The following is a 47,786-nucleotide window of genomic DNA, read 5'->3' as shown; positions in this document are numbered from 1 at the left end:
CCGCGGGAGCGGCCGCCCCCGCGAGCCCGGCGCCGCCCACGGTCCCGCTCGAGCCGCCATCCGCGGCCGCGCCCCGGCTGTCCGGCGCACCGTCGCTGCCGAACGCTCCGTCGGACGCCGCGACCGCCGTCCTCCACGCGATGCCCACCGTCGAGATCACCGCGAACGACCTGGCCCTGGCCCGCGGCGACGCGATGCCGACCGCGCCGGCCGACGCCCCGCTGCCGTCCCGGGCCTCCCGCCGGGACCGTGTCGAGTCGGCCGCCGTCCCGACGGTCGCGGGGCGCTTCATGCGTCGCCTGCGCGGGGACACGGCCGGCCCGATGACCGGCCCCGTGACCCTGCCGAAGGACGCCGACGGCCGCCCCCGCGGTCGCGGCGGCCGCTCCGGTGCGGCGGCGCCGGCCGCCCAGGAGCCCCTGCCGACGGCCGCGATCGACCTGCGCGACGAGCTCTTCGGCGAGGGAGACAAGTGACCGTCTGGGACGACCTCGTCGGCCAGCCCGACGCCGTCTCCGTGCTGCGCCGGGCCGCTGACGCGGCCCGGGCCCAGGTCGAGCAGCAGGCCGCGGCCGAGCTCGGCGGGGACCTGCTCGCCGCGGACGACGAGTTCGCCCCGCACGACCCCGACGGGGTCGAGCCGACCGGCTCGGCGCTCGCGGCCGAGGCGCACGCGCCGGCGCCCGGCCGGCACGTCGGCGGGATGACCCACGCCTGGCTGCTCACCGGCCCGCCCGGGTCGGGCCGCTCGAACGCGGCCCGGGCCTTCGCGGCGGCGCTGCAGTGCCCGCGCGGCGGGTGCGGGGAGTGCCACGAGTGCCGGACGGCGCTGTCGGGCGGCCACGCGGACGTCACGCTCGTCGCGACCGAGCACGTGTTCCTGCGCGTCGAGGACGTCCGCCCGCTCGTCACCCTGGCCCAGCAGCGGCCCTCGCTGGGGCGCTGGCGGGTCATCGTCGTCGAGGACGCCGACCGGCTCAACGACACGAGCGGCAACCTCCTGCTCAAGGCCATCGAGGAGCCGCCGCCGCGCACCGTGTGGCTGCTCTGCGCGCCGTCCGCGGAGGACGTCCTCGTGACGATCCGCTCGCGCTGCCGCCACGTCGGGCTGCGGGTGCCGCCGGTCGCGGACGTCGCGGCGCTCCTCGTGCGCCGGCACGGCATCGACCCGGCGGTCGCCTCGTTCGCCGCCCGGGCCGCGCAGAGCCACATCGGCTTCGCCCGCCGGCTCGCCGTCGACGAGAGTGCTCGGATCCGCCGCCGGGAGGTGCTCCGGCTGCCGATGCAGGTGACGTCCGTCGGCGCCGCCGTCCTCGCGGCCGCCGAGCTCGTCGAGGTCGCCCAGGAGGAGGCGAAGGCGGCCACGGCCGACCGGGACGCCACCGAGCGCGCCGCGCTGCTGCACTCGCTCGGTGCCGAGGGCCAGGCGACGCTGCCGCCCGCCGTCCGGGCGCAGGTCCGCCAGCTCGAGGAGAACCAGAAGCGGCGGGCCACCCGGGCCAACCGGGACGTCCTCGACCGCGCGCTCGTCGACCTGCTCTCGCTCTACCGGGACGTGCTCGTCGTCCAGCTCGGGTCGCCCGTCGAGCTCGTCAACGCCGAGCTGGCGGACGACGTCGAGCGGCTCGCGGGGGCGGCGACGCCGGCCGAGACGCTGCGCCGGATGGAGGCGATCGGCGAGGCCCGGACCCGGATCGAGGCGAACGTGTCGCCGTTGCTCGCCATCGAGGCGCTCATGGTGCGGCTGCGTCCCGTGGACGTGCGGTCACGGTGAACCCGCGGCGCCACGCACACCTGTCCCGGGGTAGCGTCGGGCGGGTGACTGTCGCCGCGCGCTCCCGCCGTCTGACCGTCCGCGCTGTCGCAGCCGTCGCTGCGCTCGCCGTCCTCGCGGGGTGCACGGGCAGCACGCCGGAGCCGCAGGCCCCGACGGCCGCGACGTCCGCGCCGACCGACACCAAGGACCCGGCGAACGACACCGCGCTGGCCGCGTTCTACGGCCAGGAGCTCGCCTGGACGTCCTGCCGCAACGACTTCGAGTGCGCGAAGGTGACCGTCCCGCTCGACTGGGCCGCGCCGTCCGGCGAGACCATCGAGCTGTCGCTGCTGCGCCTCAAGGCCGACGGCAAGAAGATCGGCACCATGCTGCTCAACCCCGGCGGCCCGGGGGTCTCGGCGGTCGAGTGGTTCCGCTCCTCGCCCGGCTCGCTCGGCACGCGGGTGCGGCAGTCCTACGACGCCGTCGCCTGGGACCCGCGCGGCGTCGGCGAGTCGACGCCCATCAGCTGCCTGCCCGACTCCGAGGTCGACGCGTGGCTGTCGTCCGACGCGACGCCGGACTCCGACGCCGAGGCGACGAAGGTCGTCGCCGACGCGACCGACTTCGGCAAGCAGTGCGAGGAGCGCACCGGGCCGCTCATCGGGCACGTCGACACCGTGAGCACCGTCAAGGACATGGACGTCATCCGGGCCGCTCTCGGCGAGAAGGTCATCTCCTACTACGGCTGGTCGTACGGGACCTTCATCGGCGCCTGGTACGCCCAGCTCTTCCCGTGGCGGGTCGGCCGGATGGTGCTCGACGGTGCCGTCGACCCGAGCCTGTCCGCCGAGCAGTACTCCGAGGGCCAGGCCCAGGGCTTCTCCCGGATGGCCACGGCGTTCGTCGAGGACTGCCTCGGCGAGAAGGGCTGCCCGCTGCGCGGCACCAAGGACCAGGCGTTCGCGCAGATCGAGACGCTCGTGAAGAACGCCGACGGCAAGCCGCTCGCGACGTCGTCCGGGCGCCAGCTGACCCAGAGCCTCATGACGACCGGCATGGCGATGGCGCTGTACCTGCCGGCGTTCTGGCCGCAGCTGCGCGCGGCGCTCACCGAGGCGTTCAAGGGCCAGGGCGACGGCCTGCTCGCGCTCGCCGACGCCTACAACGAGCGCCGCCCCGACGGCACCTACGCCCAGACCCTCCAGGCCACCGGCCCGATCTTCTGCCTCGACCGCACCGACACCCGCTCCCTCGACCAGGTCAAGGCGGACGCGAAGGACTGGCTCGTCAAGTACCCGCCGCTCGGCGACACGGTCGCCTGGTCGTCCCTCGGCTGCGCCGTGTGGCCGATCAAGCCCGCCGTCGCCCCGCAGAAGCTCACCGCCCCCGGCGCCCCGCCGATCCTCGTCGTCGGCACCACCGGCGACCCCGCGACCCCGTACGAGTGGGCCCAGAGCCTCGCCGGCCAGCTCGACAAGGGCCTCCTCGTGACCTTCGAGGGCGAGGGCCACACGGCCTACCGCCGCGGCTCCAAGTGCGTCGACACGACCATCGAGGACTACCTCGTCTCCGGCACCGTGCCGAAGGCCGACGTCACCTGCTCGTAACCCCGCCCGGGCGTCCCCTCAAGCCCACCCGCCCGACACCCGATACCGGTTCGAGGGCACCCTCCGGGGTGTGTAAACTCGTGCACCGTGCCACCCCGGTGGCGCGTGCCGCCTTAGCTCAGTTGGCCAGAGCAACGCACTCGTAATGCGTAGGTCTCGGGTTCGAATCCCGAAGGCGGCTCCGACATCACTGCAGGTCAAGAGGCATGTGAACTAGCTGCCTGCACATGTTCGGCACGAACGTGGCATGAGGTGTGTGCGTAGGTCGGTCGATCACTCAGCGAGCTGAGTGATCGGTGTGAACCTCTCGTTGCGCTCGCTGAACGTCGTCGATCATGTGGGTGGCAATCGCGCGGACCCCGACTGCTCTCGCCAGCCTGCGGTGACGGTTGCCCATGATTGAGCCGGCCGATGCGAGCGGTATGGATCGTCAACCAGTGCGGTGCTGCCTGACTGCAGCATCGAGTCGGGCCTTGAGGATGAACGCCGGGTAGTGGTCGGGGTCCGGATACCGCCCGCGGTAGTAGCAGTCCCAGTAGCTGCCAATACGTTGGGTCGTGAGCTTCCAGAACTGAGCGTTCGAGGCGAGGAACCGCCCGTAGAGGCCGCTTGTCGGAGAGGCCGGATCGGCAAGGTCCGGCAGTCGTTGGGCGATATCGGCGACGATCTCTATGACGTGCTCGCCGACAAGCTGGACGACGAAAGGGAGAGTCCATTCCTCGCGACTGTCGATGATGCGGCGAAGCCATTCCTGTCTGGTGAACCCATCGTGGTGGCGCGTGTACACGCAGCCGAGGATGTCTGTCTGGCGCGACGTCAACGAGGCTCGCGCGGCAGGTGGGGCGACGTCGATGTAGGTCCGCGCGGGAAGGGACAGCAACTGTCCGTGGACGTGCACGTCCGCAGGCAATCGGTCACCGTCGATGGTCTTCGCGCTGACCATCGGGCCGGTCGACCATGCCGACCTTGATGAGGGGACGACGCCCAGCGCGACCTTGACGTCGCCGCTGATGTCGACTGGGAATGCCGTCTGGAAGCGAGTGAGCAACTCCGGGTCAGTCACGCGGTGATGATCGCAGGCGCCGATGGTCTGAACGCCCCGCGTCCGAAGTTTTCCCGAGGTATCTGATCGGATACCGTCTTCATGTGGATGGCTGGTCGGAGATCCTCGTGCTCACCAGGCGCCAGGCGGGTGTGAGTCAGCTCGAGCTTGCGCGCCGTGCGAGGACGTCGCGGCCGACGCTGTCGGCGTACGAGCATGGCCGTAGGGCGCCGACTGCGGACACCTTGGAGCGGTTGTTGGCGGCGGCGGGGTTCCGGATCGCGGCGGTTCCGCTGGTGTCGTGGCGGGAGGTGTCGCTGGGGCGGGGGCGTGCGTGCTGGGTTCCGGACCGCCTGTGGCGACTCCCTGTCGTCGAGGCCTTTGCGGATGTCGTGCTGCCGGTTGAGTTGAACTGGTCCACGCCAGGCCGGCGGTTCGAGACAGGGGATCGACGTCAGCGGGCGCGGCTGTACGAGCTGCTGCTGCGTGAAGGAGCGCCGGCCGATCTCAAGCGGTGGGTGGACGGCGTGCTGCTGGTCGACGTCTGGGATGACCTCGTCCTGCCCCGCGCTGTTCGGGACGCCTGGCAGCCCACCCTGGATGCCGACCTGGGACTCAGGCGCGGGAACGCATCCGACGCCTAGGCAGTGCTCGGCGCGGTGTCGTGACGCCTCCGCACTCGCCGGGCCCGCTGACCGCGTTCCAGGTTGAGGTCGCTCGCGTGTTCTTCGACCTGCCGCAGTCGGCCGGGTTCCTGCTCGCGGGCGGAGCGGCGCTGGCAGCGCAAGGCCTGACGTCCCGGCCGACGCAGGACCTCGACCTGTTCACAGCTCCCGGCCGCGGCGTCGTCCTGGACGCCCTGACCGCGTTGGAGTCCTCGGCGACCGCGCATGGCTGGTCGGTGCGTCGGGTGAAGGTCGCAGAGACGTTCGGGCGGACGCGACGCCCGAGCGGCCGCCGATGCTGAGCCTGCTGGGTCCGACCCTGGATCCGGACGAGCTGGCCGGCCGCAAGGTCGTCGCGCTGTTCGACCGGGCGGAGGCCCGCGACTTCGCCGACGTCCACGCCCTCGCGGCCCGTTACGGCACGGAACGACTTCTCGAGCTGGCCGCAGCCGTCGACGCCGGCTTCGACGTCGCAGTCTTCGCCGACATGCTCGACTCCCTCGCTCGGTTCACCGACGACGAGATCCCTGCGGCCGACGGCGACGCTCCCGCTGTCAGGCGGTTCGCGGCAGACTGGGCCGCGCCCCTCAGGAGCGGCTCGCCGCCCTCGGTGTGAGTGGTCCGACGACACGGTTCGTGGCATGACGCGTGGCATGACGTCCGGCGTTCGAGCAGGGCACCGGGTTCGTGGTGTGCGACCAGGAGCGCGATCAGCGCTGGTGAGAGCGGTTCTGCGCGCCTGGGCGGCGGCCTGGTCAGTCCGCGGTGCTGCTGTGGTCTGGGGTTGCCCGCCGGTGGGCCGGTGTCGGCGGGGCCGGGTGCGGTTCCGGGCCGGGCGTCCCGTGGTGTCCGCGTCGACAGGGGCACTGACAGGGACTGTTACCTCCACGGGTCCTGCGTACCGTGGACGGCGTGACCGCCAAGGACGACCTCCGCGACTTCCTGGCCTCCCGCCGTGCGAAGCTCACCCCGGACCGGGCCGGTCTTCGCGTTCACGGCGGCAATCGTCGCGTCACCGGGCTCCGGCGCGAGGAGGTCGCCTTGCTCGCCGGGATCAGCGTCGAGTACTACACCCGCCTCGAGCGGGGCAATGTCGGCGGTGTCTCCGACGCCGTGCTCGACGGCCTCACCCACGCGCTCCAGCTCGAGGAGGCGGAGCGCGACCACCTCTACCGGCTCGTGCGCACCGTCGCCACCCGCCGGCCCGCGCGGTCCGCGCCGACCCGTCGACGGGTCCGACCCACCGTCCAGCGCGTGCTGGACCTCATGCCCACGCCGGCCTACGTCCGCAACGGCCGGTTCGACGTCCTGGCCTCCAACGCTCTCGGCCGCGCCCTCTACAGCCCCGTGTACGACGACGCGGACCCCGGCCACCGTGCCCCGAACACTGCGAGGTTCGTCTTCCTCAGTCCCCGCGCGGCGGACTTCTTCCTCGACTTCGACAAGGTCCAGGACGACGCCGTGGCCTTCCTGCGCGCCGAGGCGGGCCGCGATCCGTACGACAAGGATCTGCAGGATCTCATCGGCGAGCTGTCCACCCGCAGCGAACGGTTCCGCCACCGCTGGGCCGCGCACGACGTCCGGTACCACCGCACCGGCGCCAAGCGCCTGCACCACCCCCTCGTCGGCGAGCTCACGCTCGACTTCGAGGCCTTCGAACTGGCCGGCGACGAGGGGCAGCGACTCAACGTCTACACCGCACCGCCCGACAGCCCGACCGCGCAGGCGTTGGCTCTGCTCGCGAGCTGGGGCCTGCCTGACTCCGCTACGGCGCCGGCCGGTCGCCCGTAGTGCCTGGGGCGTGGGCGGGACCGGCACCCAGGGAGGAGACCGCGGCGCCCGGGGGTCCGCGAGAAGGCAATCCCAAGCAAGGGGCAGGACCGGCGCCTGCTCCTCCGACAGCAATCAGCTCGAACGACAGGAGATGTTGGCGATGAGAACACGGACCCTGGGTGTGCACGGCCTGGAGGTGTCCGCACTGGGACTGGGCTGCATGGGCATGAGCCAGTCCTTCGGCCCGCCCCCTCCCCGCGACGAGATGGTCGCCTTCCTGCGCGCGGCGGTGGACCGGGGGGTCACCCTGTTCGACACCGCCGAGGTGTACGGGCCGCTCCACAACGAGGAGCTGGTCGGGGAGGCGCTGCAGCCGGTGCGGGACCAGGTGGTGATCGCGACGAAGTTCGGGTTCTCGTTCGACGCCGACGGCCGGCAGACCGGGGTGAGCAGCCGCCCGGAGAGCATCCGGGCGGCGGTCGAGGGCTCGCTGCGCCGGCTGCGGACCGACAGGATCGACCTGCTGTACCAGCACCGGGTCGACCCGGCGGTGCCGATCGAGGACGTCGCCGGGACGGTCAAGGAGCTCGTCGAGGCCGGCGTGGTCCGGCACTTCGGGATGTCCGAGGCGGGCGTCGGGACGATCCGGCGGGCGCACGCGGTGCACCCGGTGACGGCGTTGCAGAGCGAGTACTCGCTGTTCTGGCGGGAGCCGGAGGAGCAGATCCTGCCCGCCCTCGCCGAGCTCGGGATCGGGTTCGTGCCCTTCAGCCCGCTCGGCCGCGGCTTCCTCACCGGCCAGGTGACCGCCCACTCCCGCTTCGGCGAGGGCGACATCCGCGCCACCCTGCCGCGCTTCGAGGCCGAGGCCCTGGCGGCGAACCTGCGCCTGGTGGAGCTGGTGACCCAGGTGGCCGGGCGCAAGGGGGCGACCCTCGGGCAGGTGGCGCTGGCGTGGCTGCTCGCCCGTGCCCCCTGGGTCGTGCCGATCCCCGGGACCCGCCGCCTGGAGCGGCTCGACGAGAACCTCGCTGCGGCCGACCTCGAGCTCACCGGGGAGGACCTCGCCGAGCTCGACGAGCTGTCCGCGAGCGTCCAGGTGCAGGGCGACCGCTACCCCGAGGCGATGCAGAAGATGATCGACCGCTGACGGAGCCGCCCGTCCTCGCGTTGGAGGTGCGGGCGAGCAGGTCGGCCGGAAGAGACCCGGTTCGTCGCCGGCGGTGGGACACCGGCTCGCGCGACCGCCGTGCCCGGGACACCCGGGCACGGCGGTCGGCAGCTCGTCGGTCAGCGTGCGGTCGCGTGACGCTGCGCCCACTCGAGGGCGTGGTCTGCGACGGCCTCCCAGCCGGGCGCGCCACAGGTCCAGTGGTCGCGGCCGGGGAACTCGTACACCTCGGTGACGGCGGGCGATCGCTGGTAGTGCTTGGCGTTGGAGCGGTTCACGGCCGGGGGCATGATGTGGTCCTTCTCGCCGGCGATGAACAGCAGGGGTGCGCGGTCGGCGGCGTAGTCGACCCAGGTCTCCTGCCGGCCGGGCTTGATGTTGGCGAAGAGGCCGTACTCCCAGACCCAGTAGCCGGGGGCGGCGATCGCGTAGCGGTCCCAGACCGCGCGGGACTCCTCGGGTGTGAGGGTGTTCGTGAAGGCGTAGTGGAACTCCTCGGGGGTGAATCCGACGGCGCGGTGGCGGTTCGCGGGGTTCTTGAGCGCGGGGAAAAGCGATCGCACCTGGGACAGCGGGCTGACGCGGACGCCCTCGGTCGGGGCGGAGTCGATGACGACGCCGGCGGCTCCGAGGCCGCGGGCGAGCAGCAGCTGGGTGAGGGTGCCGCCGAAGGAGTGGCCGATGATGATCGGCGGGGCGTCCAGGGCCTTGATGACGTCTGCGAGGTGGTCGACCGTCTCGGGGACGGTGAGCCGTGCGATGACGTCCGGGTTCTCGCGCAGGGCCTCGACCTCGATGTCGAAGCCGGGGTAGGCGGGGGCGATCACGGTGAGGCCCTTGGCGTGGTAGTGGTCGACCCACTGCTCCCAGCTGCGGGGCGTCATCCAGAGTCCGTGGACGAGGACGACGGTGTCGGGGGTGGTCGGCATGGCGTCTCCTTGGTGGCGTCGACGTGCGGGGTCGGGCGGTGCGGTCAGGCGTCGATGAAGGCGAGCAGGTCGGCGTGGAGCCGGTCGCGGTCGGTGTCGGGCAGGGCGTGGCCGCTGCGCTCGTAGACGAGGAGGGTCGCGTCCTTGATGAGGTCGGCGGACCGCCGACCGCCGACGTCGAAGGGGACGATCTGGTCGTCGTCGCCGTGGACGACGAGGGTGGGGACGTCGACGGCCGCCAGGTCCGGGCGGAAGTCGGTGGCGGAGAAGGCCGCGATGCACTCGTGGGCGGCGCGGTGGCCGCAGGCCATGCCTTGCAGCCAGAAGGCGTCGCGGAAGCCCGGGTCGATGTCGTTGTTGCGGTTGTGGCCGAAGAACGGGCCGTCGGCGAGGTCGCGGTAGAGCTGGGACCGGTTCGTGGTCTCGCCGGCCCGCAGGGCGTCGAACGTCTCGACCGGCAGACCCTCGGGGTTGTCGTCGGCGCGCAGCATGAACGGCGGGACCGCCGCCACCAGGACGAGCCGGGTCACGCGGCTGGTGCCGTGCCGGCCGACGTAGCGGACGATCTCGCCGCCCCCGGTGGAGTGCCCGACGAGTGTGACGTCGTGCAGGTCGAGCGTGTCGATGAGGGTTGCCAGGTCGTCGGCGTAGGTGTCCATCTCGTTGCCGTGCCAGGTCTGGCTGGATCTGCCGTGTCCGCGCCGGTCGTGGGCGATGGCCCGGTGGCCGTGGGTGGCCAGGTAGAGGGCGGTGGCCTCCCATGCGTCGGAGCTGAGCGGCCACCCGTGGCTGAGCACCACGGGGGAGCCGTCGTTCCCCCAGTCCTTGTAGAAGATCTCTGCGCCGTCGTCGGTGGTGATGTACGGCATGACGCCTCCTTGCGTGCGTGCGGCGGGACGACGTCCACGCTCGCGCGGAGGGCGGTGAACCGGACCACGCAGCGTGCGTAGTCCGTGGGTGAGGTCAGGCCGGCGGACGTGCCAGCGCGTCGGCGAGCTGCCGGCGCGAGGAGATGCCCAGACGCTGGAACACCTTGCGCAGGTGGTAGTCGACGGTGTTCCGGCTGATGAACAGGCGGTCCCCGATCTCGACGTTGGTCAGTCCCCCGGCGGCGAGCCGGGCGACGGCGAGCTCCTGGGCGCTGAGCGTCGAGAGCGGGTCGTCCACCACCGGCGTGACGGTGCCGCCGAGGGTCTGCAGCTCGGCCTCGGCGCGGGGGAGGAAGATGTCGGCGCCGGCCGATCTCAGCCGGTCGACGGCGAGCGACAGATGCTCGCGGGCCTCCCGGCGGCGCTTGACGCGGCGGAGCCACTCACCGAGCGCGAGATGGGTCCGGCCGAGCTCGATGACGGCAGGGGTGGCCGCGAGGTCGTCGACGGAGGCGAGGAAGAGGGACTCGGCCGTGTCGTCGTCCGCGGCCAGGGCGAGTGAACGCCGGGCGACCCCGCGACACCACCGCGACTCGTTGGCGTCTGCCATGTCGGTGAGCAGGCGTGCGACGCGCAGGGCCTCGGCCGCGTGCCCGCTGCGGGCCGCCGCCTCGACGTAGTCCGCGTACCTGGCGGGCGTCGCCTGGAGGAACGGCTGTTCCACCTGGGGGCGCAGCCGCTCGTAGGCGTCGCGGTAGTGGCCCTGGGCGACGTCGAGGGTGGCGACCGCGGCACGCGTGAGGGTGGTGACGCCGCCGAACCCCACGGCGTCCGCCCCGGCCGCCACCATGAGTGCGCCGTCCTTCGCGCCGGCCCACGCGAGGATCGCGCCGTTGACGATCTGCTCGGTGTCGTACCCCAGGGAGCGGCGTACCTCGCGCAGCTGCTCGAGCCGCTCGTGGGACCGACGCACGGTGCCGCCGTGCAGCTCGGTGAGGGACATCAGCCACAGCACGGTGTCCAGGGCCTGCAGGGCACCGGAGTCCCGGGCGGTCCGGGCGGCCCGCGCGAGCAGCTCCCCGCGCTGCTCGGCGTCCCACAGGAAGGTCGTCAGCGCGACGATCGTGGACCCGAGGTGGACCATGTCGGCGGCGGGCAGCTGCGCGACCCGGACCAGGGCGTCGCGGACCGCGGGGACGGCCTCGGCGTACGGGCGGCCGATCAGCGCCGCGAGTCCGTGCCGCACGGGACCCAGCGGCCCGGTGGCCTCGTCGGCGTCCCTCTCGAGCCGGCGTCCGAGGTCCTGGACCGAGAAGGCCTCTGCCCGGTGCTCGGTCACCAGGCAGATCTCGAAAGCGCGCGTCAGCGCCGCGTGCTCCAGGCCGGCGTCGACCCCGTGGAACAGGTCCGCCGCGTCCATCAGCCGGGCAGGGGCGTGGACGACGGCCGGGTCCGCCCCGAACAGGGACAGCGCCGTGGCGACCAGGACGCCACGACCCCGCGTCACCGGGTCGGAGTCCGCTCCCTGGCCGCGGGCGAGCAGGTCGGCGCTGACGCCTGCGGCGCCGACGGCGAGTGCGGCTTCCGCCGCGGCGACGTACCTGCGGTCCCGGAGCGGGCCGGGGGCGGTGAGCTCGGCGGACCGTGTCAGCACCGTGGCCCTGGACGCCAGACCGCCGCGCCGGGCAGCGAGGTCCGCTGCGTGCTCGAGACGGTCCGCGACGTCCGCGTCGTGGCCGACGACGGCCCGGGACGCGTGCCAGGCCTCGACCTCGACGAGGCCGAACTCGGTCGCCGCCTGGGCGAGTGCCCGGTGCGCCCGCCGGCGGCGGGTGCCGGTCGCCGCGTTGTAGACGGCTGCGCGGACCAGCGGGTGCCGGAAGCGCACGGTGTCGTCGACACGGACCAGACCGGCGGACTCGGCGTCGTCCGCGGCATCGGGCGCGAGGCCGAGGAACTTGGCCGCGGTCTCGATGAGGGCCGCCGACCCGGCCGACTCGGCTGCCGCCACCAGCGTCCAGTCCTGGACGTCCTGGTCGACGCCGCGCAGCTGGGCCAGGTAGTGCTCCTCGAGGTGCCGCCCGATCGGCACCGGCGCGTCCATGAGGCCGAGGCCGGCCAGCTGACGGGACGACAGCTCCGTGGCCAGGTCGATCAGGGCCAGGGGCACCCCACCGGTGGCCTGGACGATCTGCACGGCGGACGACGGGTCGAGCGCCTCCCCGAGGGCCAGCGCCAGCAACGCGCGGCCCGCCTCGACGTCGAGCCCTTCGAGGGTCATCGAGGTGATCCCCGCAAGACGTTCGACGAGCCCGTTCTCCTCGCGGCCGGCGAACAGCAGCACCACCGGGTCGGCCTCGAGCCTGCGGGCGACGAACGCGAGCACGTCCAGCGACTCGGCGTCCGCCAGGTGGGCGTCGTCGACGAAGCACACGACAGGGCGTCGGTCCGCCGCGGCGGTCAGCAGCTCGAGCAGGGCCAGGCCGACGAGGTACCGCTCCGGCGGCTCGCCCTCGAGCTCACCGCACGCGACGCGGAGCACGCGCGCATGCCGCTCGGCCAACGAGTCGACGAGCGGTCGCAACGGAATCGTCAACCGCTGGACCACGCTGAACGGGATGCCGGCCTCGGCCTCGAACCCGCCTGCCCGCAACGCGACAGCGTCGCCGGCCCCGTTCACGACGGTGTCGAGCAGCGCTGTCTTGCCGATCCCGGGGTCACCCGAAACCCGCAGCGCGCCGCCGCGACCGTTCCGGGCCGCGGTGATCAGCGAACTGACCCGACGCTGCTCCGTCTGCCTGCCCACGAGCCCGGCGACCCTGTGCATGTGCTCACGCTAGGTCAGGTGGATCAGGCCGCCACCGCAGAGACCCGGGCACCCCACGAGGTCCGGCCGTGCGCCGACGAAGGGGGCCGGACGTCCTGCGCCCGCCCCCGCCGGGCCTCAGCCGCAGTCAGTCGCCGAGGACGACGGCGAACTCCGCGCCGTCGGGGTCGGTGAGCGCCATCGCGCCGTCGGGCGCCGAGCGGAGCACGCGGGCGCCGAGCGAGGTCAGCCGTTCCGCCTCGCCGGCAGGGTCGTTCGTCACGAGCTCGAACCGCTGCCGCGGTCGGCCGTGGAGCGGCGCCACGGGAGGACCACCCCATGCGACCTTCGTGCCGCCCGACGGGGCCTGGACCGCCGTCTCGCCGTCCTCGTCCCACACCAGGGGCCAGCGCAGGGCGTCGCGCCAGAAGAGCCCCACGTCGCGCGTCCCCTCGCAGGCCACCTCGCCGAGGAACCCGCAGCCGGCCAGCCAACGGTTGTCCGCCTCGATGACGCACAGCGCGTTGCCCTCGGGGTCCGCGAGGACGACGTGTCCGTCCTCGGGTCGCTGCCCGACGTCGAGATGGGCGGCACCGAGCGTCAGGAGCCTGGCGACCGTCGCCGCCTGGTCCTCCTGCGACGTGCTCGTCAGGTGGAGATGCATGCGGTTGGGCGACGTCCGCTCTTCGTCGGACGGCACCATCCGCAGGCCGACCTGGGTGGCGCTCCCCGGGAGCAGCACGCCGTGGTCGTCCCTCAGCGCAGGTCGGTCCAGGACACGGGACCAGAAGCGCCCCAGGAGCGCGGGGTCCCGCGCGTCGAACGTCACCGCAGCCAGTCGCGAGGTCACGGCACACCGTAGGCGGTTGCGGGCACCTGATCACAACAGGTTTGACGGGTGCGCGTGCGCGACCCGTCTCCTGCACGGAGCGCAGCGCCGCGCCGGGGCCGGCAGCTCAGCGCCTGGTCTCGTACCTCGTCAGCAGGACGCCGCCGGGGAACGTCCGGGTCTCCACGAGGTCAAGGGTCACCCAGCTGTCGAGAGCCGTGAAGAACGGGGCGCCGGCGCCCAGGAGCACCGGGTGGGTGACGATCGCGTACTCGTCGACGAGCCCGGCCCGCATGGCCGCCGCGCCGAGGGTCGCACCCCCGACGTCCATCGGGCCGCCGTCCTCGGCCTTGAGCCGGGTGATCTCGGTGACGGCGTCGTCGGTGACCAGACGGGTGTTCCAGTCGACCGCCGCGGTCGTCGACGAGAACAGCACCTTCGGCATGTCCCGCCAGCGGCGGGCGAACTCGACCTGCGCCGGCGTGGCTCCCGGCAGCCGGTCGGCGGTCGGCCAGTGCGAGCTCATCGTGTCCCAGAGCCTGCGCCCGTACAGCGCCAGGCCCGTCGAGGCCACCCGGTCGGACCACCACTGGAACAGCTCGTCGCTCGGCACGCCCCAGCTGAGGTCGTCGCCGGGCGCGGCGACGTAGCCGTCCAGGCTCAGGTTCATCCCGATGGTGAGCTTGCGCATGCTTCGACCTCCCGTGAGTCCGCCGTCGACGTACAGACCAGCACATCACCCGAACTCATCGGCGGCGTCCCGACGGGCCGCGTCCGGCGTCCGGCCGCCCCATGACGCCGACCCCGTCGGGCGCTACCGTTCCGGGCCATGGGCGACGGCTTCGGCGACGTGCTGCGGGCGCTGCGCGAGTCCCGTTCCCTCACCCAGGAGGAGCTCGCCGACCGGGCCGGCCTCACCGTCAAGGCCGTCGGCGCGCTGGAGCGCGGCGAGCGCCGCCGGCCGTACCCGCACACGGTCCGGTCGCTCGCCACGGCCCTGGGTCTGGACGACGCCGACACCGGGCGGCTCGTCGGCGCGGTCCCGGGACGCCGGACGACGACACCCGCGGACGACGGACGCCCGGCCCCCGTGCCGCATGAGGACCTCGTCGGCCGCGACCGCGAGCTGTCCGACGTCCTCGGCCTCCTGGAGCACCGCCGGCTCGTGACGCTCACCGGCCCGGGCGGTGTGGGCAAGACGACCCTCGCCCGCGCCGTCGCGGGGGCCCTGACCGGGCAGGGCGAACGGGTCACCGCCGTCGACCTGGCCGACGTCCGGGACCCCGACCTCGTCCTCCCGCGCATCGCCGCCGCCCTCGGGCTCCCCGAGACACCGACCGGGACGACGGTGGACTCCCTCGTCGCCGCGCTCGGCGGCCGTCGGCAGGTGCTGCTTCTCGACAACCTCGAGCAGGTGCTCGACGGCGCCCCGACCCTCGCACGCCTCGTCGAGACCGCGCCGGACGTGAGGTTCCTCGCCACGAGCCGCGCCCCGCTGCGGGTCCGCGCCGAGCACGAGGTCCGGCTCGGCCCGCTCGACCTGCCGGACACCGACGCCGTCGGCGACGTGGCGGCGTCCCCTGCCGCGCGGCTCCTCCTCGACCGGATGGCCGCCGCCGGCACCCAGGTCGGCCTCGACGACCGGACGGCGCCGCTCGTCGCCGAGGTCTGCCGGCGGCTGGACGGTCTGCCGCTCGCGGTCGAGCTCGCCGCCGCCCGCTCCCGGGTGCTCGGTCTCGACGGCCTCCTCGGCGAGAACGCGCTGTCCGGAAGGGGTTTCCGTGACCTCCCCGACCGGCAGCGCACCATCGCCGCCGTCGTGACCTGGAGCCACGACCTCCTCGACGTCGAGGCCCAGGACCTCTTCGCCGCCCTGTCGGTCTTCCACAGCCCTTTCACGATCGCGACCGTGGAGGCACTCGTCGACGACGGCGTCCTCGAGCCGCTGTCCGCCCTCGTCGAGCAGTCCCTCGTCGTCCGGCTGCCGGGCACGGTGCCGCGGTTCCGGCTGCTCCACCCGATCCGTGAGCAGGCCGCCGCCCGGCTCGCCGGCCCGGACGGCGACGTCCTGCGCGACCGGCACGCGAGCCTCTTCGAGCAGGTCGCCGCGGACGCCGGACCCGCCCTGCTCGACCACCGGCTCGTCGACACGCTCGCGCGGCTCGACGCCGAGGACGCCGACCTGCGCGCCGCCGTCGCCCATCTGCTCGCGACCGGACGCCACGGTGCCGTCGCCCGCACGCTCGGGCACGTCTGGTTGCGGCTCGCCCTGCGCAACCACGGCCTCGAGGGCCTGGAGACGCTGGCCCGCCTCGACCTCGAGGCGCTGGACCCGGCCGACGCGGCCGCCGGCCACCGCGCGGCCGCCGGGCTGCGGCTGCTCACCGGCGACCTGCCCCGCATGCACGAGCACGCGACGGCGGCGGTCGCGCTGGACGGCGAGGGTCAGGCGGGCGTCGAGGCCCGGCTGCTCCTCGCGAACGCCGAGGTGTTCCTCGGGCGTCCGGACGCGGCGCAGCCGCACCTCGACGTCACGGCCGGTGTCCCCGGCTACGCCGGCGCCTATCGGGCGATGATCCTCGCGCAGGTGTCGATCTCGTCCGGCGACGTCCTCGCGGCGATCCCGCTCGCGCAGGACGCCGTCGACCGCGCCCGCGCCGTCGGCAACGACTTCCTGCTCATGGCGACGCTGAACGTCCTGGCCGGGGCGCTGTCGCTCACGGGGGAGGCGGCGTCGTCCGCCCGGTTCCTCGCCGAGTCCGTCACCCGGGCGGCCCGCACCGCGATGGCCTGGCCGATGACCTACTCGCTGCCCGGCCTCGCCGGTCTCGCCGTCCGGCTCGGCCGGTACGAGCTCGCCGCCCGGTTCTTCGGCGCGTCCGCCTCGCTCGCGGCCAGGTCGGCGGCGGACCGCAGCTTCCCGGTCTCCCGCGAGCAGGCCGACCGCGACCTGGCCGAGCTACGGGCCCGGCTCGGCGGGGACGCGTTCCGGGCCGCGTGGGACGCGGGACGCGCGGCCGGTGCCGAGGACCTCGAGGCCTGGGCCGACGAGATCCTCGGGACCGTGTGACCGTACGACGGGTCAGCGGGCCGCGACCACCGGCTCCCGCCGGGGGACGGTCGGCAGGTCGTCCGGCACGTCCGCCTCGACCTGCGGAAGGACCCGGTCGAGCCACGCCGGCAGCCACCAGGCGTACCGCCCGAGCAGCGTCATCGTCGCGGGCACCAGCACGAGCCGAACGACGGTCGCGTCGAGCAGCACGGCAGCGGCGAGACCGACGCCCATCTGCTTGACGACGACGTCGGGTTCGAGCGCGAACCCGAGCGCCACCATGACCATGATCCCGGCGCCTGCGCTGATGACCCGCGTCGTGGACGCGAGGCCCCGGACGACGCTGCCACGGTCGTCGCCGGTGACGAGCCGGTCCTCACGGATCCTCGACAGCAGGAACACCTCGTAGTCCATCGAGAGCCCGAAGAGGATGGCGAAGAGCAGCACGGGCACCCAGCTCGACACCGGCACCGCGTGGTCGACGCCGAGCACCTGAGCGCCGTGACCGTGCTGGAAGACGGCCGTCAGCACCCCGTACGCCGCGCTCACCGACAGCAGGTTGAGCAGGGCCGCCTTGACGGCGATGACGACGGACCGGAAGGCCGCGGTGAGGAAGAGCATCGAGACGGCGACGACGAAGAGCACGACCCACGGCAACCGTGCCGCGAGCCGGGTGTCCAGGTCGTGGAACATCGGTGTCGCACCGGTGACGTGGACGCCGGCCGGCAGCGCGGCGCGCAGGTCGTCGACGAGGTCGGGCGACCGCGCGTCGTCCGCGGCGAACCGCGGCTCGGCGAGGAACGTGGCGACCGCGCCGTCCGGCGACGGCAGCGCCGGTGCGCTGCCGGCGAGCCGCGCGTCGGTCGTGAGCACCCGCGTCACCTCGGCCTCGCGCGCCGCGGACCAGCCGGCTGCGGTCCGGTCGACGACGACGAAGAGCGGGGCGTTGGCGCCCGCGCCGAACGCGTCCCCGATGAGGTCGTGCGCAGCCCGCGTCGTCGAGCCGGCGGGGTTGCTGCCCGCGTCCTGGGGCCACATCCGCATCGTGGTCAGCGGCGCGGCGAGCAGGAGCATGAGGGCGAGCGCCGGCAGCGCCCAGGCGAGCGGACGGCGGACGACGGCCAGGGCCCAGCGCGTCGTCCACGGCGTCGCGTGCTGGCGTCGCGGCACGTGGTGCGGCCGCCGGTCGGCACGGGGGAGCAGCCGGCGGCCCGCGACCGCGCTGAGGGCCGGCACGAGCGTGAGGCACGCGGCGGCGACGAGGACGACGGTGATCGCCGTCGCGAAGCCGAACGAGTCGAAGGTGCTGATGCCGGCGAGCCGCAGCCCGAGCAGCGACACGAGCACGGTGCCCGCAGCCGTGACGACGGACCGGCCTGCGGTGGCGAGCGCCCGGCCGGCGGCGGTCACCGGGTCGACGCCCTGGCGGAGCAGGTCGACGTGCCGGACGACGACGAGCAGTGCGTAGTCGATGCCGACACCGAGACCGACGAGCGAGGCCACGGTCGGCGCGATCGTCGAGACGTCCGTGACCGCGGCGAGCAGCGCGATCCCGCCGCTGCCGGCGACGAGGCCGCTGAGGGCGACGGCGACGGGCAGCCCGGCCGCGACGACGGAGCCGAACGCGAGCACGAGGATGACGAGCGCCGCGACGATGCCGACGGCCTCGCCGATGCCCTCGACCTGCTGGGCCGCCGACTCGGGCACCTCGCCGCCGAGCTCGACGGTGAGGCCCTCGGCGCGCAGCGGCGCGACGGCCTCCTCGAGCGGCTCGACGGCCTTGAAGATGCCCGGGTCGGTGACGGCGCCGTCGTAGCGGACGGCGAGGAGCGCCGTCCGGCCGTCGGACGCGATGCGGGGCGGGGCGACGGCGGCGACGTGCGGGACGTCGGCGAGCCGGTCGCCCAGACGTGTCACGGCGTCCGGCGGGAGCGTCCCGTCGTCGACGTGGACGACGACCTTCGCGCCGGCGGCGGCGGTGAGCGGGTCGTGGTCACGGAGGAGCTCGAGACCGTCGACGGACTTCAGGCCGGGGACCTCGTACTCGTCGTGGGCGGCGGCGCCCCAGACGGCGCCGGCACCGTTGAGCGCGACGGCGAGCAGGAGGAAGGCGAGGACGGCGTACCAGGGGCGGCGGGCGGCCCACCGGCCGTAGCGGTCGAGGAGGCGGGTCATGGCTGGGCTCCTTGTCGGGTCAGGCGTGGAGGCGGCGGAGGTGACGGCGGTAGAGGCGGGTGCCGAGCGTCCCGGCGAGAACGCGGACCGGGGCCGGCAGGGCGGCGAGCACGAGGCGGCGCTCGGTGGCGTCGCAGACGTCGAGGAGGGAGCCGACGAGGACGGCGGCGTCCGCGGGGCGGGCCTTCTTCATGGAGTCGGCCATCCGGCCCCACTCGGCCCGGGTGATGTGCCGCTCGACGAGCGGCAGGACGGCCCGCTCCTCGAGCTCGAGATGCTCGAAGAGACTGGTGCACAACGACTCCACGGCGCGGGCGAGCTGCTCCCCGGTGAGCGCACCGGGTTCGGTGCGCCACTGGAAGGCGCAGGACCGCACGTACTCGATGCGCCCGTGGAGGCCGTCGTGCTGCTGCTGCATCGCGGCGACGAGGTCGGCCTCGGGGCGGGCCCGTTCGAGGAGGCGCGGCCAGAGCTCGGCGTCCTCGCCCGAGTGGTGCAGCTCGAGGCCGAGGAGCAGCAGACGGAGGTGGTCGGCGACGGCGGCGGCCCGGCGTGCGTCGCCGGCGGGGGTGGCCCGGACGAGCTCCGCGACGCCGGGGAGGTGGGCACGGAAGGCGCGGTGGACGACGTACATCTCTTCGACCGGCGGCCGGTCGTGGGTGGTGGTGGTCATGGGTCCACCGTCGGGCCGGGCGGGGCGACCGGATAAGCCACAGCACCCCCACATCGGCGCCGCGGCCGAGCTGTTCCGCAGGTGTGGGGGTCGCGTGGCTGTCGGGTGACGCACCGGCGCGCGGAGGCTGGCGGCGTCCGTTTCCCGACCCGTGGAGGTCCGCCGTGAGCATCGACCCGACCCGCACCCGTGCCGTCCGGGTGCCCGCCCCTCGTCCCGTGGTCCACCCGCTGCGCGACGTCGGCTCGGCCACCTGGTCGATCGCCGAACTGCCGTACGGGCGCCGCCGCGTGACCATCGACCACGCGCCGCTGCCCGGCGTCACGCCGGCCGACCTCCTGTGGTGGTTCACCCACATCGGCGGCACCGTCGAGTACGGCGGCGCCCGCGTCCCGCGCTACCTCGCCTGGCACCCCCTCGACCACATCCTGTGGGAGCTGGCAGCTGGCCCGCCCGGCACCCGACGGCGGCGCGGGCGAGGGGGCGCGGTTCCGCATCGTCGAGAGGTTCGGGAAGAACCCGGTCGTCGACGTCACCGAGCGGGTCGAGAAGCTCGACACCACGGGGATCCGGCTCGTGCAGCGGCGCCTCGGGGTGAAGATCTTCCAGCTCGAGCACACCTGGTCGGCCTCCGCCGAGGGCGCGCACTACGTGAGTGTCATGGACATCGGCGCCCGCCCGCGGCGGCTCGCACCGCTCAACCGGTGGCTCACGGGCCGGGCGATGCCCGTCGCGCTGTGCGAGGCGTGGGTGAAGCACAACGTCGAGGAGGTGGGCCAGCTGCCCTTCCTGCTGGCGGCGCTCAGCGGTGAGCGAGCGGTGGCCCGATGACTCCGTGACCGCGCGCCGGTCGTACGTCCTGACCCGCTACGTCAGAACACCCGAACCGGAGGAGAGCCTCGTGGGCACAGTGGTCATGTACGCCTCGGTGTCCGTGGACGGTTTCGTCGCGGACGAGAACGACCAGCCCGGACCACTGTTCGACTGGTTGACCAGCGGTGACGTGCCCTTGGACGACAGCGGCTACCTGAAGGTCTCGCAGACGTCCTACGACCACACCCGCCCGTACTGGGACCGGATCGGGGTGACGATCGCCGGCCGGCGCGTCTTCGACATGACGGACGGCTGGGACGGCAGGCCCCCGGGCGGGGTCGAGCACGTGGTCGTCGTGACGCACCGGCCGAGGCCCGAGGGCTGGGACCCCGGGGCGCCGTTCCACTTCGTCGACGGTGTCGAGGCGGCCGTGGCGAAGGCGCAGGAGCTCGCGGGCGACCGGGTCGTCGAGGTGGCCGCCGGTGACGTCGGCGGCCAGGTGCTGGCCGCGGGCCTGGTCGACGAGGTGCGGATGGACGTCGTCCCCGTCGTGCTCGGGTCCGGCCGGCGCTTCTTCGGGTCGGTCGACGCACAGCACCTGCTGGAGGATCCCGACGTGGTGATCCAGGGCGACCGGGTGCTCCACCTGTGCTTCCGGGTGCGCCGTTGACGCCGGTCGCAGGGGTGCGGCGAGGCAGCGCATCGGCCTCCGCGGTGCACGACCGCGCCCGCGGGTGCAGCTGCTGCTCCCGTCACCCGGGCAGGCAGTCCCGGACGGTCCGGCCCGCCAGCGACAGGTAGAGCGCGAACCGGCCCGCGACCAACCAGAGCGTCGCAAGCGTCCAGACGGTGTTCCTCACCGCGGCCGTCCGGCCGATCCGCAGCATGGCCAGCACGAGGGCGGGGGTCACGACGAGGACCTCGACGGCCGTGACGCGGTCGCCCCAGACGCACTCGAACGCCTCGCAGCCGTACTGCGCGGCCCCGGTCCCGGTGCAGCCGGTGCCGACGTAGACCCACATGACCAGGTACGCCGCCGCGCTGAGGACGCCGAGGAGCACCGCGACCGCTCGTCGCTGCCGCCCCGTCGCGGAGGTCGTCACGGCACGCAGCCTAGCCGACCATGATCACCCGGCCCGGCGGACCGGTGGTGCCGGTCGCCGACGTGCGCGACCGGACCACCGCGAGCGCGACCGCACCGCAGCTGTCGCGCCTACCCGTAGTACGCCTTGCGCAGCAGCTCCTCGATCTCGGCGACCATCGGCATCCGCGGGTTGGTGCGGGTGCACATGTCCGTGAACGCCGCCGAGACGAGGTCGGGCAGCGCTGCGAGGAAGTCCTGCTCGGCGACACCGGCGTCCCGCAGCGTCCGCGGCAGGTGCACCTGCTCGATGAGGTCGTCCACGGCGGCGAAGAGCCGTTCACGGCGTTCCTCGTCGGCGCGCCCGCCGAACAGGATGTAGCCGATCTGCGCGTACTTCTCCGGCGCGACGTAGGTCGAGTACCCGGGCGCCGGCATGAACTTCGTCGGCAGGGAGGCGTTGTACCGCAGCACATGGGGCAGGAGGACGGCGTTCGCCCGCCCGTGCGGGACGTGCAGCTGCGCGCCGACGGCATGGGCCATCGCGTGGTTGACGCCGAGGAACGCGTTCGAGAACGCGAGGCCGGCCATGGTCGAGGCGTTGGCCATCCCGGTGCGGGCCTCGATGTCGTCACCGTGCTCGACGGCCGCCGGCAGCCACTGGAAGATCATGCGGATCGCCTGCATGCAGAACGCGTCCGTGTACGGCGACGAGAAGATCGACACGGCGCCCTCGAGCGCGTGCGTGAGCGCGTCCAGCCCGGTGTCGGCGGTCGGCCCGGGCGGCAGCGACAGCGTGAGCACGGGATCGACGACCGCCATGTCCGGCACGAGGCAGTAGTCGACCATGGTCGCCTTGCGCCGTCCGACGGTGATGACGGCGGCAGGGGAGACCTCGGAGCCGGTGCCGGCGGTGGTCGGGACCGCGACGAGCCGCAGGCTGTGGCTGTCGGTGGGGAAGTCGGCGACCCGCTTGCGGGGGTCGAGGAAGGGCAGCGACAGCTCGGCGAGGTCGAGCTCGGGGTGCTCGTAGAACAGCCGCATCGCCTTGGCCGCGTCGATGACGGAACCGCCGCCCACGGCGACGAGGAGATCGGGCTGGAGGTCTCGCATGATCGCGACACCCGCCATCACGGCGGCCTCGTCGGGCTCGGGACGGATCGCGGAGTAGATCTTCACGTACCCGGCCGTGAGCTGGTCGCGCACTGCCTGGATGGTGCCGCTCTCCTCCAGGAACGCGTCGGTCACGAGGAGGACGCGCTCCGCCTGCAGCGTGCGCAGGTTCTCCAGCGCGCCGACGTTGAAGAAGATGTTCGACGGCACCCGGAACCACTGCGGGGGCGTCTTGCGCCGCGACACGGTCTTGATGTTGAGCAGGTTCCTGTAGTTGACGTTGTCCGTGGTGCTCGACCCTCCCCAGGTGCCGCAGCCGAGGGAGAACGTCGGCGGCAGGCTGTTGTAGATGCCGCCCAGGGCGCCGACGGCGGTCGGTGCGTTGACGAGGATGCGCCCCGTGCGGACCGCCGCGGCGTACCTCTCGACGACCGCGTCGTCGTGGGCGTAGATCGACGACGTGTGGCCGAGGCCGCCGTGCTCGGTGACCGTCACGGCGCAGTCGATCGCGTTCTGCTCCGAGGTGGCCCGCACGACCCCGAGGACCGGCATGAGCTTCTCGCGGCACAGCGGGTGCACGGCCAGCTGCACGGGGTCGCTCGGCAGGGTCGCGAGCAGCACCTTCGTGTGCGCGGGGACCGTGATCCCGGCGCGGGCGGCCAGCTGCGGTGCGGTCTGGCCCAGGGCGGCGAGGTTGACCCGGCCTTCGTCGCCGGGGCCGCCGAAGGCGAACTCGGTCAGGGTCGCCTGCTCCTGGGGGGTCAGCAGGTGCGCCCCCAGCCGGCAGAACTCGCCGACGACGCGGTCGTGGACGACGTCGTCGATGACGAGCGTCTGCTCCGCCGGGCAGATGACCGACGCGTCGAAGGTCTTGGAGATGAGGACGTCGACGACGACGCCCTCGAGGTCGGCGCTGCGGTGGACGTAGCAGGGGGCGTTGCCCGGCCCGACCGACATCGCGGGCTTGCCCGCCGAGTTGGTGAGCTCGACGATCTTCGTGCCGCCCGTCGTCCAGATGAAGTCGACGCCCGGATGGCGGAAGAGGTGGTGCGTCACCGAGTGCTCGGCGTCCGGGATCATCGCCAGCGCCCCGGCCGGCATGCCGGCCGCCTCGCCGGCGTCACGGAGCAGCTCGACGACGCGGGCCGCCGAGCGCGTGGCCATCGGATGCGGCCTGAACACGATGGCGTTGCGCGTCTTGGCGGCGCAGATCGCCTTGAAGAGCACCGTGGACGTGGGGTTCGTGATGGGGGTGATGGCGAGGATCACCCCGATCGGCTCCGCGACGTGCTGGATCCCCAGGGCGGGATCCTCGTCGATGACGCCGACGGTCCGCTTGTCCCGGAGGTAGTCGTAGAGGAACTCGGTGGCGAGGAAGTTCTTGACGACCTTGTCCTCGAAGATGCCGAAACCGCACTCCTCGACGGCCAGCCGGGCGAGCTCCACGGCGTGCGTCAGACCTGCCCGCACCATGGCGGCGACGATCGCGTCGACCTGCCCCTGGTCCAGCGCGCGGAACGCGTCCGCTGCCGTGCGCGCCGCCGCCACGACATCGTCCGCGGCCTCGGTGCCGGTCCGGCGGGCCGGCGTCGCGCCGTCCGGGCCGGGCCGGGCCGTGGCGGGCTTCCTGCTCTGCGTCGTGGACCGGGTCATCTGGACCTCCCCGCGTGGACCGGTGTTCTCCCAGGACTATTCGACGCGGCCCGGTCGCCCCGGATCGTGGGACGTTCGGCACGCAGCGCAGATCACACCGGGTGGGCAGACTGCTGTCGTGCCCACGGACGAGGCCAGCCAGACCGTCGAGATCGACGCCCCCACCGACGTCGTCCTCGCCGCGATCCGCGACGTCGAGAGCCAGCCGACCTGGATCAGCGAGATCCTCCGCGCGGAGCTGCTCGAGGAGTACGAGGACGGCACCCCGGCCACGGCCCACATCGTCGCGGCCGCCCCGGTCGGCACCGACGAGTACGTCCTCGAGTACGAGCACCCCGACGACGACAGCGGGATGAGCTGGTCGCTCGTGAAGGGGCGGCTGCAGACGGGGCAGGACGGGCGGTACACCCTTCGGCCGGTGGGTCCGGCGCGCACCGAGGTGACGTTCAGCCTGCGGATCAGCCACCACCTGCCGCTGCCGGGCTTCGTCCGCCAGCGGGTCATCAAGGGCCTCGTGGCGAGCACCGTGAACGGCCTCAAGAGTCATCTGGAGCGCTGACCGGCAGCGGCGGCCAGGCAGCGTGAGCCGAGCGTGAGCCGAGCGGGAGCCGAGTAGGCCGATCGGCACTTGTGTGACGACGGGGCGGCGGACAGCGTGGTCGCGCCGGCGTGGGGGCGCTCGGCCGTTCCGTCCTGCCAGGGACGCGACGACCAGCAGACGGCGTGACGACCGGCGGGCCCGCGGCCAGGGCAGGCCCGCCCGGGCGCCCCCGATCTCGGACACGGAGCACGGTCCCATGAGTGTCAGTACGCGGCCCGCCGGCGCCTCGCCCCCCGGCGGTCCCGACGGCCCTGCCGTCCCGTCCGCGCCGGACCCGGCGGCGGACCTGGGCGGCATCGGTGCGGCGAACGTCGACGAACGGCAGGTCTACCGCGTGCTCGTGGACGTCCTGGCGGTCCCCGAGCAGGTGGACGCCCTGCTCGCCGTCCTCGGGACGGCCGTCTGCGGGCTCCCGGACGACCACGACGGCGCGTGCCGCCTGGCCTGGCGGATGGCCGCGACCGGTCCCGGTCGCGACGTCCCGGTGCTGCCGGAGGTCGAGCGGGATGTCCGGGTGGCACTGGCCGCCCTCGAGGCCTGGCCCGCCCCTGCGGCGACCGCCGACCTCCTCGCACAGGCGGCGGCGCAGGAGCGTCACCCACACGGCGCCGACGAGACCTGACGGGCCTGCTGCCGGTGGTCCGGCGGAGGCGGCCATCATGGCTGATAGCGATAACACGGAGGACGGGAGGGACCGGACGTTGACCGACGACCAGGGACCGACCCGCCGCGACGCGTCCGCGCCGTCCCCGTGCGTCGCCCCGGCCGCGGTGACGGTGTACCTCGTGGACGACCACGCCCTCATGCGGCGGGGGATCCGGGAGGTCCTCGAGTCTGCCGGGATCACCGTGGTCGGGGAGTCGGCGACGGCGCAGGAGGCGGTACGCCGGATCCCCGCGCTGCGCCCCGACGTCATGCTCCTGGACGTCAAGCTGCCCGACGGGTCCGGTGTCGACGTGTGCCGCCGGGTCCGCGGCCTCGACCCGGCCATCGCGGCGCTCATGATCACCACCTACGACGACGACGAGGCCCGCAGCGCCGCCCTCACCGCCGGGGCGGCCGGGTTCGTGCTCAAGGAGGTCGAGGTCGCCGACCTCGTGCGTGACGTCCGGAGAGTCGCCCGCGGTGACGTCCTCGTCGGCCCCGCCGCCGACCCCGTGGCCGGCCACGGCGGGGACGTCGACGTCGAGCCCGGGCTGCTGGAGCGCCTCACCCGGCAGGAGCGCCGGGTGCTCGACCTCGTCGCCGAGGGGCTGACCAACCAGCAGATCGGTGACGCGCTCGGCATCAGCCCGAAGACGGTGAAGAACCACGTCACGTCGGTGCTGCTCAAGCTCGACGTCCGCTGGCGGACGCAGGCGGCGGTCTACCTGGCCCGGGCCACCGGGTCGGGCGGGGCCCATCCCGCCGGCCGCCCGGAGTGAGCACGCCGGCGGGGGTGCCCCGGCGGACGTCCGCGCGCACCCCACGGGGCGAGGCAGCGATGGTGCTGCTCGACGGGTCCGGCACCGTCGTCGCGACGAACGCGGAGTGGGACGGGTTCGCCCGGTCGACGGGTGCCGATCCCGCCCTCTTCGCGGCCGGGTCGTCGTACCTCGCGTTCTGCGCGACCGCAGGGCTGCCGGCGGCGATGCTCGTCGAGCAGGTCGTCGGCACCGCCGTCCGCGGTGGGCATGCGGTCCCGATGAGGTTCCAGGTGGAGTGGCCCGTCATGGGCGGGCGGCGGCCGTACCTCGTGCACGTCGCCAGCCGGTTCGCGGACGACGGGTCGTGCGTCGGGGCGACGATGACGCTCGGGGCCGTGCCGGAACCCGGCCCGTCGCGCAGCGGCTCCGACAGCTGGACCCGTCTGCGTGACCCGGAGTCGCTCATCACCCTCACGCTCGACACGGTCGACGACGCGGTGGTCATCCTCGAGGCCCCGTCGCTCCTGCCGGTCTACGTGAACAGGGCGGGACTGACCTGGCTCGGGCCTGCCGCGGACCGGGTGCCGTTGCGGGGCACCGGGGTGCCGCTGTCGGCAGCCGCGATCGCCGAGATCCTCGGTGCGCTCGAGCAGGTCGCCTCCGGAGCGGTGGACCGCGCCGACCTCACGGTGCCCGCCGTCCGGGACGACGGTGAACAGGTCTGGCTGGACCTGCGACTGTGCGCGCTGCCGTCGCCGGGGGTCCGGCCGGAGCACGTCCTCGTCGTCGCCCACGACATCACCGCGCGAGTGCGCGCCGAGGAACGCTTGCGGATCAGCGAGAAGTCGTTCCGCTCCGCCTTCGAGCGGTCGCCGATCCCGACGTTCGTCACCCGCCTCGAGGACGACGGGGGGCGCGCGATCGTCATGGCGAACGAGGCGCTCGCGGACGCTCTCGGGCTCCCGCTCGACGCCCTGATCGGCGCGGACACCGGGATGCTCGACCGCCCTGACGAGGAGCGCGAGGGCCGCCCGCTCGCTCAGGCATTCGCGGTCAGCGGCGAGCAGCACTTCAGCTGCCGCAGGCTCCACACGAGACCGGACGGCGCCACGGTGTGGTTCGACGTCTTCGTGACCCGGATCGACGTCGCGGGCGACGAGGCCACCGCGGCGCTGGTCCACCTCCTCGATGTGACCGACCGGGTCCTCACGACGTACCGCAAGGAACGCCAGCAGGACGCGATGGCGGCGCACGCCGCTCTGGTGACCTCCGTGCTCGCCGGCGACGACCCGGCGCTGGTCGAGCAGCGGATGCTCGACAGCCTCCGCGAGGTCTTCGCGGCCGACGACGTCCTCCTCGCCGTCCAGGACAGGTCCTCGGACGAGGTGGTCGTCGTCCGTGGCTCCGGTGCCCGGGCGGCCCGGCTGGCGGCGGCGCGGTCGCCGCTCGACCCCGACGTCGTCCGGCTCCACTTCGAGCAGCGGCAGGCGATGCTCGCCCCCGGGCCGGCATCGGACGGCGCCCCGGACGACGGCGTGGACCTGGTCGCCGCCGCCCGCTTCGACGTGGACTCCCGCCTCGGCTGGGTGGCCGTGGCCCGCGCCGTGCCGCCGTTCGACGCCGACGAGCTGCTCATCCTCGGCTCCTTCAGCCGGCAGTCCGCGCTCGCGCTCGAGCTCGGCCGGGCCCGCGCCGACCAGGAGCGGCTCGGCCGGCTCGAGGAACGCCAGCGGCTGGCCCGCGACCTGCACGACACAGTGCTGCAGGACCTCATCGCGATCGGGGTCCAGCTCGGGCTGCTCCGGGGGACGCTGTCCGCCCAGGCCGAGTCCCGGGTGGTCGACGTCATGCGCGAGCTCGTCGGCACGGTGCGCACGCTGCGCGGCGCGGTGTTCCAGCTGCGGCGCCCGCTCGAGGAGGACTCGTTCGAGGACACCGTGCGGGCGGTCATCGGCTCCGCGGCCCGGGCGCTCGGCCACCAGCCGACGCTCACCGTCAAGGGGGACCTCGGCCGGGTTCCGCGTCAGCTCGCGGCCGACCTCGCGGCGGCGCTCCAGGAGTCCCTGAGCAACGTCATCCGGCACGCCGCCGCGGGGACGACCCACGTGACCCTGGACATCACCGACGAGCGCATCGTCCTCGAGGTCGCCGACGACGGGGCCGGCCCGCAGCCTGCGCGCCCGGCGGCCGGCCACGGCCTGGCGAACCTCGCCGACCGCGCCCGGTCGGCCGGTGGCACGAGCGTCCTGCGGCCGGGGGCGGTCCGCGGTGCCGTGCTCACGTGGCAGGTGCCGATGCCGCCGGGCGACCAGTCGGGAGACCGCGCCGAGCCGCCCGGTGCCGGCCCCCCGGGCACGCCGGAGTAGGCCGATCGGCACTGGGACGACACCCGACGGCAGTGCCAGCGTGACGGGGTGTCCTGGACGTCCGTGCCGGCGCCAGGCGGGTCCGCGGTGCCGGAGCAGCCCCTGACGTCGCGGACGTTCCCGAAGGAGCTCCTCGAAGGCGCGGTCGCCGCTCTGGCGGACCCGTTCATGCTGCTCGCCCTGCCCGCACCGGACCGCGGGCCCGGGCAGGAGGCGCCCCAGGTGCTCTACGCGAACGCCGCCGCCGAAGGCCTCGTCGGGGCCGTCCACGGCTCGCCGGTGCACACGGCCGTAAGGCGCGTGCTCGCCACCGGCACGGCCGAGCGCCTGCGCTGGGTGCGGGCGAGCGGTGACGACGCGACGGTCCTCGACGTCCGCGTGACGCGGGTGGACGCGGCGACGGCGTCGGTCGTGTGCCGTGAGGCGGCCGAGGTGATCCCCGGCCTGCTCGTCGACGCCTACCGGATCGCGGACGGGGCCTGGGGCACCCTGAGCAGCGTGCTGGACGCCGCCCCGGACGCCTTCCTCGTGCTCGAGGTCGGCGCCCTCGACGAGAGCGGTCCGCAGCCGCAGCGCGCGGTGCTGCGCCACTACAACCGGGCCGCGGGATCGCTCGTCGGGGTGCACGAGCACGACGTCGGCAGGCCCGTCCACGAGACCCTCGACGCCACCTGGGCGCGCCGCCTCACCGATGCGCTCGCCCGGGCCGGGAGCGCACCGGTGCGGTACCGGTCGCGGGCCTGGGACGACGACGGCCTGTGGAGCGCGGCCTACGACGTCACGGTGGTCGTCGCCGACCCGGTCGTCGGACGGGTCGTCGTCGTGCTCCACGACGCCACCGACGACGAGCGCTCCCATCGCCGGCTCGAGGACGAGCGGTTCCTCGCCGAGCGCCGGGCGAGCTACGACGACCTCACCGGGCTGCTCAACCGCCGCACCCTGCACGACCACCTGCGCCGCACCCTCGCCGCCACCGGCCCGGGGCGCCGCGTGGCGGTGCTCTTCGCCGACCTCGACGGGTTCAAGGCGGTCAACGACGGGTACGGCCACGCCGCCGGCGACCGGCTGCTCGCCGCGGTCGCCGACCGCCTCGGTCGCGCCGCCAGGGTCGGTGACGTCGCGGGCCGGTACGGCGGCGACGAGTTCGTCGTCGTCATGCCCGACGTCCCGGCCGACTGGTCGCCGGAGGCGACGCTCGCGCGCCTGGCCCGGACGCTGTCCGAGCCGGTCTGGGTCGAGGGCGCCGTGCTCACCCCGAGCGCCACGCTGGGGGCCTACCTGGCCGACCCGTGCGCCCGGCCCGGGGACCGGGACCCGCTCGGCGTGATCGCCGCCGCGGACCGGGTCATGTACCGGCTCAAGGCCGCGAGGGCGGACGGCGCGGGGTTGCCCGGGGACGCCCGCAGGGCGTAGACCGGCAACCCTCCTCGTCGTCCGGGAAGGCCGCCATGTCCGCCGCAGACCTCACACCCGTCGAGCTCACCGTCGTCGACACCAACGGCGCCGTCTACACCCCGCGGCCGATGCCCGGCCTCGGTGACGGGCTCGAGGTGCTCCCGCTCGTCACCGACCCGGACACCGGCATGCAGGTCATGAAGGCGGTCTACCGCGCCGGCTTCGTCAACCGGTGGCACACCCACCCGTGCGCGCACGGGATCTACGTGCTGTCAGGCACCCTCGTGACGCACCGGGGCAGCTTCCCGGCGGGGAGCTTCGTGTGGTTCCCGGAGGGCGGTCGCATGGAGCACGGGGCGTCCCCGGACGGCGACGTGACGATGCTCTTCATCACGAACAAGCCGTTCGACATCCGGCACGTTTTCGAGGAGTGAGAGCGCCGGGAGCGCTGCCTCCCGCCACTCTCAACGTATAGCCGACCCGGGGGCTTGCGGCAAGACCCGTGTCGTGCAGCACGATCGACGGCGTGAACCTGAGGACCAGCAGTGCGTTCGACCTCCCCGACCACCTCTCCCGCAAGGCCGACCCGGCCCTCGTCGCCGCCGACGAGCAGCACTTCTCCGCGATCGCGCGGACGCTCGACGAGACGATCTCCGACCTCACCGACCGGCTCGACGCCGAGCGCCGGGCACCCGGCGGCAGCGGCCAGGAGGCGATGGACCGGGACCTCGAGATCCATCGCCTCACCACCCGGCTGCGCACCCTGCGCCGCTTCGGGCTCGACCTGTGCCTGGGCCGCATCGTCGCCGCGGACGACGCCGCGCCGGTCTACGTCGGGCGGCTCGGCCTCACCGACCGGGCGGGCCGCCGGTTGCTCGTCGACTGGAGATCCCCTGCGGCAGAACCGTTCTTCGGGGCCACCCACGGCGACCCCATGGGCTTGGCGAGCCGCCGCCGCTACCGCTGGACCCGCGGCCGCGTCAGCGACTACTGGGACGAGGTCTTCACCGCGGACGGGTTCGAGGGTCACGCCGCGCTCGACGACCAGTCGGCCTTCGTCGCGAGCCTCGGTGCGGACCGGTCGCCCAGGATGCGCGACGTGCTCGGCACGATCCAGGCCGACCAGGACGCGATCATCCGGGCCGGCTCCCGCGGCGCCCTCGTCGTCGACGGCGGCCCGGGCACCGGCAAGACCGTTGTCGCCCTGCACCGTTCTGCCTATCTCCTGTACTCCGACCCGCGGCTCGGGCACCGGCGGGGCGGCATCCTGTTCGTCGGCCCGCACCAGCCGTACCTGGCCTACGTCGCCGACGTCCTGCCCAGCCTCGGTGAGGAGGGCGTGCAGACCTGCACCCTGCGCGACCTCGTCCCGGAGGGGGCGTCGGCGCCCGACGAGACCGACCCCGCCGTGGCCCGGCTCAAGTCGACCGCCGCGATGGTCACGGCGGTCGACGCCGCCGTCCGGATCTACGAGGAGCCGCCCACGCGCGGCCTCACCGTCACGACCCCGTGGGCCGACGTCCGGCTGGAGCCCGCCGACTGGGCCGAGGCGTTCGACGCCCCGGACCCCGGCACCCCGCACAACGAGGCGCGCGACCAGGTCCTCGAGGCGCTGCTCGACGTGCTCGTGGACCAGCACCTCGACGAGAGCGACGACGTCCCGACCGAACTGGTCCGCCGCGCCCTGCGGCAGGACGCGGCCCTGCGGACGACGCTGAACCGGGCCTGGCCGATGCTCGAGCCGACCGACGTCGTCGGGGACCTGTGGTCGGTGCCGGCGTACCTGCGCGCGTGCGCGCCCTGGCTCGGGCCGGACGACGTCCGCACCCTGCAGCGCGCGGACGCCCAGGCCTGGACGGTCGCCGACCTGCCCCTCCTGGACGCCGCCCGGCAGCGCCTCGGGGACCCCGAGGTGTCCCGGCGGCGCCGCCGGCACGCCGCCGCCGTCGAGGCGGAGCGGGAGCGCAGGAACGTCGTCGTCGACGACCTCGTCGCCTCCGACGACTCCGAGATGCTCGTCATGTCGATGCTCCGCGGCCAGGACCTCCAGAGCGTGCTCGTCGACGACACCGTGCCGGTCGGTCCCGACCCGGACCGGCTCGCCGGCCCCTTCGCGCACGTCGTCGTCGACGAGGCGCAGGAGCTCACCGACGCGCAGTGGCAGATGCTGCTGCGACGCTGCCCGTCCCGCAGCTTCACCGTCGTCGGCGACCGGGCCCAGGCCCGGCGCGGGTTCCCGGAGTCGTGGCGCGAACGCCTGGAGAGGGTCGGGTTCGACCGGATGGAGCAGGCGTCCCTGAGCATCAACTACCGCACCCCGGAGGAGGTCATGCGCGAGGCCGAGCCGGTCATCCGGGCGGTGCTCCCGGACGCCAACGTGCCGACGTCCGTCCGCAGCAGCGGCATCCCCGTCACCCATGGCCGCACGTCGGACCTGGCCGCCGTCGTCGACGCGTGGCTCGCCACCCATCCCGAGGGCATCGGCTGCGTCGTCGGCGACCCGACGTTCCGGACGACGGACCGCGTCCGGTCGATCACCCCCGAGCTCGCCAAGGGGCTCGAGTTCGACCTCGTCGTGCTCGTCGACCCCGACGCGTTCGGCGACGGTGTCGAGGGGGCCGTCGACCGGTACGTCGCGATGACCCGGGCGACGCAGCGGCTCGTCGTCCTTACGAGCGGCTGACAGCGACGCCACCCCTGGACAGGTGAGTAAATACTCACCTATTCTCTCCGTCCGTGGACGCGGTCTTCAAGGCCATCGCCGACCCGTCGCGGCGGCGCCTCCTCGATGCCCTGAGGGAGCAGGGCGGACAGTCGCTGGCCCAGCTGTGCGCCGTCCTCCCCGGGATGACGCGGTACGGCGTCAGCGCGCATCTCGCGGTACTGCAGGGGGCCGACCTCGTCACCGTCGTCCGGGTGGGACGCACCAAGCGGCACTTCCTCAACCCCGTGCCGCTGGCCGAGCTTCAGCGGCGGTGGTTGTCGGAGTACACCAGCGCCACCGCCAACGCTCTGCTGTCACTACGTGCACACCTCGAGGGGCCCACCATGACCAGCGATCCCGTCGTCACCACACCCAAGACCGTGTTCACCATCTACATCCGTGCGTCACGGCAGCAGGTGTGGGACGCGCTCACCGAGACCGGAACACCTCGCGGCTGGCTCTACGGAACCGTGACCCGCAGCGACTGGAGAGCAGGGGGGCGCTACTCGCAGGATGCCGATGGCTTCGTCATGATCGACGGCGACGTGCTGACGAGCGAAGAGCCGTCGCGGCTCGTCCTCGGCTTCGACGCGCACTGGGACGAGGCCGTCGATGCCGAGCCGGCAGGTGTGCTCGACTACCGGATCGAGGAGGCCGGCGAGGGGGTCACCCGGCTCACCGTGACCCTCAGCGAGGTGACCGGAGAGACGGCTGCCGCAGCCGAACGTGACACGCCGTCGATCTACTCGTCGCTGAAGTCACTGCTCGAGACGGGGCAGCCGTTCGCGACCGACCGGGCCTCGTGAGGGCCGGCGCTCAGGCCTTCGGCGCGAACAGCTCCAGCGCGATGTTGTCCGGGTCACGGAACTCCAGGATGTACCCGGCGCCGATGTCCTTGACGCCGCCGTGCGGCGTCCCGCGGTGCTCGAGCACGGCGGCGGCGTCGTCCAGATCGGCGCGGGAGCCGACGGAGAAGCTCACGTGGTCCAGGCCGACGCGGTCCTCGTCGAACGAGTCCGAGGCGACCGGCCGCAGCCCGAGCAGCGAGTCCCCCAGAGCGTAGATCACGCCGTCGTAGAGGAAAGCCAGCTGCGCACGGGTCGTCTCGTCGGCGTCGTCCGGTACCTCGTACACGACGGGGAGCCCGAAGACGTCGTCGTAGAAGGCGCGGGACCGACCGATGTCAGTGACGGTGAGTCGGACGTGGGCGATGGCGCGCGGGGGGACCGGCATGCGGCCGATGCTGCCACCTGCTGCACGTGCCGCCCGTCCAGGAGGCGTCGCCCGGCGCGAGGCGGGGTCAGGTCCCTTGACGTGAACACCCGGTAGCGCCACGGTTGCGACCGCCGGCCGGGCCGTGACGACCTTCCGGTTCTTGATCTAGTCTCTGGCCCGGACGACGCCGACTGGTCGGGGGTACGGATGGGCGGGCCCGGGCACCGGGTTGTCGGTGGGCGTTACCAGCTCGCCGACCTCATCGGGCGCGGCGGGATGGGCAGTGTCTGGCGGGCGGAGGACACCGTGCTGTCCCGGCAGGTCGCGGTCAAGGTCGTCGAGAGGTCGGCCACTGCCGACCCGGGCGAGGACGTCCTCGCCCGCGGGGCGCGGGAGGCGCGCGCCGCCGCGCGTCTCAACCATCCCCACGCGGTGACCGTGCACGACGTCGTGGAGGAGGGCGACCGCTGCGCCATCGTCATGGAGCTGGTCGACGCCCCTACCCTCGGGGACCTCGTCCGGATGCACGGGCCCCTTGCACCGCAGCGGGTCGCGGCGATCGGGCTCCAGCTCGTCGACGTCCTCGGCGCCGCGCACGCCGCCGGCATCGTGCACCGGGACGTCAAGCCGAGCAACGTCATGCTCCTGCCCGACGACCGCGTCAAGCTCACGGACTTCGGGATCGCCTCGCTCCAGGGCGATCCGCAGCTGACCCGGCCCGGGACGACGATGGGCTCGCCACGGTTCATGGCGCCCGAGCAGGCGACCGGCGAGACCGTCGGTCCGCCGGCGGACTGGTGGGCGCTCGCGGCGACGCTCTACTTCGCCGTCGAGGGGCGCCCGCCCTACGACCGCGAGAGCGCACAGGCAGTCGTCGCTGCCCTGCTGTGCCTGCCGCCGGATCCGCTCGTCCTGGCCGGTCCGCTCACCCCGATGCTCTCCGCGACCCTGGTCCGCGACCCGGCGGACCGGCCGGGCGTGGCCGTCCTGCGGACCCTGCTCGGCCTCGCGTCGGGCGACAGCGGGGCCGAGGACCGCACGCAGGGCGCGCGCACCGTCGAGCTCACCCAGCCTGCCGCCCCCGCGGCGGTCACCGGGCCCGGCCCTGCGGGATCCGTCCTGGCGGAGCCCGCCCGACCCGTCCTCGCGGAGCCCGGCCGTGCCGACGCCGGCCGGCCCGAACGCCGCAGCAGGCGTCGTCGTGCGGCGCTGCTCGTTCTCGCGGCGGGTGCGGTGGCCGTCACCGCCGTCCTGGGGGCCGACGCCCTCCGCGCGTGGCAGGACGACGCGCCGCCGGGCAGGAGCCCGGCAGCGGCTGCGGACCCGGGCCCCACGTCAGGCCGGGCGACCGGTGAGGAGGCCGGGCCGGTCTCCTCCGTCGCCGCCGTCCCCGACCCCGTTGCCGCCGTCTCCGACCCGTCGGGCTTCGACGACCTGGCGAACGGTCCGGCCGGCAGACCCGGCGCCCGGACGGCCCGGTCCAGCACGATCGCGGCCGCCGGGCAGAACCTGCCGCGCTTCACGCTGTCGGCGACGAACACCGACGGCGGATACGCGATCGCCGTCCCGAGCGGCTGGGACGTCGTCACCGTGGGCGCGTCGACGTTCGTCGACTGGAACGACACGATGTTCGCGTCGGCGTTCGAGGTGCGCAGCATGCCCGCCGCCGACCCGTGGGCCACCGTCCAGAAGCTCGAGAAGACCTTCGCCGCGGCGCACTCCGCCGACGGCTACGAGCGCGTCTCGCTCACCGATCGGTGGACCTACGCGGGGCGGCCGGCCGCGCAGTGGGAGTTCACCTGGCAGCGCAACGGTGTCCTGACCCATGCCCGGGTCGTGGCCTTCAGCGGAAGGGACCGCACGTACACGGTGCTGTACCGCAGCAAAGACGTCTGGTGGCTGGGCGGTGGCAGCGACCGGTTCCCGACGGACTTCGAACGCGGCTTCACCCTGCTGCCGTGAGCGAGCCGACCGCGTTCTTCGCCTACCCCGGCGTGGCGTCCGGGCACGCATCCGGGCCCGCATCCGGGCCCGCGCCTGCCGCGGGGTTCCTCTCCTCGCTGCCGGCGGCCGACTGGACACTGCTCGTCGGTGTCGCCCCGCCCCGCCGGATCCGGGCCGGGGCGACGGCGCTCGGGGCGGGTGAGGCCGACCGCGCCCTGCACATCGTCCTCGCCGGGCTGCTCCGCGAGGCCGGCGACGGCACCGGACCGGCCGCCGAACGCGGGCCGGGCGCCGTGTTCGGCGAGCGCTGCTTCCTCGACGGGACAGCGGCACCGCGTCCTGTCGTCGCCGTCACGGACAGCGTCGTCCTGCGCCTGGGACTCGTCGAGTTCGAGACGCTCGCGGCGCGCGAGCCGGGGATCGGCCGTTTCCTGCTCTTCGACCTGGCCCGCGTCCTCGCAGCCCGGGCCGCCCGGTGAGCACGGTGACGACGACCGGCGCCTCGGTCGCGGTCGTCGAGGTCCGTGCGCCCGGGCAGGCTCCGGAACGGCTCGCGGTCACCGGGGCGCTGGTGCTCGGCCGCGGCGACGGCGTCCACCGGCTCCCGGACACCCGGGTGAGCCGGCGGCACCTGCTGCTGTCGACGGTCTCGGGCCGGCTCGTGGTCACCGACCTCGGCAGCAGCAACGGCACCCGGGTCAACGGCACGCTGCTGCGTGGCAGCCGGACCGTCCGCCCCGGGGACGTCATCGACGTCGGCGACAGCCGGATCGAGGTCGTCGAGGTGCCGGGCGACGCCGGTGCGGACGTGGACGACCGGACGACGACCCGGGCACGCCCGGGTCTCGGGTCCGCCGCGGTCGCGGCCGGCCCCACCGGGCGACGCGCGGTGCTCCGGCTGCCCGACGGCACGCGGCGACCCCTCGACCTCGGCCCGGTCACCGACCTCGGACGTGACCACGTGGACGTCGTCGTGGACGACCCGACGGTGTCCCGGCGGCACCTGCGGCTCACGCTGACCCCTGGCGGGACCGTCGCCGCCGATCTGGGCAGTCGCAACGGGACCACGCTCGACGGCGTCAGGCTCACCGGGCCGACCGTCGTCCCGCCGGGTGCCCACCTGGGGTTCGGCGACACGGTGCTCGTCCTGCTGGACGACGCGATGCCGCCCGGGGACGTCTCCGTGCCGCCCCTGCCCCCGGTGACGGACCCGGCACCCGCACCGGCACCGGCCGGACCCGCACCTGCGACCGTCGCCCTGGGGCTGTCTGCCGTCCGCCGTCCGGACCCGTTCGCGCCCTACGTCCAGCAGCGTTCCCGGGTACCAGAGGTGGTCTGGCGCGCCGTCCGGGCCGCGAGCGTCGCGACGTACCTCGCGGTCTGCGCGCTGCTCGTGGCGCGCCCGGCCGACGGCCTCTTCGTCTTCTGGAACCTCGTCGTCCCGGTGCTGCCGCTCGTGTTCTTCGTCGCGCCCGGCGCGTGGCGCAACGTCTGCCCGCTCGCGGCCGGCAACCAGATGTCCCGGTTGCTGCAGGTCACACGGGGGTTGCCTGCTCCGCAGTGGCTCGTCGACCACGGGTTCGCCCTGTCCGCCGGCGCCTTCGTCACGATCGTCGCCAGCCGGAAGGTCCTGTTCAACGGCAACGGCCCGGCGCTCGCGGCACTCCTGCTCGCCACGCTGCTCGCCGCGTCCGCCGGCGGGTTCCTGCTCAAGGGCAAGAGCGGGTGGTGCTCGAGCGTCTGCCCGCTCCTGCCGCTGCAGCGGCTCTACGGCCAGACGCCGTTCGTGCTGGTCCCGAACAGCCACTGCCGCCCGTGCGTCGGGTGCACGAAGAACTGCTACGACTTCAACCCGCGGGCGGCGTACCCCTCCGACCTGCGCGACCCCGACCCGGCCTGGAGCGCGCCGCGCAAGCTCTTCGCGGGCGCCTTTCCCGGGCTCGTCGTCGGCTACTTCACCATCCCGGCGCCCCCGGCGATCGGCGTCGCAGAGATGTACGGGCGGTTCGGGCTCCATGTGCTGGCCGGTGCCGGTGCGCTCTTCGCGCTCGACGCGATCCTGCGACGCCGCACCGGTGCTGTCGTCGCGGCCTTCGCCGCGACGGGCTTCGGCCTCTTCTACGGCTTCGCCGCCGTCCCGGTCGCCGCGACGGTCGAGCGGCTGACCGGCGTGGACGTCGCGGCGGCGGTCTGGCCGGTGCGTGCGGGCGGCGGCGTCCTCGCGGCGCTCTGGTGGTGGCGGACCACTCGGCTCGAGCGGGCGTTCGTCGCCAGGTCCGCACCGGCCCCGGCAGCGAGCACCTCGGCCGCGACGACCTCAGCAGGCGCGGCGGCGGCCGGGGTCGTCGCCGGGGTCGTCGCCGGGGTCGTCGCCGAGGTCACGGCCCGCCCGCAGGTCCGGTTCTCGCCGCAGGACCGGCGGGTCGCCGTCGAGCCGGGCCGCACGTTGCTCGAGGTCGCCGAGGCCGACGGGCTGCCGATCGAGGCCGGGTGCCGGATGGGGGTGTGCGGCGCCGACCCGGTCGCGGTGCTCGAGGGCGCGGACGCCCTGAGCCCGGTCGGCCCCGACGAGGCCGCGACGCTGGCACGGCTCGGCTACGCCGGTGCGACCCGGCTGGCCTGCTGCGCGCAGGTGCGGGGCGACTGCGTCGTCTCGCTCACCCCGGACGTCGCCGCGGACGACGCGCCGGAGCGCACCGGGAGCACCACGGGCAGCAGCCCCGCACCGGACGCCGACCCCACCGTCCGCCGCGTCGTCGTCGTCGGCCAGGGCGTCGCCGGCGTCACGGCGGCGGACGTCGTCCGGCGCCGGCTGCCGGACTGCGAGATCCACCTGGTCGGCGCCGAGGAGCACCCGCTGTACAACCGGATGGCGATCACCCGGCTCATCCACGGCCGCTCCGCGATGCAGGGTCTCTACCTGCAGCCGGAGTCGTGGGCGCAGCGGCGGCGGATCACCTCCTGGCTCAACACCCGCGTGCGGGAGCTGGACGTGGCCGGGCACACCGTCGTGCTCGCGACGGGCGAGCGGCTCGAGTACGACCGCCTCGTCCTGGCGTCCGGCAGCGCCGCGGCCGTCCCCGCGATCGAGGGTTTCGGGATGCCCGGCACGTTCGTGCTGCGCCGGGCGGCCGACGCCATCGACGTCCGGGCCTACGCGCAGCAGCACGGGGCCCGGCGGGCCGTCGTCGCCGGGGCCGGTCTGCTGGGGCTGGAGGCCGCGTACGCACTGCACCAGCTGGGCCTCGCCGTGACCGTGCTGGAGCGGTCCCCGCGGCTGCTGCACCGCGCTGTCGACGCGGAGTGCTCGGCGTTGCTGGCCGGCTACCTGGAGGAGCTCGGCATCGAGGTCCTCACCGAGGCGGAGGCGGTCGGGGTGTCGGCCGGTCCGGCGGCACCAGGGTTCTCGCCAGGGATCAGCGGCGTCACCCTGGGCGACGGCCGCTCGCCGGCCGCCGACCTGCTCGTGGTCTGCGCGGGGATCGTGCCGGAGGCCACGCTCGCCCGGGAGGCGGGGGTGACCGTCCGTCGCGGGGTCGTCGTCGACGACCGGATGCGCACGAGCGCCGCCGACGTGTACGCCGCCGGCGACGTCGTCGAGCACGCCGGGCAGGTGCCGGGCCTGTGGCCTGTCGCGGTCGAGCAGGCGACCGTGGCGGCCGCCAACGCGACGGGTGCGGACCTGCGGTACGTACCGTCCCCGACGCCGCTGGTCCTCAAGGGGGTCGGCATCGACCTGACCGCTCTGCCCGCGCCCGCTGCGCCGGCACCGACCGGACCGGACGACGAGCCTGTCGTCGTCGCCGGGCCCGGCCGGTTCCAGTACGTCCGGCTCGAGGTCCGCGGCGGAGCCCTCGCCGGTGCGGTCGTGCTCGGGCGGTCGACGGACGCGCCGGTGCTCCTGGACGCCGTCCGGCGCCGGACGCCGGTCGGTCCGCTGCGCGACGCGCTCGCCGCGGGGAGGTTCGAGGTCCTCGCGGGCTCGTGACCGAGGTCGTCGCGCAGGTGACCTGATCCGGCCCGCGGATTCGTCCTCCGTCTCACACGGCGTTCACGTCCAGGCCTTGGCAGCGGCCATCACGGGGCTTACCGTCAGCGCAACCCGCCCCCGGAGGTCCGCATGTCCGCCGAAGCCCTGGTCACCGCTGCGCCCGACGCGCTCTCGGTCTCCCACCCGCTCGACCCGCTGAGCGCCGAGGAGATCACCGCCGCCGTCGCCGTCCTCAAGGCCGGGCCGGCCGCGGCCGACTCCTTCCGGTTCGCGGGCGTCGTCCTGCGCGAGCCGGGCAAGGCCGCGCTCGCCGGGGACCTGGCGGCCTGCCCGCGCGAGGCGGCCGTCGTCCTCATCGACCGCGCGGACGGCGCGGCCTACGAGGCCGTCGTCGACCTGGGCCGCGGCACCGTCGAGGACTGGCACGGCGTCGAGGGTGTCGGGCAGCCGCCGATCATGCTCGACGAGTTCGAGGAGTGCGAGGTCAACTGCAAGGCCGACCCGCGGGTCGTCAAGGCGCTCGCCCGGCGCGGGCTCACCGACCTGGACCTCGTCTGCATCGAGCCCTGGTCGGCCGGCTACTACGGCGTGGACGACGAGGGCCGGCGCCTGCTCCGCGCGCTCGTCTACGCGCGGATGCGCGCCGACGACAACCCGTACGCGCACCCGGCCGAGGACCTCGTCGTGATCTACGACCTCAACGCGGGCACCGTCGTGCGCGTCGAGGAGGGGCCGCTCATCCCGGTGCCGCGGCAGGAGGACAACTACCTCCCCGCCGACGTCGGGCCGGCGCGCACGGACCTCAGGCCGATCGAGGTCGTCCAGCCGGAGGGGCCGTCGTTCGTCGTCACCGGCAACCACGTCCGCTGGGCGGACTGGTCGTTCCGGATCGGCTTCACCGCCCGCGAGGGCCTCGTGCTCCACCAGGTGCGGTTCACCGACAAGGGCGAGGACCGTTCGGTGCTGCACCGGGTCTCGCTGTCGGAGATGGTCGTGCCGTACGGCGACCCGACGACGGTGCAGTACCGCAAGAACGCGTTCGACGCCGGCGAGTACAACATCGGTGCGCTCGCGAACTCCCTCGAGCTCGGCTGCGACTGCCTCGGCGAGATCCGGTACTTCGACGGCCTCGTCGCGGACAGCCACGGCGCACCGCTGACGATCAAGAACGCGATCTGCATGCACGAGGAGGACGACTCGATCCTCTGGAAGCACTACGACTTCCGCACCGGGTCGAGCGAGGTGCGCCGCTCCCGCAAGCTCGTGATCTCGTTCATCGCGACCGTCGCGAACTACGAGTACGGCTTCTACTGGCACCTCTACCTCGACGGCACGATCGAGTTCCTCGTCAAGGCGACCGGCATCCTCTCGACGACCGCGCAGCAGCCGGGCGAGCGGACGCCCTACGGCCAGCCCCTCAACAACGACGGGCTCTACGGCCCGATCCACCAGCACATGTTCAACATGCGCCTCGACTTCGACCTCGACGGCGAGAGCAACGCCGTCTACGAGGTCGAGACGGTGACCCCCGAGGACAACCCGCACCACAGCGCGTTCCACACCGTGGACCGTCTCCTCGAGCGCGAGCAGGACGCGATCCGGGTCGCGGACGCCTCCAAGCACCGCTTCTGGAAGGTCGTCAACCACGGACGGCGCAACGTCGTCGGCGACCCGGTCGCCTACAAGCTCGTGCCGTCCGACGCGATCACCCTCGCCGCCGGGCCGCAGTCCTCGGTCGCGTAGCGGGCCGCGTTCGCGACGAAGAACCTCTGGGTCACGGCGTACGACCGGAACGAGCGGCACGCGGCCGGCGAGTACCCGAACCAGAGCCGGGGCGGCGACGGCCTGCCGGCCTGGACGGCGGCCAACCGGCCGATCGCCGACACCGACCTCGTCGTCTGGTACTCGTTCGGCATGCACCACGTCGTCCGGCTCGAGGACTGGCCGGTCATGCCGCGCTCCCACGTCGGCTTCGCGCTCCAGCCGTTCGGCTTCTTCGACCGCAACCCGACCCTGAACGCGCCGCGACCGACGCCGCACGGCGCCGCGCACTGCGCGTCCGGCAACGGCAACGGCAACGGCGCCTGCGCCTGCGAGCACTGAGGTCGCGCGTCACGGACGGACGCACGGATCGCGCGGACCGGGTCAGCGACCGGTCCGCGCGAACGTGCGCCGCTGCCGCTCGCGCCAGCCGCCCGGCCGGTAGTGGCGCTCCGTCCAGCCGGACGTCTCGTCGAGGTGCCCGGCCCCGGCGGTGATCGCCTCGGGGTCGTTCGCGTCGAGGGTGGCCCAGTTGCGGAAGACGAAGTGCATGAAGAGCCGCTGGTACTCGGTGAGGTAGATGTCGGCGACGCGGCGGGCGGCCGCCCCGCGGACGACGACGGTGTTCTCCTCGTTGTCGGTCGTCGAGTTGTCCGAGTAGTTCGCCGACCCGGTGAAGAGGGTGGGGGAGTCGGTGAGCGGGTCCACGAGGATCACCTTGGTGTGCACGAACTTCACCCACGTGTTGAAGCCGGTGAGCTGCTCGTCCGCCCAGCCTTCGAGGGTCGCGTGCTGCAGGTAGTCGCCCCACGACGTCCGGACGTCGGGGTCCGTGGCCGGGACCGGGGTGTCCCGCGGCGGCCGCTTGTCGAGGAGCACGGTCCGGACGACGTCCCGGTCCCGGGCGAGGACGTCCCGGAAGACCTTGTGCAGCCCGAAGGCGCCGGTGATGTGCGCGCTGTCGGTCGCCGCGTCGAACGTCCGCGCGTACCAGTCGAGCAGCGGGCTCTTCGTGCCGCGCGGTGACAGCACCGCGGTGACGCCGTCCGGCGGCGGGAGCGCCGGGTCGACCGGGTTCCGCGTCTCGGTCCACTGCCGGGCGACAGCGGTGGTGCTCGTCTGGTCGGCGAGGAGCGCCCAGTAGTCGAGGAACTGCCCGGCGACCACCGGGTCGTGCACGAGGTGGCCGACGTTGAGGTGGCCGAAGAGCGCGCCCTGGGTGAGGTTCGTCGACCCGGTCCACACCGAGACCGGCTGCCCCTGGTGGGTGAGCACGAGGAACTTGTTGTGCTGCAACGCCGACCGCAGCGGCGCCGTCCGCCACGTGACGACGGGGTCGAGGCCGGCGGCGGTCACCGCGGTCCGGTTGTCCGCCGCGGTCCGGTCGGTGTCCTTGCCGGCGGCGGTAGCGGCGTCGGAGTCCTTGTCGCGGCCGTGGACGACGAGCGCGACGTCGGCACCGGCCGCCGCGGCCGCCGCCAATGCCTGCAGCCCACGGCCCCAGGTGAACTCGTAGAACGCGCCGCGCAGCCCCCACTCCGGCCCGTTCGCCCGGCCGACGAAGGCGAGGAACGCCTCCGCGAGCCCGCGGGACAGCCACGCGAACGCCGGATGGCTCTCGTCCGCACCCGTCGGCGGGCTGCAGTGCCCGAACCGCTTGGCGAACGCCTGCGACCCGGCGACGCCGCGGTTGAACCAGACCCCGTGCGTGCCGTCGTCCTCCGGCTCGGTCCGCACCCGCACCGACGCCTGGAGCAGCGGCTGCAGCGCCCCCGGCGCGCCCTGCCAGGCGACGACGTCGTACGTGTACTCGTGGTCGGGCTTGGCGGTGTAGTCGCCCCACTGGAAGCCCTGCACGGGGTGGTCGCGCAGCGAGAAGTCCATCCCCGGCGAGGGGTGCGGCACGAGGCTCGCGAACGTCTTCAGCCCGCGCAGCCAGTAGGTCTCGTCCTCGGTGTGGTCGGTGCGGCGGACGCCGAACCCGAGGCACCCCGCGGGGTCGACCAGGTCGAACCCCAGGAGCACCGCGTGGGTGCCGGCGACCGCGTGGACGGTCAGCCCGCCGACCGTGCTGGACGACCTCATGGGACGACCTCCGAACGCGTGGTGACGAGAGCCCGGACGAGCACCCTATTCCCGCGGAGGCCGCACGCGGCGGCGCACGTACGTCCCAGCCGACGCCGGACGGCGGCCGTCGTCCGGCAGGATGCCGCCATGACCACCGAGCCCGCCATGACCTCCGAGCCCGCCGGGGCGCCGCCCGCCCACATCGCCCTCGACCCGGCCTGGTCGCCTGGCACTGTCGCCGTCCAGGCCGGCCGGCCCGCACGGGCGCCGGGGGCGCCGGTCAACCCGCCGATCCACCTCAGCGCGACGTACCTCCACGACACGCAGGTCGCGTACGGCCGCGACGGCAACGTGGGGTGGTCCGCGTTCGAGACGGCGCTCGGGGCGCTCGACGGCGGGACGGCGGTGGCGTTCTCCTCGGGCCTCGCCGCCGCGACCGCGATCGCGGACCTCGTGCCGACCGGTGGCGTCGTCGTCCTCCCGACGGTCGCGTACTACGGCGTCCGGAACGTCTTCGAGCGGATGGAGGCGCACGGCCGGCTGACGGTCCGGCGGGCGGCCCCCGGCGACACCGACGCCGTGCTCGCGGCGGCGGACGGTGCGGACGTCGTCTGGGTCGAGTCCGTCGCGAACCCGCTCATGGCGGTCGCCGACGTCCCGGCCATCGCGGCCGGCGCCCGGGAGCGCGGCGCCCTGAGCGTCGTCGACGCCACGTTCGCGACCCCGCTGCGGCAGCGGCCGCTCGCGCTCGGCGCCGACATCGTCATGCACTCCGCGACCAAGCTCCTCGGCGGCCACTCCGACCTGCTCCTCGGGGCCGCGGTGTGCGCGAGCCCGGAGCACGCGGCGTTCCTCGCGACCCACCGGCACGACCACGGGGCGATCCCCGGTGCGCTCGAGGCGTTCCTCGCGGTCCGTGGCCTGCGTACGCTCGGCGTCCGGCTCGCGCAGGCGCAGGCGTCCGCGGGTGAGCTCGCCCGCCGGCTCGACGCCCATCCCCTGGTGCGCAAGGTCAACTACCCGGGGCTCCCGGCGGACGTGGGCCACGAGCGGGCCACCCGGGTGCTCACCGGCGGCTACGGCTCGATGCTGTCGTTCGACGTCGACGGGACGGCGGAGCAGACCGAGGACTTCCTCGCCCGGCTGCGCCTCGTCGCCCACGCGACGAGCCTCGGCGGTGTCGAGTCGCTCATCGAGCGGCGGGCCCGGTGGGCCGGCGACGCCGCGATCGTCGGCCCCAGCCTCTGCCGCCTCTCCGTGGGCATCGAGGACGTCGAGGACCTGTGGGCCGATCTCGACGGTGCGCTCCGGGCGGTGCTCGGGGGCTGACGGGCCGCCGCGCGTCGGCGGCGTCCGGGTGGGCATGTCGAGAACGCGACGTCGGCTCCGTCCCACGGACGACCGGCACCCATCACCACGACGGAGGACACCATGCCGAAGTACCTGCTCATCGTCGACTTCCGGCCCGGGGTCGACGACACCCCGATCGAGCGCTGGACCGAGGACGAGGTCGCGGCGCACCTGGACCACTACCGGGCGCTCAACGAGGAGCTCGTCGCGAGCGGCGAGCTCGTCGGTGCGGACGTGCTCTCGCCGCCGGACCTCTCGGTGGTCGTCACGGCCGACGGGATCGGCGCACCGGTCGTCACCGACGGCCCCTTCGCGGAGTTCAAGGAGTGGGTCGCGGGCTACCAGATCGTCGACGTCCCGGACCGTGCGCGGGCCGTGGAGATCGCGGCCCGCGTCTCGGCTGTGCCCGGCCGCGGCGGTCGTCCGCTCCAGCAGCCCGTCCAGGTGCGGCGGATCATGACCGAGGACGCGCCGGACGACGTCGAGGAGATGCGCGCCTACGCCCAGCAGGCGGGTAGCGCGGGGTAGGCGGCAGCCGGGCTACAGGGCGCTGCCGACCCGCAGCCCTTCGAGCACCGCCTCCTCGACGGTGCGCGGGGCGAGGCAGTCACCGACGGCGTGCACCTCGAAGGCGTCGGCGTCCTCGATCTCGCGGAGCAGCCCGTCGACGGCGTCGTGGCCCTGGGCGAGGACGAGGGCCGCGGTGCCGTCGACGACGACCGGCTCGTCGGTGAGGACGTGCTGGAGGTACACCGAGTCGGCGTCGGCGCCGTAGACCCGCACGAGCGGGACGACGTCGACGCCGAGCCGGTGCGCCTGGGCGAGCATGTCATCCCGGACGTACTGCTGGAGCCGCTGCCCGGCGTGGTAGCCCGTGACCCCGAGGGTGACCTTCCAGCCCTTGCCGGCCAACAGGTTCGCCGCGCCGAGGCCGACCCAGTCGCAGCGCCAGTCGGCGACGACGACGCGGCGGCGGCCGTCGGCCGGGCGGGGGACCTCGGTGCCGCGGAACAGGTCCCAGGCGGTGAGGACGACGGGGGCGTCGACGAGGTCGAGGGCCGGCACCCGGGGCCGGGCCCCGGTCGCGACGACGACGACGTCCGGGGCGAGGTCGGCGAGCATCGCGGCGTCCACCGTCGTGCCGAGCATGACCTTCACCCCGGCCCGCTGCGCCTCGCCGGCGAGGTTGCCGACGGCGCCGCCGAACTCGGCCCGCCCCGGCACCTCCTGGGCGAGGAGCACCTGGCCGCCGAGCCGCCGCCCGGCCTCGAAGAGCGTCACCCGGTGGCCGCGCTCGGCCGCGACGGCGGCCGCCTTGAGGCCGCCGGGCCCGCCGCCCACGACGACGACGTCGCGCGGCTCACGGGCCGGCACCCGGAGGCCGTAGGTGCGCTCGCGGCCCGTCTCCGGGTACTGGATGCACGAGATCGGGTAGCCGGCGTGGAAGTGCCCGATGCACGCCTGGTTGCAGCCGATGCACGCCCGGATCTCCTCGAGCCGGCCCGACGCGGCCTTGGCCGGCATCTCGGGGTCGCAGATGAGCGCCCGGGTCATGACGGTCGCGTCGGCGTCCCCGCGGGCGAGCACCTGCTCGGCGTCCTGCGGGGAGTTCAGCCGGCCGGCGACGACGACCGGAACCCCCACGACGGCCTTGACCTGCGCGGCGAGCGGGGCCGTGTAGCCGACCGCGCGGGTCATCGGCGGCACGATGTGGTCCGAGCCGGCGAGCGTCGCCGACGTCCCGGCGACGACCGAGACGTAGTCGAGCAGCCCCGCGGAGTCCAGGCGCCCCAACGCGTCGAGCGCCTCGGTGGCCGTGAGCCCCTCGCCGGACTCCTCCCCGACCGAGATCCGCACCCCGACCGCGAGCCCCGGACCGACCGCCGCCCGGACGCCCTCGAGCACCTCGCGGAGGAACCGCAGCCGGCCCTCGTCGTCCCCGCCGTACTCGTCGGTGCGCAGGTTCGTCCGCGGGTTGAGGAACTGCGCCGGCAAGTACCCGTGCGACGCGACGACCTCGACGCCGTCGTAGCCGGCCTCGCGCATCCGGCGCGCGCTCGCGGCGTAGCAGGCGACCATCTCCCGGACGAGGCCGAGCGGCATCGCCCGCGGCATGACGTGGAACCGCTCGTTCGGGACGGCGGACGGCGCGAGCGCCACGGGGAGCGTGCCGTCGGGCGACTCCATGAGCTCGCGCCCGTCGTGGAACAGCTGCTGGAAGACCTTGGCGCCGTGGGCGTGCACCGTCTCGGCGAGCCGCGCGAACGCCGGGACGCAGGCGTCGTCGTCCGCCATGAGCACGTGGCTCGTGTACTGCGCCGACGCGTGCACCCCCGCGACCTGGACGACGACGAGCCCGACGCCGCCGCGCGCCCGGGCCTCCTGGTAGGCGACGAGCTGGTCGCCGGGGACGCCGTCCTGCGCCATGACCGTGTCGTGCCCCGACGAGACGATCCGGTTGCGCAGCTCGACGGGGCCGATCCGCAGCGGGGAGAACAGGCGGGGGAACCGGGCGTCGGTCGTCATGGTGGCCATCATGGGCAGCGGGCGGGCCGCGCAACAGCCCCCGGCCCGTGGGGCGGGCACACCGGGGTGGTCACGGAGGGTTGGACGGCGTCCGAGCGGGCACTCGGACGGCAGCGACCCCCGCGGCCCGGCGCGCGGGCGCACGACGAAGGGCCCAGCAGCACATGCGCACGACGAAGAGCGAGCCGGTCGACGACGGCGACGAGTCGGGCCTGACGATCTCCACCCCGCAGGAGCACGCGGCCGGGCCCACGGCGGTGGCGGTCTCCATGAAGCGGGCGCTGGGCCACATGGGCCCGGTGCGCACCGCCCGGACGCTGCGGGCCCTCAACCAGGCCGAGGGCTTCGACTGCGTGAGCTGCGCGTGGCCCGACCCGGATCCCGGGCACCGGCACACGGCGGAGTTCTGCGAGAACGGCGTCAAGGCGGTGGCGGAGGAGGCCACGAAGG

Annotated in this window: 37 protein-coding genes, 1 tRNA gene and 2 pseudogenes (1 of these 40 cut by a window edge); 27 read left to right on the top strand and 13 right to left on the bottom strand. The window is 74.0% G+C overall.

Annotated elements, in window-relative coordinates; all coding sequences use genetic code 11:
• From ECOMGDLI_RS35060 to ECOMGDLI_RS31035, 4 genes and pseudogenes are all read left to right on the top strand, one after another.
• Positions 1-476, top strand: a pseudogene (locus ECOMGDLI_RS35060) (hypothetical protein); the annotation flags it as partial.
• Positions 473-1,774 (top strand): DNA polymerase III subunit delta', encoded by a 1,302-nt coding sequence (locus tag ECOMGDLI_RS31045; RefSeq protein WP_088320680.1) that lies wholly within the window; start codon positions 473-475, stop codon positions 1,772-1,774. The pseudogene ECOMGDLI_RS35060 and the gene ECOMGDLI_RS31045, both read left to right, overlap by 4 nt.
• A 44-nt stretch (positions 1,775-1,818) precedes the next feature.
• Positions 1,819-3,366: an alpha/beta hydrolase gene (locus ECOMGDLI_RS31040; protein ID WP_088320679.1), complete on the top strand. Its 1,548-nt coding sequence runs from the start codon at positions 1,819-1,821 to the stop codon at positions 3,364-3,366.
• 107 nt (positions 3,367-3,473) lie between these two features.
• Positions 3,474-3,547 (top strand) — tRNA-Thr (locus tag ECOMGDLI_RS31035).
• Positions 3,548-3,796: 249 nt separating this feature from the next.
• On the opposite strand, the gene ECOMGDLI_RS31030 is transcribed toward ECOMGDLI_RS31035, so the two are convergent.
• The gene (locus ECOMGDLI_RS31030) at positions 3,797-4,429 is read right to left on the bottom strand and encodes a hypothetical protein (RefSeq protein ID WP_088320678.1); all 633 of its coding nucleotides are present in this window, start codon (positions 4,427-4,429) and stop codon (positions 3,797-3,799) included.
• 83 nt (positions 4,430-4,512) lie between these two features.
• Between ECOMGDLI_RS31030 and ECOMGDLI_RS31025 the strand changes: the two genes are divergently transcribed.
• The 5 genes from ECOMGDLI_RS31025 (at position 4,513) to ECOMGDLI_RS31005 (ending at position 7,996) form a co-directional block, all read left to right on the top strand.
• Complete coding sequence (locus ECOMGDLI_RS31025; protein WP_088320677.1) at positions 4,513-5,052, top strand: helix-turn-helix domain-containing protein; 540 nt, start codon at positions 4,513-4,515, stop codon at positions 5,050-5,052.
• 77 nt (positions 5,053-5,129) lie between these two features.
• Positions 5,130-5,375 (top strand): hypothetical protein, encoded by a 246-nt coding sequence (locus ECOMGDLI_RS31020; protein ID WP_088320676.1) that lies wholly within the window; start codon positions 5,130-5,132, stop codon positions 5,373-5,375.
• The gene (locus ECOMGDLI_RS31015; protein ID WP_088320675.1) at positions 5,369-5,689 is read left to right on the top strand and encodes a nucleotidyl transferase AbiEii/AbiGii toxin family protein; all 321 of its coding nucleotides are present in this window, start codon (positions 5,369-5,371) and stop codon (positions 5,687-5,689) included. The genes ECOMGDLI_RS31020 and ECOMGDLI_RS31015 overlap by 7 nt, the downstream gene beginning before the upstream one ends.
• Before the next feature lie 296 nt (positions 5,690-5,985).
• Positions 5,986-6,864: a helix-turn-helix transcriptional regulator gene (locus ECOMGDLI_RS31010; RefSeq protein WP_088320691.1), complete on the top strand. Its 879-nt coding sequence runs from the start codon at positions 5,986-5,988 to the stop codon at positions 6,862-6,864.
• A gap of 142 nt (positions 6,865-7,006) precedes the next feature.
• Positions 7,007-7,996 carry an aldo/keto reductase gene (locus ECOMGDLI_RS31005; RefSeq protein ID WP_088320674.1) on the top strand — a complete coding sequence of 330 codons (990 nt, stop codon included), beginning with the start codon at positions 7,007-7,009 and terminating at the stop codon, positions 7,994-7,996.
• A 140-nt stretch (positions 7,997-8,136) separates the two neighbouring features.
• Here the strand turns inward: ECOMGDLI_RS31005 and ECOMGDLI_RS31000 are convergent, their stop codons facing one another.
• The 5 genes from ECOMGDLI_RS31000 to ECOMGDLI_RS30980 all read right to left on the bottom strand — a co-directional run bounded on the left by ECOMGDLI_RS31000 (position 8,137) and on the right by ECOMGDLI_RS30980 (position 14,141).
• Positions 8,137-8,946 (bottom strand): carboxylesterase, encoded by an 810-nt coding sequence (locus ECOMGDLI_RS31000; RefSeq protein WP_088320673.1) that lies wholly within the window; start codon positions 8,944-8,946, stop codon positions 8,137-8,139.
• Positions 8,947-8,990: 44 nt separating this feature from the next.
• Positions 8,991-9,815 carry an alpha/beta fold hydrolase gene (locus tag ECOMGDLI_RS30995; protein WP_088320672.1) on the bottom strand — a complete coding sequence of 275 codons (825 nt, stop codon included), beginning with the start codon at positions 9,813-9,815 and terminating at the stop codon, positions 8,991-8,993.
• A 94-nt stretch (positions 9,816-9,909) separates the two neighbouring features.
• Positions 9,910-12,642, bottom strand: a complete 2,733-nt coding sequence (locus ECOMGDLI_RS30990) for a LuxR family transcriptional regulator (protein ID WP_088320671.1) — start codon at positions 12,640-12,642, stop codon at positions 9,910-9,912.
• A gap of 127 nt (positions 12,643-12,769) precedes the next feature.
• A complete protein-coding gene (locus ECOMGDLI_RS30985) occupies positions 12,770-13,471 on the bottom strand; it encodes a VOC family protein (protein WP_088320670.1) in 702 nt (233 codons plus the stop codon).
• A 106-nt stretch (positions 13,472-13,577) separates the two neighbouring features.
• Positions 13,578-14,141 carry a dihydrofolate reductase family protein gene (locus ECOMGDLI_RS30980; RefSeq protein WP_088320669.1) on the bottom strand — a complete coding sequence of 188 codons (564 nt, stop codon included), beginning with the start codon at positions 14,139-14,141 and terminating at the stop codon, positions 13,578-13,580.
• 138 nt (positions 14,142-14,279) lie between these two features.
• On the opposite strand from ECOMGDLI_RS30980, the gene ECOMGDLI_RS30975 reads away from it, so the two are divergent.
• Positions 14,280-16,520: a helix-turn-helix domain-containing protein gene (locus tag ECOMGDLI_RS30975; protein WP_088320668.1), complete on the top strand. Its 2,241-nt coding sequence runs from the start codon at positions 14,280-14,282 to the stop codon at positions 16,518-16,520.
• 12 nt (positions 16,521-16,532) lie between these two features.
• Here ECOMGDLI_RS30975 and ECOMGDLI_RS30970 read toward each other — a convergent pair whose 3' ends face one another.
• A complete protein-coding gene (locus ECOMGDLI_RS30970) occupies positions 16,533-18,677 on the bottom strand; it encodes an MMPL family transporter (RefSeq protein ID WP_088320667.1) in 2,145 nt (714 codons plus the stop codon).
• Between the two features lie 19 nt (positions 18,678-18,696).
• Positions 18,697-19,350 (bottom strand): hemerythrin domain-containing protein, encoded by a 654-nt coding sequence (locus tag ECOMGDLI_RS30965; protein WP_158221222.1) that lies wholly within the window; start codon positions 19,348-19,350, stop codon positions 18,697-18,699.
• A gap of 576 nt (positions 19,351-19,926) precedes the next feature.
• Here ECOMGDLI_RS30965 and ECOMGDLI_RS35645 point away from each other — a divergent pair.
• Entirely contained in the window at positions 19,927-20,181 is a 255-nt protein-coding gene (locus tag ECOMGDLI_RS35645) for a hypothetical protein (RefSeq protein WP_198955335.1), read from the top strand.
• Positions 20,182-20,251: 70 nt separating this feature from the next.
• Positions 20,252-20,833, top strand: coding sequence for a dihydrofolate reductase family protein (locus ECOMGDLI_RS30955; protein ID WP_088320690.1), 582 nt, complete (start codon positions 20,252-20,254; stop codon positions 20,831-20,833).
• An 82-nt stretch (positions 20,834-20,915) separates the two neighbouring features.
• Here the strand turns inward: ECOMGDLI_RS30955 and ECOMGDLI_RS30950 are convergent, their stop codons facing one another.
• On the bottom strand, positions 20,916-21,266 hold the full coding sequence (locus ECOMGDLI_RS30950; RefSeq protein ID WP_143448049.1) for a hypothetical protein: 351 nt from the start codon (positions 21,264-21,266) through the stop codon (positions 20,916-20,918).
• 110 nt (positions 21,267-21,376) lie between these two features.
• Positions 21,377-24,010, bottom strand: a complete 2,634-nt coding sequence (adhE, locus tag ECOMGDLI_RS30945; RefSeq protein ID WP_088320664.1) for a bifunctional acetaldehyde-CoA/alcohol dehydrogenase — start codon at positions 24,008-24,010, stop codon at positions 21,377-21,379.
• Positions 24,011-24,128: 118 nt separating this feature from the next.
• Here adhE and ECOMGDLI_RS30940 point away from each other — a divergent pair, with 118 nt between their 5' ends.
• The 8 genes from ECOMGDLI_RS30940 to ECOMGDLI_RS30905 all read left to right on the top strand — a co-directional run bounded on the left by ECOMGDLI_RS30940 (position 24,129) and on the right by ECOMGDLI_RS30905 (position 33,288).
• A complete protein-coding gene (locus ECOMGDLI_RS30940) occupies positions 24,129-24,569 on the top strand; it encodes an SRPBCC family protein (protein ID WP_088320663.1) in 441 nt (146 codons plus the stop codon).
• 238 nt (positions 24,570-24,807) lie between these two features.
• Complete coding sequence (locus ECOMGDLI_RS30935; protein WP_088320662.1) at positions 24,808-25,233, top strand: hypothetical protein; 426 nt, start codon at positions 24,808-24,810, stop codon at positions 25,231-25,233.
• Positions 25,234-25,381: 148 nt separating this feature from the next.
• On the top strand, positions 25,382-26,035 hold the full coding sequence (locus tag ECOMGDLI_RS30930) for a response regulator (RefSeq protein ID WP_369812814.1): 654 nt from the start codon (positions 25,382-25,384) through the stop codon (positions 26,033-26,035).
• A gap of 59 nt (positions 26,036-26,094) precedes the next feature.
• Positions 26,095-28,383, top strand: coding sequence for a PAS domain S-box protein (locus ECOMGDLI_RS30925; protein WP_088320660.1), 2,289 nt, complete (start codon positions 26,095-26,097; stop codon positions 28,381-28,383).
• 48 nt (positions 28,384-28,431) lie between these two features.
• A complete protein-coding gene (locus ECOMGDLI_RS30920) occupies positions 28,432-29,796 on the top strand; it encodes a GGDEF domain-containing protein (RefSeq protein WP_088320659.1) in 1,365 nt (454 codons plus the stop codon).
• 35 nt (positions 29,797-29,831) lie between these two features.
• Entirely contained in the window at positions 29,832-30,212 is a 381-nt protein-coding gene (locus ECOMGDLI_RS30915) for a cupin domain-containing protein (RefSeq protein WP_088320658.1), read from the top strand.
• Positions 30,213-30,304: 92 nt separating this feature from the next.
• Complete coding sequence (gene helR / locus ECOMGDLI_RS30910) at positions 30,305-32,461, top strand: RNA polymerase recycling motor ATPase HelR (protein WP_088320689.1); 2,157 nt, start codon at positions 30,305-30,307, stop codon at positions 32,459-32,461.
• A gap of 53 nt (positions 32,462-32,514) precedes the next feature.
• Positions 32,515-33,288: an SRPBCC domain-containing protein gene (locus ECOMGDLI_RS30905; protein WP_088320657.1), complete on the top strand. Its 774-nt coding sequence runs from the start codon at positions 32,515-32,517 to the stop codon at positions 33,286-33,288.
• 10 nt (positions 33,289-33,298) lie between these two features.
• Here ECOMGDLI_RS30905 and ECOMGDLI_RS30900 read toward each other — a convergent pair whose 3' ends face one another.
• Positions 33,299-33,715 (bottom strand): VOC family protein, encoded by a 417-nt coding sequence (locus ECOMGDLI_RS30900; protein ID WP_088320656.1) that lies wholly within the window; start codon positions 33,713-33,715, stop codon positions 33,299-33,301.
• Positions 33,716-33,904: 189 nt separating this feature from the next.
• On the opposite strand from ECOMGDLI_RS30900, the gene ECOMGDLI_RS30895 reads away from it, so the two are divergent.
• The 4 genes and pseudogenes from ECOMGDLI_RS30895 to ECOMGDLI_RS30880 all read left to right on the top strand — a co-directional run bounded on the left by ECOMGDLI_RS30895 (position 33,905) and on the right by ECOMGDLI_RS30880 (position 41,735).
• On the top strand, positions 33,905-35,659 hold the full coding sequence (locus ECOMGDLI_RS30895; RefSeq protein WP_088320655.1) for a serine/threonine-protein kinase: 1,755 nt from the start codon (positions 33,905-33,907) through the stop codon (positions 35,657-35,659).
• On the top strand, positions 35,656-36,120 hold the full coding sequence (locus ECOMGDLI_RS35055) for a Crp/Fnr family transcriptional regulator (protein WP_158221221.1): 465 nt from the start codon (positions 35,656-35,658) through the stop codon (positions 36,118-36,120). The genes ECOMGDLI_RS30895 and ECOMGDLI_RS35055 overlap by 4 nt, the downstream gene beginning before the upstream one ends.
• A gap of 5 nt (positions 36,121-36,125) precedes the next feature.
• Positions 36,126-39,629: an FAD-dependent oxidoreductase gene (locus ECOMGDLI_RS30885; protein WP_143448047.1), complete on the top strand. Its 3,504-nt coding sequence runs from the start codon at positions 36,126-36,128 to the stop codon at positions 39,627-39,629.
• Positions 39,630-39,761: 132 nt separating this feature from the next.
• Positions 39,762-41,735 (top strand): annotated as a pseudogene (locus tag ECOMGDLI_RS30880) (primary-amine oxidase).
• Positions 41,736-41,777: 42 nt separating this feature from the next.
• On the opposite strand, the gene ECOMGDLI_RS30875 reads toward ECOMGDLI_RS30880, so the two are convergent.
• Complete coding sequence (locus ECOMGDLI_RS30875) at positions 41,778-43,478, bottom strand: phospholipase D-like domain-containing protein (protein WP_088320652.1); 1,701 nt, start codon at positions 43,476-43,478, stop codon at positions 41,778-41,780.
• A 129-nt stretch (positions 43,479-43,607) separates the two neighbouring features.
• On the opposite strand from ECOMGDLI_RS30875, the gene ECOMGDLI_RS30870 reads away from it, so the two are divergent.
• Both ECOMGDLI_RS30870 and ECOMGDLI_RS30865 read left to right on the top strand, forming a co-directional pair.
• Positions 43,608-44,789, top strand: coding sequence for a PLP-dependent aspartate aminotransferase family protein (locus ECOMGDLI_RS30870; RefSeq protein ID WP_233153696.1), 1,182 nt, complete (start codon positions 43,608-43,610; stop codon positions 44,787-44,789).
• Positions 44,790-44,891: 102 nt separating this feature from the next.
• The gene (locus tag ECOMGDLI_RS30865) at positions 44,892-45,338 is read left to right on the top strand and encodes a YciI family protein (RefSeq protein WP_088320651.1); all 447 of its coding nucleotides are present in this window, start codon (positions 44,892-44,894) and stop codon (positions 45,336-45,338) included.
• A 12-nt stretch (positions 45,339-45,350) separates the two neighbouring features.
• Here ECOMGDLI_RS30865 and ECOMGDLI_RS30860 read toward each other — a convergent pair whose 3' ends face one another.
• Entirely contained in the window at positions 45,351-47,336 is a 1,986-nt protein-coding gene (locus tag ECOMGDLI_RS30860) for an FAD-dependent oxidoreductase (RefSeq protein WP_088320650.1), read from the bottom strand.
• A gap of 164 nt (positions 47,337-47,500) precedes the next feature.
• Between ECOMGDLI_RS30860 and ECOMGDLI_RS30855 the strand changes: the two genes are divergently transcribed.
• Positions 47,501-47,786, top strand: partial view of an FdhF/YdeP family oxidoreductase gene (locus tag ECOMGDLI_RS30855; protein WP_088320649.1) — the beginning only. 2,096 nt of this gene lie beyond the right edge of the window; the window shows 286 of its 2,382 coding nt (coding positions 1-286); it begins with the start codon at positions 47,501-47,503; its stop codon lies beyond the right edge, outside the window.

Source organism: Kineosporia sp. R_H_3, assembly GCF_002198675.1.
In the GTDB taxonomy this organism is placed as follows: domain Bacteria; phylum Actinomycetota; class Actinomycetes; order Actinomycetales; family Kineosporiaceae; genus R-H-3.
Note: the sequence above shows the minus strand (reverse complement) of the source record. Positions and strands in the feature narration are given on the sequence as shown.

Bases quoted from the DNA above. Each gene is read 5' to 3' on its own strand.
- ECOMGDLI_RS30935 (WP_088320662.1), top strand. From the start codon at position 24,808: ATGAGTGTCAGTACGCGGCCCGCCGGCGCCTCGCCCCCCGGCGGTCCC.
- ECOMGDLI_RS30860 (WP_088320650.1), bottom strand. From the start codon at position 47,336: ATGACGACCGACGCCCGGTTCCCCCGCCTGTTCTCCCCGCTGCGGATC.
- ECOMGDLI_RS30925 (WP_088320660.1), top strand. From the start codon at position 26,095: ATGGTGCTGCTCGACGGGTCCGGCACCGTCGTCGCGACGAACGCGGAG.
- ECOMGDLI_RS30975 (WP_088320668.1), top strand. From the start codon at position 14,280: ATGGGCGACGGCTTCGGCGACGTGCTGCGGGCGCTGCGCGAGTCCCGT.
- ECOMGDLI_RS31005 (WP_088320674.1), top strand. From the start codon at position 7,007: ATGAGAACACGGACCCTGGGTGTGCACGGCCTGGAGGTGTCCGCACTG.
- ECOMGDLI_RS31000 (WP_088320673.1), bottom strand. From the start codon at position 8,946: ATGCCGACCACCCCCGACACCGTCGTCCTCGTCCACGGACTCTGGATG.
- adhE (WP_088320664.1), bottom strand. From the start codon at position 24,010: ATGACCCGGTCCACGACGCAGAGCAGGAAGCCCGCCACGGCCCGGCCC.
- ECOMGDLI_RS30895 (WP_088320655.1), top strand. From the start codon at position 33,905: ATGGGCGGGCCCGGGCACCGGGTTGTCGGTGGGCGTTACCAGCTCGCC.
- ECOMGDLI_RS30865 (WP_088320651.1), top strand. From the start codon at position 44,892: ATGCCGAAGTACCTGCTCATCGTCGACTTCCGGCCCGGGGTCGACGAC.
- ECOMGDLI_RS30990 (WP_088320671.1), bottom strand. From the start codon at position 12,642: ATGCACAGGGTCGCCGGGCTCGTGGGCAGGCAGACGGAGCAGCGTCGG.
- ECOMGDLI_RS30970 (WP_088320667.1), bottom strand. From the start codon at position 18,677: ATGACCCGCCTCCTCGACCGCTACGGCCGGTGGGCCGCCCGCCGCCCC.
- ECOMGDLI_RS30995 (WP_088320672.1), bottom strand. From the start codon at position 9,815: ATGCCGTACATCACCACCGACGACGGCGCAGAGATCTTCTACAAGGAC.
- ECOMGDLI_RS30900 (WP_088320656.1), bottom strand. From the start codon at position 33,715: ATGCCGGTCCCCCCGCGCGCCATCGCCCACGTCCGACTCACCGTCACT.
- ECOMGDLI_RS30915 (WP_088320658.1), top strand. From the start codon at position 29,832: ATGTCCGCCGCAGACCTCACACCCGTCGAGCTCACCGTCGTCGACACC.
- ECOMGDLI_RS31015 (WP_088320675.1), top strand. From the start codon at position 5,369: ATGCTGAGCCTGCTGGGTCCGACCCTGGATCCGGACGAGCTGGCCGGC.
- ECOMGDLI_RS30980 (WP_088320669.1), bottom strand. From the start codon at position 14,141: ATGCGCAAGCTCACCATCGGGATGAACCTGAGCCTGGACGGCTACGTC.
- ECOMGDLI_RS30965 (WP_158221222.1), bottom strand. From the start codon at position 19,350: ATGACCACCACCACCCACGACCGGCCGCCGGTCGAAGAGATGTACGTC.
- ECOMGDLI_RS30875 (WP_088320652.1), bottom strand. From the start codon at position 43,478: ATGAGGTCGTCCAGCACGGTCGGCGGGCTGACCGTCCACGCGGTCGCC.
- ECOMGDLI_RS30870 (WP_233153696.1), top strand. From the start codon at position 43,608: ATGACCACCGAGCCCGCCATGACCTCCGAGCCCGCCGGGGCGCCGCCC.